The sequence below is a fragment of the Nonomuraea sp. NPDC049684 genome (assembly GCF_044465345.1).
Lineage (GTDB): Bacteria > Actinomycetota > Actinomycetes > Streptosporangiales > Streptosporangiaceae > Nonomuraea.
This window is the reverse complement of sequence record NZ_JBITLO010000001.1, coordinates 902,479-957,724: the sequence shown is the minus strand read 5'-3', so window position 1 is coordinate 957,724 and position 55,246 is coordinate 902,479. Positions and strand designations below refer to the sequence as shown.

The 55,246-nt window shown below is 73.1% G+C and carries 52 protein-coding genes (2 of these 52 running past the window's edge); 26 read left to right on the top strand and 26 right to left on the bottom strand.

Going from position 1 to position 55,246, the window contains the following annotated elements:
* Together ACIBST_RS04220 and ACIBST_RS04215 are read right to left on the bottom strand one after the other, a co-directional pair.
* Window positions 1–354 carry the 5' end (the start) of an SDR family oxidoreductase gene (locus ACIBST_RS04220; protein WP_397168962.1) on the bottom strand. The gene continues 396 nt to the left of window position 1, outside the view, so 354 of the gene's 750 nt are visible here — the first part of the coding sequence; it begins with the start codon at window positions 352–354; its stop codon lies beyond the left edge, outside the window.
* Window positions 355–458: 104 nt separating this feature from the next.
* A complete protein-coding gene (locus ACIBST_RS04215) occupies window positions 459–1,199 on the bottom strand; it encodes an SDR family NAD(P)-dependent oxidoreductase (protein ID WP_397168960.1) in 741 nt (246 codons plus the stop codon).
* A 117-nt stretch (window positions 1,200–1,316) separates the two neighbouring features.
* On the opposite strand from ACIBST_RS04215, the gene ACIBST_RS04210 reads away from it, so the two are divergent.
* The gene (locus ACIBST_RS04210; RefSeq protein ID WP_397168959.1) at window positions 1,317–1,916 is read left to right on the top strand and encodes a TetR/AcrR family transcriptional regulator; all 600 of its coding nucleotides are present in this window, start codon (window positions 1,317–1,319) and stop codon (window positions 1,914–1,916) included.
* A gap of 77 nt (window positions 1,917–1,993) precedes the next feature.
* Here the strand turns inward: ACIBST_RS04210 and ACIBST_RS04205 are convergent, their stop codons facing one another.
* Both ACIBST_RS04205 and ACIBST_RS04200 read right to left on the bottom strand, forming a co-directional pair.
* The gene (locus ACIBST_RS04205; protein WP_397168958.1) at window positions 1,994–2,200 is read right to left on the bottom strand and encodes a 4-oxalocrotonate tautomerase family protein; all 207 of its coding nucleotides are present in this window, start codon (window positions 2,198–2,200) and stop codon (window positions 1,994–1,996) included.
* A gap of 56 nt (window positions 2,201–2,256) precedes the next feature.
* A complete protein-coding gene (locus ACIBST_RS04200) occupies window positions 2,257–2,991 on the bottom strand; it encodes an SDR family oxidoreductase (RefSeq protein ID WP_397168957.1) in 735 nt (244 codons plus the stop codon).
* Window positions 2,992–3,101: 110 nt separating this feature from the next.
* Between ACIBST_RS04200 and ACIBST_RS04195 the strand changes: the two genes are divergently transcribed.
* Entirely contained in the window at window positions 3,102–3,806 is a 705-nt protein-coding gene (locus ACIBST_RS04195) for a TetR/AcrR family transcriptional regulator (protein ID WP_397168955.1), read from the top strand.
* A 151-nt stretch (window positions 3,807–3,957) separates the two neighbouring features.
* On the opposite strand, the gene ACIBST_RS04190 is transcribed toward ACIBST_RS04195, so the two are convergent.
* A complete protein-coding gene (locus ACIBST_RS04190) occupies window positions 3,958–5,517 on the bottom strand; it encodes a PHP domain-containing protein (RefSeq protein WP_397168953.1) in 1,560 nt (519 codons plus the stop codon).
* A gap of 313 nt (window positions 5,518–5,830) precedes the next feature.
* Between ACIBST_RS04190 and ACIBST_RS04185 the strand changes: the two genes are divergently transcribed.
* Entirely contained in the window at window positions 5,831–6,337 is a 507-nt protein-coding gene (locus ACIBST_RS04185) for a GNAT family N-acetyltransferase (protein WP_397168952.1), read from the top strand.
* Here ACIBST_RS04185 and ACIBST_RS04180 read toward each other — a convergent pair.
* The gene (locus ACIBST_RS04180; protein ID WP_397168951.1) at window positions 6,326–7,327 is read right to left on the bottom strand and encodes an AraC family transcriptional regulator; all 1,002 of its coding nucleotides are present in this window, start codon (window positions 7,325–7,327) and stop codon (window positions 6,326–6,328) included. The two genes, ACIBST_RS04185 and ACIBST_RS04180, sit on opposite strands and share 12 nt — an antisense overlap.
* Before the next feature lie 71 nt (window positions 7,328–7,398).
* Between ACIBST_RS04180 and ACIBST_RS04175 the strand changes: the two genes are divergently transcribed.
* Window positions 7,399–8,244 (top strand): SDR family oxidoreductase, encoded by an 846-nt coding sequence (locus tag ACIBST_RS04175; RefSeq protein WP_397168950.1) that lies wholly within the window; start codon window positions 7,399–7,401, stop codon window positions 8,242–8,244.
* The gene (locus ACIBST_RS04170) at window positions 8,241–8,597 is read left to right on the top strand and encodes a DUF4440 domain-containing protein (protein ID WP_397168948.1); all 357 of its coding nucleotides are present in this window, start codon (window positions 8,241–8,243) and stop codon (window positions 8,595–8,597) included. Before ACIBST_RS04175 ends, ACIBST_RS04170 begins: the two co-directional genes overlap by 4 nt.
* Before the next feature lie 63 nt (window positions 8,598–8,660).
* On the opposite strand, the gene ACIBST_RS04165 is transcribed toward ACIBST_RS04170, so the two are convergent.
* The 4 genes from ACIBST_RS04165 to ACIBST_RS04150 all read right to left on the bottom strand — a co-directional run bounded on the left by ACIBST_RS04165 (window position 8,661) and on the right by ACIBST_RS04150 (window position 11,540).
* Complete coding sequence (locus ACIBST_RS04165; protein ID WP_397168946.1) at window positions 8,661–9,311, bottom strand: response regulator; 651 nt, start codon at window positions 9,309–9,311, stop codon at window positions 8,661–8,663.
* Entirely contained in the window at window positions 9,308–10,573 is a 1,266-nt protein-coding gene (locus ACIBST_RS04160; protein WP_397168944.1) for a sensor histidine kinase, read from the bottom strand. The genes ACIBST_RS04165 and ACIBST_RS04160 overlap by 4 nt, the downstream gene beginning before the upstream one ends.
* A gap of 51 nt (window positions 10,574–10,624) precedes the next feature.
* Window positions 10,625–10,984 (bottom strand): hypothetical protein, encoded by a 360-nt coding sequence (locus ACIBST_RS04155; protein ID WP_397168943.1) that lies wholly within the window; start codon window positions 10,982–10,984, stop codon window positions 10,625–10,627.
* Between the two features lie 109 nt (window positions 10,985–11,093).
* Window positions 11,094–11,540: a GNAT family N-acetyltransferase gene (locus ACIBST_RS04150; protein WP_397168941.1), complete on the bottom strand. Its 447-nt coding sequence runs from the start codon at window positions 11,538–11,540 to the stop codon at window positions 11,094–11,096.
* Window positions 11,541–11,840: 300 nt separating this feature from the next.
* Between ACIBST_RS04150 and ACIBST_RS04145 the strand changes: the two genes are divergently transcribed.
* Window positions 11,841–12,512: an NAD(P)-dependent oxidoreductase gene (locus ACIBST_RS04145; protein WP_397168939.1), complete on the top strand. Its 672-nt coding sequence runs from the start codon at window positions 11,841–11,843 to the stop codon at window positions 12,510–12,512.
* A 31-nt stretch (window positions 12,513–12,543) separates the two neighbouring features.
* A complete protein-coding gene (locus tag ACIBST_RS04140; protein WP_397168938.1) occupies window positions 12,544–12,903 on the top strand; it encodes an antibiotic biosynthesis monooxygenase family protein in 360 nt (119 codons plus the stop codon).
* 119 nt (window positions 12,904–13,022) lie between these two features.
* On the opposite strand, the gene ACIBST_RS04135 is transcribed toward ACIBST_RS04140, so the two are convergent.
* Window positions 13,023–13,499 (bottom strand): DoxX family protein, encoded by a 477-nt coding sequence (locus ACIBST_RS04135; RefSeq protein ID WP_397168937.1) that lies wholly within the window; start codon window positions 13,497–13,499, stop codon window positions 13,023–13,025.
* 28 nt (window positions 13,500–13,527) lie between these two features.
* Window positions 13,528–13,986 (bottom strand): carboxymuconolactone decarboxylase family protein, encoded by a 459-nt coding sequence (locus ACIBST_RS04130; protein ID WP_397168935.1) that lies wholly within the window; start codon window positions 13,984–13,986, stop codon window positions 13,528–13,530.
* A 135-nt stretch (window positions 13,987–14,121) separates the two neighbouring features.
* On the opposite strand from ACIBST_RS04130, the gene ACIBST_RS04125 reads away from it, so the two are divergent.
* A complete protein-coding gene (locus tag ACIBST_RS04125; protein WP_397168933.1) occupies window positions 14,122–15,000 on the top strand; it encodes a sigma-70 family RNA polymerase sigma factor in 879 nt (292 codons plus the stop codon).
* A gap of 41 nt (window positions 15,001–15,041) precedes the next feature.
* Here the strand turns inward: ACIBST_RS04125 and ACIBST_RS04120 are convergent, their stop codons facing one another.
* Together ACIBST_RS04120 and ACIBST_RS04115 are read right to left on the bottom strand one after the other, a co-directional pair.
* A complete protein-coding gene (locus tag ACIBST_RS04120) occupies window positions 15,042–15,539 on the bottom strand; it encodes a carboxymuconolactone decarboxylase family protein (RefSeq protein ID WP_397168931.1) in 498 nt (165 codons plus the stop codon).
* Window positions 15,540–15,767: 228 nt separating this feature from the next.
* Window positions 15,768–16,913, bottom strand: a complete 1,146-nt coding sequence (locus ACIBST_RS04115; protein ID WP_397168930.1) for a serine hydrolase domain-containing protein — start codon at window positions 16,911–16,913, stop codon at window positions 15,768–15,770.
* Between the two features lie 144 nt (window positions 16,914–17,057).
* On the opposite strand from ACIBST_RS04115, the gene sigJ reads away from it, so the two are divergent.
* Together sigJ and ACIBST_RS04105 are read left to right on the top strand one after the other, a co-directional pair.
* Window positions 17,058–17,945: an RNA polymerase sigma factor SigJ gene (gene sigJ, locus ACIBST_RS04110; RefSeq protein ID WP_397168928.1), complete on the top strand. Its 888-nt coding sequence runs from the start codon at window positions 17,058–17,060 to the stop codon at window positions 17,943–17,945.
* Window positions 17,946–17,994: 49 nt separating this feature from the next.
* The gene (locus tag ACIBST_RS04105) at window positions 17,995–18,951 is read left to right on the top strand and encodes a hypothetical protein (protein WP_397168926.1); all 957 of its coding nucleotides are present in this window, start codon (window positions 17,995–17,997) and stop codon (window positions 18,949–18,951) included.
* A gap of 25 nt (window positions 18,952–18,976) precedes the next feature.
* Here ACIBST_RS04105 and ACIBST_RS04100 read toward each other — a convergent pair whose 3' ends face one another.
* Window positions 18,977–19,813: a helix-turn-helix domain-containing protein gene (locus tag ACIBST_RS04100; protein WP_397168925.1), complete on the bottom strand. Its 837-nt coding sequence runs from the start codon at window positions 19,811–19,813 to the stop codon at window positions 18,977–18,979.
* Between the two features lie 102 nt (window positions 19,814–19,915).
* Here ACIBST_RS04100 and ACIBST_RS04095 point away from each other — a divergent pair, with 102 nt between their 5' ends.
* From ACIBST_RS04095 to ACIBST_RS04075, 5 genes are all read left to right on the top strand, one after another.
* A complete protein-coding gene (locus ACIBST_RS04095; protein WP_397168923.1) occupies window positions 19,916–20,641 on the top strand; it encodes an SDR family oxidoreductase in 726 nt (241 codons plus the stop codon).
* A gap of 8 nt (window positions 20,642–20,649) precedes the next feature.
* Window positions 20,650–21,021: a hypothetical protein gene (locus ACIBST_RS04090; RefSeq protein WP_397168921.1), complete on the top strand. Its 372-nt coding sequence runs from the start codon at window positions 20,650–20,652 to the stop codon at window positions 21,019–21,021.
* A gap of 515 nt (window positions 21,022–21,536) precedes the next feature.
* Window positions 21,537–22,079: an RNA polymerase sigma factor gene (locus ACIBST_RS04085; RefSeq protein WP_397168920.1), complete on the top strand. Its 543-nt coding sequence runs from the start codon at window positions 21,537–21,539 to the stop codon at window positions 22,077–22,079.
* On the top strand, window positions 22,076–22,969 hold the full coding sequence (locus tag ACIBST_RS04080; RefSeq protein ID WP_397168918.1) for a hypothetical protein: 894 nt from the start codon (window positions 22,076–22,078) through the stop codon (window positions 22,967–22,969). Before ACIBST_RS04085 ends, ACIBST_RS04080 begins: the two co-directional genes overlap by 4 nt.
* A 97-nt stretch (window positions 22,970–23,066) precedes the next feature.
* Window positions 23,067–24,413 (top strand): acyltransferase family protein, encoded by a 1,347-nt coding sequence (locus ACIBST_RS04075; RefSeq protein ID WP_397168917.1) that lies wholly within the window; start codon window positions 23,067–23,069, stop codon window positions 24,411–24,413.
* Window positions 24,414–24,548: 135 nt separating this feature from the next.
* On the opposite strand, the gene ACIBST_RS04070 is transcribed toward ACIBST_RS04075, so the two are convergent.
* The 3 genes from ACIBST_RS04070 to ACIBST_RS04060 all read right to left on the bottom strand — a co-directional run bounded on the left by ACIBST_RS04070 (window position 24,549) and on the right by ACIBST_RS04060 (window position 26,410).
* Complete coding sequence (locus ACIBST_RS04070) at window positions 24,549–25,202, bottom strand: hypothetical protein (RefSeq protein WP_397168916.1); 654 nt, start codon at window positions 25,200–25,202, stop codon at window positions 24,549–24,551.
* A gap of 142 nt (window positions 25,203–25,344) precedes the next feature.
* On the bottom strand, window positions 25,345–25,617 hold the full coding sequence (locus ACIBST_RS04065; protein ID WP_397168914.1) for a DUF4342 domain-containing protein: 273 nt from the start codon (window positions 25,615–25,617) through the stop codon (window positions 25,345–25,347).
* A gap of 112 nt (window positions 25,618–25,729) precedes the next feature.
* Window positions 25,730–26,410: a CBS domain-containing protein gene (locus tag ACIBST_RS04060; protein WP_397168912.1), complete on the bottom strand. Its 681-nt coding sequence runs from the start codon at window positions 26,408–26,410 to the stop codon at window positions 25,730–25,732.
* Window positions 26,411–26,864: 454 nt separating this feature from the next.
* Here ACIBST_RS04060 and ACIBST_RS04055 point away from each other — a divergent pair, with 454 nt between their 5' ends.
* From ACIBST_RS04055 to pflA, 4 genes are all read left to right on the top strand, one after another.
* Window positions 26,865–27,392 carry a hypothetical protein gene (locus ACIBST_RS04055; RefSeq protein ID WP_397168910.1) on the top strand — a complete coding sequence of 176 codons (528 nt, stop codon included), beginning with the start codon at window positions 26,865–26,867 and terminating at the stop codon, window positions 27,390–27,392.
* Between the two features lie 172 nt (window positions 27,393–27,564).
* The gene (gene mgtA, locus ACIBST_RS04050) at window positions 27,565–30,003 is read left to right on the top strand and encodes a magnesium-translocating P-type ATPase (RefSeq protein ID WP_397168908.1); all 2,439 of its coding nucleotides are present in this window, start codon (window positions 27,565–27,567) and stop codon (window positions 30,001–30,003) included.
* Window positions 30,004–30,106: 103 nt separating this feature from the next.
* Window positions 30,107–32,353, top strand: coding sequence for a formate C-acetyltransferase (gene pflB / locus ACIBST_RS04045; RefSeq protein ID WP_397168906.1), 2,247 nt, complete (start codon window positions 30,107–30,109; stop codon window positions 32,351–32,353).
* On the top strand, window positions 32,350–33,120 hold the full coding sequence (gene pflA / locus ACIBST_RS04040; protein WP_397168904.1) for a pyruvate formate-lyase-activating protein: 771 nt from the start codon (window positions 32,350–32,352) through the stop codon (window positions 33,118–33,120). The genes pflB and pflA overlap by 4 nt, the downstream gene beginning before the upstream one ends.
* 105 nt (window positions 33,121–33,225) lie before the next feature.
* On the opposite strand, the gene ACIBST_RS04035 is transcribed toward pflA, so the two are convergent.
* Together ACIBST_RS04035 and ACIBST_RS04030 are read right to left on the bottom strand one after the other, a co-directional pair.
* Window positions 33,226–33,471: an SHOCT domain-containing protein gene (locus tag ACIBST_RS04035; protein WP_397168903.1), complete on the bottom strand. Its 246-nt coding sequence runs from the start codon at window positions 33,469–33,471 to the stop codon at window positions 33,226–33,228.
* A 113-nt stretch (window positions 33,472–33,584) separates the two neighbouring features.
* Window positions 33,585–33,764, bottom strand: a complete 180-nt coding sequence (locus ACIBST_RS04030) for a hypothetical protein (protein WP_397168902.1) — start codon at window positions 33,762–33,764, stop codon at window positions 33,585–33,587.
* A 197-nt stretch (window positions 33,765–33,961) separates the two neighbouring features.
* Here ACIBST_RS04030 and ACIBST_RS04025 point away from each other — a divergent pair, with 197 nt between their 5' ends.
* The 4 genes from ACIBST_RS04025 (at window position 33,962) to ACIBST_RS04010 (ending at window position 37,524) form a co-directional block, all read left to right on the top strand.
* Window positions 33,962–34,162 carry a hypothetical protein gene (locus tag ACIBST_RS04025; RefSeq protein WP_397168900.1) on the top strand — a complete coding sequence of 67 codons (201 nt, stop codon included), beginning with the start codon at window positions 33,962–33,964 and terminating at the stop codon, window positions 34,160–34,162.
* Window positions 34,159–34,932, top strand: coding sequence for a DUF6544 family protein (locus ACIBST_RS04020; RefSeq protein WP_397168898.1), 774 nt, complete (start codon window positions 34,159–34,161; stop codon window positions 34,930–34,932). The genes ACIBST_RS04025 and ACIBST_RS04020 overlap by 4 nt, the downstream gene beginning before the upstream one ends.
* 134 nt (window positions 34,933–35,066) lie before the next feature.
* Window positions 35,067–36,572, top strand: coding sequence for an OmpA family protein (locus ACIBST_RS04015; protein WP_397168896.1), 1,506 nt, complete (start codon window positions 35,067–35,069; stop codon window positions 36,570–36,572).
* Between the two features lie 133 nt (window positions 36,573–36,705).
* On the top strand, window positions 36,706–37,524 hold the full coding sequence (locus tag ACIBST_RS04010; RefSeq protein WP_397168894.1) for a universal stress protein: 819 nt from the start codon (window positions 36,706–36,708) through the stop codon (window positions 37,522–37,524).
* A gap of 127 nt (window positions 37,525–37,651) precedes the next feature.
* Here ACIBST_RS04010 and ACIBST_RS04005 read toward each other — a convergent pair whose 3' ends face one another.
* Window positions 37,652–38,242 carry a CBS domain-containing protein gene (locus ACIBST_RS04005; protein WP_397168892.1) on the bottom strand — a complete coding sequence of 197 codons (591 nt, stop codon included), beginning with the start codon at window positions 38,240–38,242 and terminating at the stop codon, window positions 37,652–37,654.
* 260 nt (window positions 38,243–38,502) lie between these two features.
* Here ACIBST_RS04005 and ACIBST_RS04000 point away from each other — a divergent pair, with 260 nt between their 5' ends.
* Window positions 38,503–38,715 (top strand): PLDc N-terminal domain-containing protein, encoded by a 213-nt coding sequence (locus ACIBST_RS04000; protein WP_397168890.1) that lies wholly within the window; start codon window positions 38,503–38,505, stop codon window positions 38,713–38,715.
* A 160-nt stretch (window positions 38,716–38,875) separates the two neighbouring features.
* On the opposite strand, the gene ACIBST_RS03995 is transcribed toward ACIBST_RS04000, so the two are convergent.
* Together ACIBST_RS03995 and ACIBST_RS03990 are read right to left on the bottom strand one after the other, a co-directional pair.
* The gene (locus ACIBST_RS03995; RefSeq protein ID WP_397168889.1) at window positions 38,876–40,072 is read right to left on the bottom strand and encodes a serine hydrolase domain-containing protein; all 1,197 of its coding nucleotides are present in this window, start codon (window positions 40,070–40,072) and stop codon (window positions 38,876–38,878) included.
* Between the two features lie 34 nt (window positions 40,073–40,106).
* Window positions 40,107–41,600, bottom strand: coding sequence for a serine hydrolase domain-containing protein (locus ACIBST_RS03990; RefSeq protein ID WP_397168888.1), 1,494 nt, complete (start codon window positions 41,598–41,600; stop codon window positions 40,107–40,109).
* 233 nt (window positions 41,601–41,833) lie between these two features.
* Between ACIBST_RS03990 and ACIBST_RS03985 the strand changes: the two genes are divergently transcribed.
* Together ACIBST_RS03985 and ACIBST_RS03980 are read left to right on the top strand one after the other, a co-directional pair.
* Window positions 41,834–43,036 (top strand): helix-turn-helix domain-containing protein, encoded by a 1,203-nt coding sequence (locus ACIBST_RS03985; RefSeq protein ID WP_397168886.1) that lies wholly within the window; start codon window positions 41,834–41,836, stop codon window positions 43,034–43,036.
* A 62-nt stretch (window positions 43,037–43,098) separates the two neighbouring features.
* A complete protein-coding gene (locus ACIBST_RS03980; protein ID WP_397168885.1) occupies window positions 43,099–43,971 on the top strand; it encodes a YwqG family protein in 873 nt (290 codons plus the stop codon).
* Between the two features lie 17 nt (window positions 43,972–43,988).
* Here ACIBST_RS03980 and ACIBST_RS03975 read toward each other — a convergent pair whose 3' ends face one another.
* The 3 genes in view from ACIBST_RS03975 to ACIBST_RS03965 are tightly spaced (at most 20 nt apart) and all read right to left on the bottom strand, a layout consistent with a single transcriptional unit that may run on beyond the window.
* Window positions 43,989–45,215: an MFS transporter gene (locus tag ACIBST_RS03975; protein ID WP_397168883.1), complete on the bottom strand. Its 1,227-nt coding sequence runs from the start codon at window positions 45,213–45,215 to the stop codon at window positions 43,989–43,991.
* 20 nt (window positions 45,216–45,235) lie between these two features.
* Window positions 45,236–46,537 (bottom strand): serine hydrolase domain-containing protein, encoded by a 1,302-nt coding sequence (locus ACIBST_RS03970; protein WP_397168881.1) that lies wholly within the window; start codon window positions 46,535–46,537, stop codon window positions 45,236–45,238.
* Between the two features lies 1 nt (window position 46,538).
* Window positions 46,539–55,246 carry the 3' portion of an amino acid adenylation domain-containing protein gene (locus ACIBST_RS03965; protein WP_397168879.1) on the bottom strand. Its footprint extends 3,586 nt past the window's final position, so only the last 8,708 of its 12,294 coding nucleotides appear in the window; its start codon lies beyond the right edge, outside the window; it ends in the stop codon at window positions 46,539–46,541.

Sequence of the window (55,246 nt, the reverse complement as noted above, 5' to 3'; positions counted from 1 at the left end):
CAGGAAGAACGGCCCCTTGAGATTGGTGGCGACGAGCTTGTCGAACGCCTCCTCGCTCCATTGCCCGATCGGGAGATGGGTGACGTCGGCGGCGTTGCTCATGACGATGTCGAGCTTCGGCCACTCCTGCCGCAACCGCGCCGCCAGCGCCGCCTGGCCGGGGACGTCGCCGGCGTCGCTGACGATGGGCAGCAGCGGGCCGTCCAGTTGCCGGGCGGCCTCGGCCAGCCGTTCCCGTGAGCGGCCGGTGATCGCGACAGCCGCTCCCTCGGCGAGGAACTGACGGGCCGTCTCCAGCCCGATGCCGCTCGTCCCGCCCGTGATCAGTGCGTGCTTTCCTGCAAGACGACCCATGGAGGTCATCCTCCTGACTGGCGCCGAGGCGCCTGGTTCGTGGTGACGTTGACCGGCAGTCCCGCCGTCGGAGGCCGGCTCGCGCGCTGCCGGTGCGTTCGAGGTCAGATGGCGGTGCGGCCGCCGTCGGCGGCCACGACGGCGCCGGTCACGTAGCTGGCCTGGTCGCCGGCGAGGAAGGCGATGACATGCGCGACCTCGGCTGGGGCGGCGGCGCGCTTGAGCGCGGTCGTCAGGCCCATGCCGCCGACGTCGGGGCCCATGGCCGCCACCACCTTGGAGGTGGTCATCGGGCCGGGCGCCACGGCGTTGACGCGGACGCCGGCGGCGGCGAACTCGGCGGCCCAGGTGCGGGTCAGGGATTCCAGCGCCGCCTTGGTGGCGCCGTAGACCGCCATCGGCGGCATGCCGAGCCCTGCGGCGGTGGAGGTGACGTTGACGATGCTGCCGCCCCCGCCGGCGGCCATCTTCGGCGCGAGCCGGGCGACCAGGACGAACGGCGCGCGCACGTTGACCGCGAAGGCCGCGTCGTAGGCGGCGAGGTCCTGCTCGGCGGTCGCGCTGAACGGGACGACACCGGCGTTGTTGACGAGGACGTCCACCGCCCCCGCCTCCTCGGCCAGCCGCCGCACGGCCTGTGGGTCGGCCAGGTCGGCGCCGATGAAGCGCACGGAGCCGGTCGCGCCGGTCCGCACGTCGTCCACGACCTGGGCGCCGCGGCCCGGGTCGGTGCCGGTGATGATCACGCTCGCCCCGCCGGCGGCGAGGACCTTCGCCGTGGCGTGCCCGAGCCCGCCGAGGGCGCCCGATCCGGTGATCAGCGCCGTCTTGCCGTGGAAGTCCATGGGGTTCTGCCTTTCAGGTGCTCGCGCCGACGACTTCTGTGCGGTCGTTCAATAAGTCGCGCGGCCTTCAACGTACAGACTTTTGTGTGGGCGGTCAAAAAGTCGTAACCTGGGCACATGGCACGGACAGGACGCCCTCGCGCGTTCGACAAGGACCAGGCGTTGCAGCGCGCGCTGCTGCTGTTCTGGTCGCGGGGCTACGGGGAGACCTCCGTCCAGGACCTCGTCGACGCGCTGGAGCTGGAGCGGGGCAGCCTGTACGGCGCCTTCGGCGACAAGCGGCAGTTCTACCTGGCGGCGGTCCGGCTGTACTGGGACACCTACGAGCGCGAGCTGATCGCGGCGCTGGCGTCCGGGCCGGTGCTGCCGGCGCTGCGCGAGGTGCTCGCCAACCCGGCCCGGGCGCAGGAGTACGCCTCCGACGCCGGCGTTCCGCAGGGGTGCATGATCGGCAACACCACCGCCGAGCTGGTTCCGCAGGACGCCGAGGCCCGCGAGATCGTCGCCCGTTCGCACGCCCGCTTCACCCGGATCGTCGCCGACGCCCTGCGCCGCGCGCAGGCCGACGGCGAGGTCGTCCGGGCCGCCACCCCCGAGGCCCAGGCGCAGCTCCTGCTGTTCACCGTCCAGGGACTGTCGCTGGTCTCCCGCGCGGGGCTCGACACCTCCGCCGCGCTCGCCGCCGTGGACGCCCTGATCGACGCCCTGCGCGCCTGATCTGCGGCCTCGGGCCCACCCGGCCCGAGGTGTGGTGCCCGCCGCGGCTCGTCGTGGGGGTGGTCGGCCCGCCTCGGTCAGCTCCGGCCGAGCATGTCCGCGGTCAGGATGTCGCCGCCCAGGCCCCAACCGCCGTCCGGAACCTCCTCCAGGAGGACCAGGGTGGTGGCGCGGGCTCGTTCTCCGTAGACGGTGGCGTAGGCGTCGGTGACTGCGTCGATGAGCTTCTTCTTGGACTCGGGGGTCAGGGTGTCGGCGGGGACCTTGAGGTTGGCGAACGGCATGTCGGTTTCCTTTCTGGGGCGATGGGGTCTCGAAGACGGATCGGGCGCGGCGGCTGTCAGATGATCCCGCCGTTGGCGCGCACGACCTGGCCGTTGATCCAGTGTCCGGCCGGGCTCGCCAGGAAGGCGACGACCTCGGCGATGTCCTCGGGGGTGCCGAGCCGTTCCAGCGGCGGTTGCTTGGCGAGCTGCTGGATCGTCGCCTCGTCCTTGCCGTCGAGGAACAGCTCGGTGGCGGTCGGGCCGGGCGCGACCGCGTTGACCGTGATGTTCCGCCCGCGCAGCTCCCGGGCGAGCACCAGGGTCATCGCCTCGACGGCTCCCTTGCCGGCGGCGTACGCCCCGTAGCCGGGGAACTGCAGGCCGACCACGGAGGTGGACAGGTTGACGATCGCGCCTCCGTCGCGCAGGCGGCGCGCGGCCTCCCTGGCCATCACGAACGCGCCGCGGATGTTGGTGCGGTGCAGGGCGTCCAGCTCGTCGAGGTCGAGGTCGGCGATGGGGGACAGCGACAGCCGTCCCGCCGAGTTGACGACCACGTCGATGCCGCCGAAGGACTTCTCCGCCGCCTCGAACATCTCCGCGACGGCGTCCTCGTCGGCCACGTCGGCCTGGACCGGGATCGCCCGGCCGCCGGACGCCGTGATCTCCTCGACCACCTGCGCCGCGGCGGAGGCCGCCCCCTGGAACCCCACCGCGACCGCGCAGCCCTGCGCCGCCAGCGCCACCGCGATCGCCTTGCCGATCCCGCGGGAGCCGCCGCTGACGACGGCCACACGCTGGTCACTCATGGAAGACTCCTTGCTTCTAGCGGTGATACGGATTTGCCGTATCGGTGTTACGTCATTGACGGTAGCACACCTTCGTATCGCCGCTAGCGGATGGCGGTATCATCGATCGCATGGCAGAGACGGACCCGCTTCGCGCGGCGATGATCGAGGCCGCGGAGCGGCAACTGGCGTCGTCCTCGGACCACGAGGTGGCCACGCGCGCGGTCTGCGAGGCGGTCGGCGTGAGCCAGCCCGTGCTCTACCGGTTGTTCGGTGACAAGCGCGGCCTGCTGGACGCCGTCGCCGACCACGGCTACGAGCAGTACGCCGCGCTCAAGGCGGCCCAGGAGCAGACCGGCGACCCGGTCGCCGACCTGCACGCCGGCTGGGACGGCCACATGGCGTTCGCCCGGGCGAAGCCGGCTCTCTACCAGCTGATGTTCACGCCGCGGCCGTGGTCGCACTCGACGGCGCGAGATCGCGTGATGGACCTGCTGGTGGCGGCGCTCACGCGGTGCGCGGCGGTGGGGGCGCTGAAGGCCGAGCCGCGAACCGCCGCCCGGCTGATCCTGTCGGCGAACGTCGGCGCCGCCCTCGACCACATCGCCGAACCGGCCCTGTTCGACGACCCCGCGCTGTCCCACCGCATGCGAGACGCCGTCTTCTCGCACGTCCTGACCAGGACGACCGCTCAGGACGACGCCGACCCGCTGCACGCCGCCGCGCTGCGCCTGCACGCACAGCTCGATCTCACCGGGACCGAGGCCCTGGAACCGGCCGAGACCGCCCTTCTACGGCGATGGCTTGAACGCATCACGCAACCCGCCGGAGGATGACGGCCTGGTCGCGCGAGCGTCACGGCACCTCGTCCGGCGACGCCGGGCCGGGCTCGGGGGCCGCGCCGGGGCCGCCGGCCAGGGCGCGGGGGAGCGCCCTGCCGGCGGGACAGGGCGTCAACGGCGTTCTATGACAGTTCCTCCGAAAGTCCTATGACAGTTCCACGAAAGTGGGATTGGTGTAGCACCAGAGGTCGTGCCAGGGGGCCTCGTTGGGGCCGGTGTCCGCGGCCGGCTCCATCCCGCCGGGAGCGCTGCGCCTGCCGTCGGTGCCGCGCAGCCGGAAGTAGAACGGCTCGCGCACGTCGCGGAACTTGTAGTGGAACTGGGCCACCCGGCCCTTGCCCTTCGGCGTGAACGACTCCACCACACTCACGTCCGGGGCGGTGAAGGCGTCGGGGTCGGCGGCCGGTCCGGTGATCGCGCCGCGGATCAGATCCAGGCGGGCGAGCCGGGGGATCTCGTCGTTGGCGTTGGGACGCCCGGCGAGATCGACGGAGATGGTGACGGTGACGTCGTCGCCGCGCCGCACCGACAGCCGTCCGCCGAAGGTGGCCGGGGCGTTGCCGGGGGCGTGCGCGTCGACGTGCAGCCCGTCGACGAGGCCGCCCATCGACACCCAGGACCGTCCGGCCTTGATCGCCTCCATGACCGCGCCATAGCTGCGTGAGGTCGCCCCCACGACCGTGCGGCTGAACTGGCCGGGCCAGAAGTCGGCGTGCCGCAGCGGGACGCCGCCGTCGACGGGATCGGGGTACTTGCCGTGCTGGTCGTACCAGTCGGCCGGGCGGGACGGCTCGACGGTCGTGTCACCGTTGTAGAAGTGGCCGTCGGAGTTGGCGGTGATCCACCAGCCCTTGCCCTCGGCGAGCATCGAGTCCCACATGCCGCCCAGGATTCCGGTCATGGAGTCGAAGCCGCCGTACGTCGGGTAGTGCTCCGGCCGCCAGCCCGCCCAGGAACTGGCGTCGGCGGTGTTGTTGAAGTCGCCGCGGGCCCTGGGCTCGTTCTGGGCGCCGGGCGCGCCCTCCATGCCGACCGCGATGTCCGGCGCCGTGTCACGGTAGCTGCGCAGGTCGCGGGGGGAGTACCGGCCGCGCCGCATCACGTGGTTGATCAGGAACAGCGCGGAACTCGCCGAGCCGGTACGCAGCGCGGTCTGGAGCCAGGTGAGCGCCTCCAGCGCCTTGGCCTCGTTCGCCGGGCTGCTCGCGCCGGTGCCGTTGATCCTGGAGTCGAAAAGCCGCTCGAACGCGCGCAACAGCTGGATCTCGTCGCGGGCGCCGTCGAAGAACACCGTGGCGTGCTCGCCACCGGGAACGTTCCATTCGAGGCCCTGCCACAGCAGCAGCTCGGGGTGCTTGGCCCGGGAGCCGACGATGTCGGCATAAGTCGACTCGACCGCGAACTTCTCGTGCGCGGCGTGCCCGTGGTCGGTGATGACCAGCCAGTCCAGGCCGTGCTTGAGAGCGCCCGCGGCCTGCTGCTCAATGGTGTACATGCCGTCGTAGCTGTACTGCGTGTGGACGTGATGGTCGCCGGCCAGCCAGTGGAGCGAGCGGGAGCCTCTGCCGGTCGCGGCGGCGGGACGCGCCGTCAGCCCGCCCAGCGCGGTGACGCCGAGACTGCTGAGGCCGAGCAGCCCGCTGTTCAGCAGAAAGCGGCGCCGGCCGAGGTCGGCGGGCGACAGGTCGGTCTCTGAGACGGACAAGTCCGCAAAGGCAGCCGTTCCTTCCGGTGCGCTGTGGGAGTGTGCATGGGTGCGGCACATGGGACATACCTCTCATCTGAAATACCTGGTGCGTCGTTCTCGGGGTGGCCCATGAGCTTGCGCACGAAATGGGGCACAGCAGATCAATCTGCGGCCCTCCGTCACGCTCGCAGAGGAGCGTGAGGAAAGAGCGAATGGTGGACGTCTTCTTGCCGAACGGCGGAAGGCTCCGGCCGGCCATCCGTGGCGAGGGTCACGTGGCTGGAGCGATATTCGCTTTACCCTCCGCGCACGGGTTCGGTACAGATGACCCATGTCGACTCGTGTGCGTCTTGACGACCTGTGCCTGGAGACCTGGGAGGCGGTGGCCGAGCTGAGGGTGGCCGACGACCAGGCCGATCTCGTCGCGCCGAACCTGTACTCGATCGCGGAGAGCCGCTTCCTGCCGGGCTTCGTGACCCGTGCGGTGATGCACGACGAGCTCGCCGTGGGGTTCGCGATGTACGGCCCCGATCCCGATGACGGCCAGATCTGGCTCTACCGCCTGATGATCGACAAGGATCACCAGGGGAAGGGGCTGGGGCGGGCGGCCCTCCAGCAGGTCATCGCCGACGTGCGGGACGCGTTCGACGCGCCGGTCCTGCGGTTGGGCGTGCGTGACGACAACGTCGCGGCCAGGGCGCTCTACGCCGCTGCCGGGTTCGTCCCCACCGGGCAGAGGTTCGGCAGGGAGGACGTCCTGGAACTCCGCCTGCGAACGGCGGACACCGAAGCGTCCAGAGGCACGCCTCACCAGCGGGGGCAGCTCTCAGACCGGTGATCGCGCGGACCGCGCCGGGGGATCGGCCGGGGCCCGCGTCACGTCCGCCGGTCCGGGGGCGGCGTGCCGAGCCGAGCGGCGGCGGTAGTCGCCGGGGGTGATCCCGTACTGCTGGCGGAAGGCCAGGTGGAAGCCGACCGTCGAGTGGTAGCCGACGCGCTCGCCGATACGGCTGTGGGGGAGCGTGGTCTCGCTCAGCAGGCGTGCGGCCTCCCGCATGCGGCGGGCGGTCAGGTGCCGGATCGGCGCCTCGCCGACCAGCTCGCGGAAGGTCGCCGCGAACGCCGAGCGCGACATCCCGGCCTGGGCCGCCAGCGACTCCACCGTCCAGGGCTCGGCGAACCGCGTCTGTACGGCGTGCAGCGCCGTCCCGATCGCCGGGTGACGCAACGCCCGCAGGGCCGGCGAGCCCTCGGCCCGCGCGCCCACCGCGGCCCGCAGCGCCAGCACGAAGACCAGCTCGAAGGCGCGCAGGGCGACCAGCGTCGCGCCCGGCCCGGCCAGGTCCCACTCGCCCGCCAGCCGTTCGAGGGTGCCGCCGAGCAGCCCGTGACCTTCCAGCGCGGCCCGGTCGAGCACCAGGACGGGCGGCAGCGCCCGGTAGATCGGCGAGACGGCGGCCCGGTCGTAGTGGAGCCCGCCGCAGAGCAGGACGGTCCGCTCGCCGTCCCCGCCGACCTCGACGGTGCTCACGCCGCCCTGCGGCCGCTCGGGCAGCACGGCCGCGAGCGGCACGGCGGGACGCCCCGGCCGGTCGCCCAGCCGGTGGGCGCTGCCGTGCGGGAAGACGGCCAGGTCCCCGGCGCGCAGCAGGACGGGCTCGGCGCCGGGCAGCTCGACGGCGCAGGTGCCCTCGTGCACGTAGTGCAGCAGCGCGCAGTCCTCGGCCTCGCCTGCGACGCCCCAGGGCGCGCCGGCCCGCCAGCGGCTGTGGAAGACGCCCTCCAGCCGCAGCGGGGCCAGCAGCGCGCTGAGCAGGTCACCATCCATCGGACGATCCTTAAATAACCAGATATTTCGCTTTATCGAGCGTATCGCCGATCTGGTGGAGGCTGTCCGGCATGACCTTTCTCGTGATCGGCGCGGCAGGCGCCCAGGGCGGCGCGGTCGCACGGCGGCTCGTCGCCGAGGGACACCCGGTACGCGGTCTGACCAGGAGCGGCCGAGTGCCGCGTGGAGTGGAGCCGGTCGCCGGCGACCTCGGCGACGCCGAGGCGGTGAAGGCGGCCTTCGCCGGGGTGACGCACGCCTCGGTGACGTTGCCCATGGTCTACGAGCCGGACACGGTGGCCGCCCACGTCCGGCATGTGCGCGACGCCGCGCTGGCGGCCGGGGTGCGGCGGCTGGTGTTCAACACCGCCAACCGGCTGCCCGAGGCCGCCACGCAGGTGGCGGCCTTCGAGACGCGCCGGTGGGCGGTGCGGACGCTGCGGTCGGCCGGCCTGCCGCTCGTGGTGCTGTGCCCGCCGGTCTACCTGGACAACCTGGCCGCGCCGTGGGTGACGGGCCCGCTGGCTGCCGAGGGCGTGCTGCGGTATCCGCTGCCCGCCGACCTGCCGGTGCCCTGGCTCTCGCACGACGACCTGGCCGCCGCCACGCACGCCTCGCTCGTGCGCGACGGTCTGGAGGGAGCCGTGCTGAGGCTCGGCGGGCCCGACGTGGTGACCGGCGACGAGCTGGCGGCCGCGTTCGGCGCCCGGTACGCCGCGCAGGATCCGGCCGAGTTCGAGCCGGGCCTGGCGAAGGCGCTGGGCGCTTCGACGGCCGCCGTCGTGGCGGCCACCTACCGCTGGGCCGCCGCCGACCGCGACCTGTTCGCGCCCGACCCCGCGGCGGCCGAGCTGCTGGGCCTCCGGCTGACGCCGCTGCGCGCCTGGATCGCCGCCCAGCCCTGGGCAGCCCGGTGAACGACGTCGAGGCGGAGATCGTCCGCCACCACGAGGTCATCGAACGCTGGCTGACCGGCGCCGCCGCGCCGGAGGAGTTCGCCCGCTTCGCCGACGCCCACGCCCCCGGCTTCACGCTCATCACCCCGGACGGCCGGACGCTCTCCCGCGAGCAGGTCCTCGCCGAGGTCGAGGCGCTCCACGGCGGGGCGCCGGGGCTGACCGTCGAGATCCGCCACGTACGGATCGTCGCCTCCGGCGGTGCCCTCGCGGTGGCCACCTACCAGGAGGTCCAGCCGGATCGGACCCGGCAGTCCACGGTGGTCCTCCAGGCCGCCACGTGGTTGCACCTGCACGAGACCTGGCTCCCGTGACGGCCGCCGTACCGGCCCGGCACCCGCCGGTCGGGTGCGCGGGAACGGGCCGGTCGGCGGGCACTACGGGCGCTCGGGCGCTCCCAGCAGGCCGCGGTTGTACGCCTCCGCCACCGCCGACGCGCGGTCGTTGACGTCGAGCTTCGCGTAGATGTTGAGCAGGTGCGTCTTGACCGTGGCCTCGGTGATGAACAACCGGGCGGCGGCCCTGCGGTTGCTGAGGCCGGCCGCGACCAGCCGTAGCACCTCCAGCTCCCGCCGGCTCAACGGCCCGGCCGAAGGGCCCGGGGTGCGGAGCCGGCTCACCAGGCGGGCGGCCACCGACGGCGAGAGCACGACCTCGCCGCGCGCGGCCGAGCGCACGGCACGGACGAGCTCCTCGCGCGGCGCGTCCTTGAGCAGGTAACCGGTGGCGCCCGCCTCGATCGCGGGCAGCACGTGGCTGTCGGTGTCGTACGTCGTCAGCACCAGCACCCGGGCCGGCACGCCGCGCCTGGCCAGCTCGCGAATCGCGGTGACGCCGTCCATGCCCGCCATCCGCAGGTCCATCAGGATGACGTCCGGTGCCAGGGCCTCGGCCAGCCGGACCGCCTCGGCACCGTCCGACGCCTCGCCCACCACGGTGAACTCCGGATCGCGGGCGAACATGCTGCCCAGCCCGTCGCGGACCACCGGGTGGTCGTCGGCGACCAGCAGCTTGATGGCGTCAGTCATGTGCCTGCCTCCGGCGTGTCCGCGGGCAGGCTGGCCGAGATCCCGGTCCCGCCGCCCGGCTCCGATTCGATGTGCAACGCGCCCGACAGCGCCTCGATCCGCTGCCGCATCGCCACCAGCCCGAAGCCGCCGCCGTGGCCGGCGCGCACGTCCGGGTCGAAGCCGGGACCGTCGTCGCGGACGTCGAGAACCACCTGCCGGTCCATGTAGGTGAGGGTGAGGCCGACGCGGGTCGCGGTGCGCGCGTGCTTGGCGACGTTGGCCAGCACCTCCTGGGCGACCCGTAACAGGGCGACCTCGGCCTCCGGGGGCAACGTCCGGGGCTCGCCGGTGACGGCCACCTGGACCGGGAGGTCGTGGCGGGCCGACCACCTGGCCGCCACGTCGGTGAGGGCGTCGGCCAGGCGGCCGGTCTCCAGGGGCTCAGGGCGCAGCTCGTTCACCGAGCGCCGCGCCTCGGTGAGGCTCTCCCGGGCCAGCGCGGTCGCCGCCGCGTGGTGCCGGCGCCATGCGGCCGGGTCGCCGGCCGCCTGCTCGGCCGCCTGCAACTGGGTGACGATGCCGGTCAGGCCCTGGGCCAGGATGTCGTGGATCTCCCGGGCCATCCGGGCTCGCTCGTCCAGGACGCCGGTCTCATGAGCCTGCTCGACCAGCCGTTCCTGCAGCGCCGCGTTCTCGGCCAGGGCCGCGGCCAGCCGGGTGTTGGCCTCCCTGCTCTCGCGCAGGGCCGTCTCCCGCGCCGCGTAGTACCGTGCGCCGACCTCGCTCAGCCAGGCCATCAGGCACATCGGCACGACGTTGACGACCAGGACGCCCAGGTACTCCAGCAGGCCCGTCCAGGTGCCGAACTCCAGGCCGGCCGACTGCGCCGTGCCCGCCACCACCGCGACGCCCGCGATGAAGTACAGCTCACGCGGCCAGCCGATGATCCGGAAGGCGTAGAAGTACAGCGCGGGCGTGTAGACGCCGAACCACGGATCGCGGACGACCATGACCAGCCCGAACAGGATCAGGCCCGCGACGAACACGCTCATCACGCCGACCCGGCCGCGCCACTCCGGGTGCAGGGTGAAGAGCGCCAGCTTCCACACCGCGGCCGCCGCGCAGAGCGCGAGGTCGAGGGCGAGCGAGCCCGGCCGGTCGTGCTTGACGACGATCGTCAGGGCGGCCATGACGGCCAGCAGCACGTACGGGACCACGGTGACCATGGGCCGGAGCCGTTGCTCCCAGCCCGCCGGCGCGGCCATCCGCCAACTGTCCATGCTCACCTGCTCCCAGGACAATCTAGCCGCCGGGCCGCTCCGCCGGCGTGCTCACCGCCGGTCCGCCGGTCGCCGGTTGAGCTGGACGACCACGGGCAGCAGGAGCAGGCCGCAGACGCCCTGCTCCAGCTTGAACCAGAGCGGGAACAGACCGGGCAAAGCGATGATCACCACGATCGCGACCAGCATGATCGAGGTGACGATCCGCAGCCGCAGCAGCATCTTCCGCTCGCCCCTGGCCGCCCGTGCTGCGAAGAACAACGTGACCAGCGAGGCGACGGCGACGAGCGTGCCGCGGATCCACACCGAGTCGGTGACCATCGTCCCGTCGTTCCTGAACACGACCATCGTCACCACCGTCAGCACGCTGACCGCGACGTACCCTCTGACCAGCCACACCACATTGCGCATCTCGACCGCCTCCGTCCGTGCCGCTCGCCGACGGGATCCAGCGTCGCAACGGAGGCGCCCCGCGCGGATCGCCCGATCCGCCGGGTGGGCGGTGGATCCGGGCGATCGTTCAGACGGTGGAGCAGATCAACCGATCGGTGGAGCACCCCCTCACTGAGCGCCCCCGGACGCTCCGCTCAGCCGCGGCCAGCAGGGCCCGGCCGACGCCCTGACCGCGATGACGGTCGAGGACCACGGTGTGGACCTCCGCGGTGCGGCGCGGGATCAGGATCTGATGGTCGGGAGCCGCCGGCCGCAGGACGACCTCCGCCATGCCCGCCGCCTCGCCATCGACCTCGGCCACGAGCAGCAGGTCATCCTGCCCGGCGCGCAGACGGCTCTCGAAGTGGCCGCGCACCACGTCGCCGTCCGGTCGGCGATGGACGGAAGGGCCCAGCCCGACGTGATGTTCCGCGTTCGCCATGCGTAGCTCGACGAGCGCGGGAACGTCGTCCAACTTCGCACTTCGGACCGAAATATCCAGGCCGATGCCCGTGCGCGGCCGTCCGCTGGTCATGAACCTGACTCCGGGGGATCGAAAGAGGTGACAGCCGCCGCTTGTCACGTTCGCGCCGTGCGGCGAGTCATGGAGGCGACGGGACGGGCTCGGCCGCCGACCTCGCGGAGCGTCTCTGGCGAGAGTCGTCACCTTCGCCGTGCCCGCGCCGTCGTCCAGGTGAAGACGAAAGGCAAGCAAGGGGTGTCCGTACATGTCGGCGATCTGGGCGTCTTCGGGGCCTTCGCGTCGGCCGCCGCCCATGAGCCGGGATCGCCTGCCCGGGCAACCCCCTTTCAACGAACCCGAAGGGATTCGTCCATGAAACTCACTGTCTTCGGCGCCAGCGGTGGCGTCGGCCGGCAGGTGCTCGACCAGGCTCTGGCCCAGGGGTACGACGTCACGGCCGTCGTACGCGACCCGGCCAGGCTGGACGGGAAGCCGGTCCGCGTCGTGCGCGCCGCCGACATGGCCGCGGCCGACGTCGCGACCCTGCTGCCCGCCGTCGAAGGAGCCGACGCCGTGCTGTCGGCGCTCGGCCCGCCGAACAACGCCGCGGCGGGGGTGGCCTCCAGGGGCACCAAGGCGATCATCGCGGCGATGCGCGCCGCCGGGACCCGCCGGCTGATCGTGGTGAGCGCCGCCCCGGTGGGCACCACGCCCTCGCCCGGACGCCCCAACCCGCCCCGGCACGACCCCGGCGACGGTCCGTTCCTGCGTTACGTGGTGTATCCGATCGTCAAGGCCGCGCTCCGCCCGCAGTACCTGGATCTGGCCGTCATGGAGGACGACGTACGCGACAGCGGCCTGGACTGGACGGTGCTCAGGCCGGTGCAGCTGACCGACAAGCCGGTGACCGGCGCCTACCGGACGGCGGTCGGACAGAACGTGCGGGGCGGCCGGTACGTCTCACGCGCGGACGTGGCCCACGCCATGCTCGCGGTGCTCGACCGGCCGGAAACGGTCGAACAGGTCCTCGGCATGGCCGACTGATCCTCTCGGCACCGACCACAAGGGAGAAATCATGAATGAAGTTCCGATCACCCGCACCGAGACGCCGGTCGACGAGCCCATCACCATGATCAACGCCTTCACCGTACCGGTGGAGGAGGCGGAGACGTTCCTGCCGCTGTGGATGGAGAACGCCGAGATCATGGCCAGGCAGCCGGGATTCGTCCGCGCCCGGCTGCACCGGTCGTTGATCGACGACGCCGAGCTGCGGTTCGTCAACGTGGCCCACTGGGAGAGCGGGAGGCGGCTGGAGGAGGCGCTGAGCAGGCCCGAATGGCAGGAGAGCGCCCAGCGGCTGCTCAATGATCCCGGCCTGCACATCACCGCGCGGCCCGGCGTCTACGAGGTCGTCGTCGACCTCCAGCCCTCATGACGCACGCGCCGTACCGGTGACCGGCTGAGGTCGGCGCCGTGGCCCGGGCCTCCGCCGAAGGACAGGCGGAGGTCCGGGCCACACCGTTGTGCCCGGCAGGGCCGTGATCACGTACTGGATCACGGCCCTGCCGGTTGTTCCTGCCGGACGGCCGAAGCCCGGCCGGCCGACGTGCTCGGCGCCGCGCGGACGCCACGGTCGCCGAAGGGACGGAGAAGGTCCCGCCAGTCCGCCGGCCAGTTCGCCAGCGCCACGCCGATCATGATGACCAGATGCAGCGGCGCCGACACCTCCTCGTACAAGGGGGCGACATCGATGAGGTGGGTCGTCACCGCGCCGACCAGCACGAACACCAGCCCCGCGGCGCCGATGAACCTGACCCGCCGCCGGGGGACGAGCATCGCCAGCCCGAAGACGAGCTCCAGGCCGCCGACCACGAACCGCATCCACGGCGGCCAGCCCCAGTCGACGAACTTCTCCGCGTAGGCCGGACCGAAGAAGGTCGGCCCGGGCCAGAACTTGGTGGCGAAACCGATGAAGAAGGACACGGCCAGATACCAGTAGAGGATCGTGGCCGGCCAGGTGCGCGTGGTCATGAGCACTCCGTCGTGTTCGTCATGCGGCTCAGCCCCACTTCTGGCCGGCGAGCTGCCGGGTGGTGACGTTGAGCCGGTTCGACAGGTTCGTCACCGCGGCCATCAGGATGATCGCGGCCAGCCCCGCCTCGTCGTAGTGCCGGGCCGCCTCGTCCCACACGTCGTCGGGGACCGGGTCGCTGCGGTCGGCGAGCCGGGTGGCGGCCTCGGTGAGGGCCAGCGCGGCGCGCTCGGCGTCGGTGAAGTACGGCGTCTCCCGCCAGGCGACGACCGACCCCGTCCGCTCGTCGCTCTCGCCGAGCTTCCTGGCGGCACGCACGCCCGACTCCACGCACGGTCCGCAGCCGTTGATCTGGCTGGCGCGCAGGTGCACCAGCCCCAGGGTGCTCTCCGGCACGCCGCCCGTGCGGGCGGCCCTGAAGAGCTCCTGGATGGGCGCCATCGCCGTCGGCAGGACGACGGCGGGGTTCTTCATCCGTGTCTGCATGTGTCTCTCCGCTTCATCGACTGGACTTCCGCCCTGATGACTCGCGGCGAGGGGAGGTTGTGACAGCGCGCCGCCTGTCACGTTTCCGCGGTTGTCTGCGTCATCCGGTACAGACAGCACGAGAGGGACGGCGTCATGGAGGAGAAGGACCTGCTGGCCGGTTGGTTCCAGCAGCATCGCGACCACCTGTGGGCGGTGGCCCACCGGCTGCTCGGCTCGGCGAGCGAGGCCGACGACGCGCTGCAGGAGGCCTGGCTACGGCTCAGCCGCGCCGGCGCGGAGGACGTGCGGAACGTGCCGGGCTGGCTCACCACGATCGTCGCACGGGTGGCGCTGAGCATGCTGCGCGATCGCAGGACGCGCCGCGAGGAGCCGCTGCCCGCCTCCGGACCGGCCCCGACGGCCGGCCTTCGCGAGGCGGACGACCCCGAGCACGAGGCGGTCGTCGCCGATTCGGTCGGCCTGGCCCTGCTGGTGGTGCTCGACACGCTCACGCCCGCGGAACGGATCGCGTTCGTCCTGCACGACATGTTCGCCGTGCCGTTCGGCGAGATCGCGACGATCGTGAACCGGACGCCCGCCGCGGCCCGGCAACTGGCCAGCCGCGCCCGCCGGCGCGTGCAGCATCCGGCGACCCCGGAAGCCGCAACCGACTCCGCCAGGCAGCGGGAGATCGTCGCGGCCTTCCAGGCCGCGTCACGCGCCGGGGACTTCGCGGCCCTGCTCGCGCTGCTCGACCCCGACGTGGAGATCAGCGCGGACCGCACCGCCGTGCTCTCCGGCGCGTCGAGGCTGGTACGAGGGGCGGACGGCGTGGCCGAGACCTTCGCCGGCCGGGCCCGGGCCGCCGAGCTCGCGCTCATCGACGGCGCACCGGGTCTGGTGTGGGCGCCTGGTGGACGGCCACGGGTCGTCTTCGCCTTCACCATCGCCGACGGCAGGATCACCCACGTTGACCTGCTCGCCGACCCCGAGTACCTGGAGGACGCCGACCTGGTGATGCTCGGACGGTAGGCGACCGGCCGGGCCGCAGACCCCGCGGTTCGCTGGGCCGGCTACCGGCTCCACTGCTCCGTCGGCGACACGCCGGGCAGCGGCTTGCCGATGAGGGCCAGGGGGATGAAGAAGCAGACCTGGCCGATCGCCATGACGAGCGTGGCGAGCGCCTTCTCGTCGTAGTGCTCGCGCGCCCGCTCGTACAGCTCGTCGGAGACGCGCTCGCCGCCCGCATTCGCGGTGAGCACGGCCTCCACCAGGGCGAGCGCGACGCGCTCGGCGTCGGTGAAGCAGGGGGCGTCCTGCCAGGACGCCACGGCGGTGATGCGCTCCTCGGCCTCCCCGCCCTTGCGGAGGTTGCCGGTGTGCAGGACCGTCAGGTACGTGTTGCCGACGATCTGCCCGGCGCGCAACTGGAGCAGGCTGATGGTGGCCTCCGGTACGGAGCCGTTCCCGGTCGCTCTGAACAGGGCGCCGCCGATGTCCTTCAGCTCGGGGACGAGCACAGCGGGGTTGGACAGGCGCGACCGGCGGTGCTGCTGCTCGGTGCTGGTCATGGTGATGGGGTTCCTTTCTGATGCAACGGTGTTCCGCCGCTATGACGGATCCCGCGGGCCGGAAGTGACGGGGAGGCGACGGAGATCAGCGAGGCGCGCCGCCGACGGGCAGGCCCACGGTCACGATGGTGCCGTCATCACCATCAGCGGTCGCCCGGCGGCGATCACCAGGAGGGCGAGGCCGGTTCTCTCAGGACGGGGCGCGGTGTGCGTGCTCATGCGAGGTCCTCAGACGGTGGCGGCGCGGTGGACGGCGGCGGCCAGCCGGTCGTGTTCGGGGTAGGACCAGCCGAAGCCGAAGCGGCGCCGCGCGTAGCCGAAGGCGATGCCGCTGGCCGGGTCGGCGAAGGACTCCGAGCCCGCCGAGCCGTCGTGGCCGAAGGCGTTCGCGCCGAGGAACCCGTACCGCAGGCCCTTGGCCTGGAACCCGAGCGCGTAGTTGCCCTGGTCGCCGCGGACCAGGTCGCCGCCGGTGGAGTGCAGCATGGAGAACTCGCCGACCGTGTCCGGCCTGAGCAGCGGGGGACGTCCGCCGACGCCCCAGACGGCCGCCGCGTACAGACCGGCCAGGCCGCGCGCGCTGCCCACGCCGCCGGCCGACGCCGGGCCGCTGGCGCGGACGGCCCGGGTGTTGGCGAAGGCCACCTGGTCCAGCGGCGGCGTGCTGTTGAGCCCGTAGCCGATGCCGAGAATGCTCTGCGGGCCGGGCACGTTCTCCCAGAACGCCGCCTCCTGCTCGGGGGTGGCCGTCCACCGCTGGATCGGCCGGAACCGGCGCTCCTGGTCCTCGGGCAGCCCGAGGTAGAGGTCCAGCCCGTACGGGGTCCGGATGCGCTCGTCGTACACCTGCTGCAGCGACCGGCCGGTCACCCGCCGGATCACCTCGTTCACCATGGCGAACGAGACGAACCCGCCGTAGCCGTAGGCCGAGCCCGGCTTCCAGTACGGCCGCTGCCCGGCCAGGCGGCGCGCGATCACCGCGTCGTCGGCCAGCTCGGCCGCCGACAGCCCGCCGTCGACGCCGATCACGCCCGAGCGGTGGGTCAGCACGTCCCGCAGCGTGATCCGGTCCTTGCCGGCGGCGGCGAACTCCGGCCAGTGCCGGGCCACCGGCTCGTCGAGGGCGAGCGCCCCCTCCTGGACCAGCAGGGCCGCCACCAGCGTCGCGGCGCCCTTGGTGGAGGAGTAGACGCCGGTCAGCGTGTCCCCGCTCACCTCGTCCCCGGCCCACAGGTCGACCACCCGCCGGCCGTGCGCGTAGGCCGTCAGTTGCGCGCCCGCCTGGCCGCCCTGCTCGGCGGCCACCTCGGCGAACGCCTCGCGCACCGGCTCGAAGCCGTCCGCGACCGTTCCGTGGACATCCGTCCTGCTCATCGTCGGCAACCTTTCCTGAAGGGGTGTCGGTCGCCGGCCTGACGGACGGCCGGGGGGAAAGGTGACCGGATGCGTTCGCGGTCACCTTTCGCCGGGTTGACGCGTCAGCGTTCTGACCTGGCTTGAGCTGAGAGGACTGCGACCGTGACGCCCCATGACTTCCTGGCCGACGAGTTCCAGGGGCACCGCCCCCACCTGAAGGCGGTCGCCTACCGCATGCTCGGCTCGCTGACCGAGGCCGAGGACGCCGTCCAGGAGGCATGGCTGCGGCTGGCGCGTTCGGACGCGGGCGACATCGACAACCTCGGCGGCTGGCTGACCACCGTGGTCGGCCGGGTGTGCCTGGACATGCTGCGGGCCCGTAAGTCCCGGCGGGAGGAGTCGCTGGAGGAGCGTCTGCCCGACCCGGTGGTCAGCCTTGGCGATGCCGCCGACCCGGAGCAGGAAGTGCTGCTGGCGGATTCGGTGGGCCTGGCGCTGCTGGTCGTGCTGGAGTCCCTGACCCCGGCCGAACGGCTGGCGTTCGTGCTCCACGACATGTTCGGCCTGCCGTTCGAGCAGATCGCGCCCATCGTGGACCGCACCCCCGTGGCGGCCAAGAAGCTCGCCAGCCGGGCCCGCCTGCGGGTCCGCGGCGCGACCCCGAACCCCGACCCCGACCTGGCCGATCAGCGCCGCGTCGTGGACGCGTTCCTGGCCGCCGCGCGCGGCGGCGACCTGGCCGCGCTGGTGTCCGTTCTCGACCCCGGCGTGCTGCTGCGCGCCGACGGCGGGATGCTCGCCGGCGGTCTGAAGGTCCTGGGCGGTGTCGCGGCCGTGGCGGGACAGCTCGCCACCTTCCAGCGCATGGCCACGAGCGCCACCACCCGCCCGGCACTCGTCAACGGCCTCGCCGGCCTGGTCAACACCATCGACGACGAGCTGATCTCCGTCATGAGCTTCACCATCTCCGACGGCAGGATCGCCACGATCGACATCCTGTCCGACCCCGACCGGCTGGCCCGGCTCGACCTCTCCCGCCTGGAGCCGTGAGGACGACGGGCTTGACCATGACACCGTGTCAGGCGGCAAGGTGCCGACCATGTCCGTCACCTATGTCGGCTCCGGGCCGTACTGCTACGCCAACTCCCTCGCGATGGTCCTGGGCGGCGAGGCGCCGCCGCCGGCCGTGATCGAGGTCCTGACAGGCTCCCCGTACGGGATGCAGCTCATCGGCGGCCGGTTGCCGCTGTTCGACGCGTTCGGCTGGGACCCCGAGATCGGGATCGACGCCGCCATCGGCCTGCTCGGCTGGGAGTGCGAACGCGCGGACGGCGGGACGGCGGCGGCGGCGCTCGACCGGCTGCGCCGGGCCTGCCAGGACGGGCCGGTGGTGGCCGGGCCGCTTGAGCTCGGTCTGCTGGCGTACCAGCCAGGGTCGGGCGAGGCGGTCGGCGCCGACCATTACGTGGTGGTGCTGGAAGTGGGCCGCGACACCGTGCTCGTGCACGACCCCCAGGGCTACCCGTACGCCACCCTGCCGGTCGGCGCCTTCGCCGCAGCCTGGCGCGGAGAGCTGATCCCCTACCTGGAGCGGCCGTTCCGGATGCGGCGCCGGTTCACCCGGCGCGAGCAGGTCGGCCCGCGGGAGGCGCTGCGGCGCTCGCTGCCCGCCGGGCTGGCCTGGCTGGCCGGGCGTACGGACGTGGAGGTCCCGCCCGGCACGCTGGGGCTGGCCGAGGCCGCCGAGCGCACGGCCGAACTGGTGGAGGAAGGGCTGGATCCCGAGATCAGGGCGCTGTGGCAGGCGTTCGCGGTGCGGGTGGGCGCCCGCCGCCTCAACGACCTGGCGGCCTGCCTGTCGTCCCTCCGCCTCGACGCGGGCGCGGCCATCGCCACGGAGCAGGCCCGCATCGTCGGCGGCCTGCAAGGTCCGCTCGTGTCGGGCGACGACACGGAGCTCGCCTCCGGCCTGCGCCGGCTGGCCCCCACGTACGAACGGCTGCGCGTCGCGCTGACCGCCGCCATGAGCGGCCCGTCATGGACGCCGGCGGCGTGAACCCGCGCCACGCATGCCGCAGCGCTCAGACCTGTTGCAGCCCGGTCACGCGCAGGAGGTCGAGCGCCGCCGCCTCGGAGGAGCCCGGCTCGGCGGAGTACACCAGCACCGTCTGGTTGTCGTCAGGAAGGAGCAGGGTGTCGCAGTCGAGCGTGACGGTGCCGAGCGCCGGATGGCTGATGCTCTTGGTCGCGGCGCGCCAGGCGGCGGAGCGACCCTCCTGCCACAGTTCGTCGAAGCGTGGGCTCCCGCTACGGAGCTCAGCGATCAACCGGACGAGGTCCGGGTCGCGAGGATAGCGGGCCTGCGCGGCGCGCAGGGTGCCGACCGAGGCGCGGGCCGCGGCGTCGTCCTCGCCCGCGTTCAGGGCGACCTGGCAGCGGCTGCTGCCGAGGAAGCGCTGCCAGATGAGGTTGCGCCGATGGCGGGGCCAGGCGGACATGTCGCCCTGCAGCGCCGCCGCCAGCGGGTTCCAGGCCAGCACGTCGCCCTTGGCCGACAGCACCAGCACGGGCAGGTCCGACATGCGGTCCAGCAGGCGCAGAACGCTCCGCCGTACGACCATCTGGATGCTCCCGTTTCGGGGCGGCTCGTGACCGGCCAGCCGGAACACGAGGTCGCGGTCGTCGTCGTCGAGCCTCAGCGCCTGGGCCAGCGCGGCGATGACCTGACTCGACGGACGGGGACCGCGGCCCTGCTCCAGGCGTACGACGTAGTCGACACTCAGGCCCGCCAGCAGGGCCACCTCCTCCCGGCGCAGCCCCCTGACCTGACGGCGGGGCCCCGCCGGCAGCCCGACGTCCTGCGGACGCAGGCGCGATCGAGCCGTACGGAGCACTTCGGCGAGTTCGGCGCGGTTCATGCCTCGATCCTGCCGCATCGTCCGGCTCGAACGGGTGGTACGGCCGGTCCCAGGCCACACCCGTCCTGGCAGGCCGCGGGGGCCGTCCCCATGATGGAGGCCATGACCGCAGACCTGAGAACGATGGCCCTGGTCACCGGGGCGAACAAGGGGCTGGGACTGGAGACCGTACGCCAGTTGTCGAGCCTTGGCTGGCGCGTGTTCCTGACCGCCCGGGACCCGGAACGGGGCAGGCGGGCCGCGGACTCGCTGGCGGCCCAGGGGCTCGACGTCGCGTTCGTCGAGCTGGACGTCACCTCCGACGACTCCGCCGCGACCGCCGTGAAGAGGGTGTCCGAGCAGACGGACCACCTGGACGTCCTGGTCAACAACGCGGGTGTCGGCGGCCCGCTCATGGATCCGGCCGACATGCACGCCGGCACGCTGCGGCCGGTGTACGAGGCCAACGTGTTCGGCCCGGTACGGGTGACACATGCGTTCCTGCCCCTGCTCCGCCGGTCGGAGCACGCCCGCGTCGTCATGGTCTCCAGCGCTCTGGCCTCCCTGGCCAACGCCGCCGACCCCGCCCGCCCTGAACACGGCTTCCTGGCCCTGGACTATGCCTCGTCCAAGACCGCGCTCAATATGATCGTCTCCCAGTACGCCCGGGCGCTGCCCACGTTCAGGATCAACGCCGCGGACCCGGGCAACCCGGCCACCGACATGAACCATCACACGGGCCTCCACACGGTGGCCGAAGCAGCCGAGGTCGTCGTCCGCCTGGCCACCCTGGAGCCGGACGGGCCGACCGGCGGCTTCTTCGGCGGCAACGGCCCGATTCCCTGGTAGGAGAAGACATGACCGCAATCATCTCCATCGGCCTGCACCCGAGCGCGATCGACTACACCACGCTGCCCGGCCTCGACGAGCAGGCGCTCACGGCCCGGATCGCGCAGGGCGACGCGGCCCTGCGCGAGGCGGGGCTCGACGTGACGCCCTGTCTCGTCGAAGCCGACCCGGAAGCGGCGGAGAGGACTCTTCGCGACTGTCTGGAGGCCGGGCCCTCCTTCGGCGTGGCCATGATCGGAGCCGGCGTGCGGACGATTCCCGAGCACACCCTGCTCTTCGAACGGCTGATCAACGTGCTGGCCGCCGCGGCGCCGGGGATCCGGTTCTGTTTCAACACCTCGCCGGAGACGACGATCGACGCGATCCGCCGCCAGTTGTAGCCCGCGGGCCCGGTCACCGTGCCGCCTGAAGGGTTCCGGGCTTCGCGTCAGGTCAGGTCGAGGCCGGCGAGCTGGGCCCGGCTGGTCACGTTGAGCTTGGGGAAGGCTCCGTACAGGTGGTGGCTGACGGTCTTCGGGGCTGAGGAAGAGCTGCGCGCCGATCTCCTTGTTCGTCCGGCCCGCCGCGGGCACGCTCGGCCCACGGGCGGGCCTCAAGGCGCTGGAAGGTCTGCAGGGCCTTTCTTGTTCCGCTCCCTGCGCGGTCGCTCGCCTGGAGCACCGCGAGCTTGCTGACCTCGCCGGCCGCCCGGCATTCGTCGGCGGCGGCGCGGGCGATCTCCCGCGCGGTCTGGAAGTCGCCGGTCTGGAGCGCGAAGTAGGCGGCGTTGATGCGGCGCGAGAGCCGGTGAGCTCCTGTTCGAGGTTCTCGATTCCCGCCCCGCGACCCGCAGGGAAATGCCGCCAAAGTTCCGGACATGGATTTATGTGACAGATGATCCAGACAAGGAGACCGGATGGGAGCCGATCCCCGTAGCCGGTTCGTGGAGATCTACGAATCCGCCTACGAACCCATACTCGGGTACGTCCTGCGCCGCTGCGGGCACCCCGAGGACGCGGCCGACGTGGTGGCCGAGACGTTCACCACAGCGTGGCGGCGCATCGAGGAGCTGCCCGAGGGGGACGAGGCGCGGCTGTGGCTGTACGGCGTGGCGCGGCGGGTGCTCGCCAACCACCGGCGCGGCGAAGAACGCCATGAGCAGCGCACGGCGGCCCTTCGGGAGCGGCTCGCCGCCTCCCCGGCGCTGGCCCGCTCGCCGGAGGACGAGATGTCGCAGATGGGACAGGTCTTCCGCGGCCTGTCCGACGATGACCGGGAGCTGCTCTCCTTGGTCGCCTGGGAGGCGCTGGACCATGGGCAGATCGCCCGCGTGCTCGGCGTCTCCCGCAACGCGGTACGGATCAGGCTCTACCGCGCCCGCCGGCGTTTCGCCCGGGACCTGGCGAAGGCCGGCTTCGACCACCCTCGCGCCGTCGCCCTGGAAGGGAGCTCGCTGTGAACCTCGCCGATCTCGCCCACGTCCGTGACCAGGACCTCGCCGGAGAGGCGTCCGCGCCGGAGGCTCGGGACCTCATGCACGCGATCATGTCCGAGGAGCGCGAGCCCGTCATCGTGGCCCGGCCCCGCCGCAGGGTGCGCCGAGGGCTGGCGCTGGGCCTCGCGACCGTGGCCGCGGCGGCGGCCGTCGCCGTCGGCGCCGGCATGGTCGGCGGCCCGGTGACCAGCTACGCCAACGCCGCCGTCTCCATCGAGAAGACCGGCGGGTACTTCAGCGTGAACATCACCGATCCCACGGCCGACCGCCGCCGCTTCGAGGAGGCGTTCCGGGCGGTCGGGCTGAACGTCACGGTCAAGGTGGTCCCGGTGGCGCCCTCCGAGGTGGGGACGTTGATCGGGCCCGTCGTCCCGGACGGCTTCAAGTGGCACGGCAGCATCGGCACCCAGGGCATCACGCCGTGCTCGTCGGCGTTCTGCGCCAAGGTCTGGATGCCGGCCGACTTCCCCGGCCGGGTGGTGTTCGGCGTCGGGCGTCCCGCCAGGCCGGGCGAGCCGTACGTCGAGAACGGCCCTGTCGACCCGGAGGGCGAGGAGGCCCTGTCCGGCTACACCAGCCACGGAAAGACGGTCGCGGAGGTACGGGCCGAGCTGGGCCGGCGCGGGCTGAAGGCCGGCTACCGGCTGCTCTGGAAGCAACGGAACGAGGACGACGGCAGCCTCTCGTGGTTCGACGAGGCCGTGCCGGGAAGCCGGATCAAGGACGACTGGATCGTGGCGTCCACCCGCTTCCACAGCTCCGACTCCGTCGACCTGTACGTGACCCCCGGCGCGGACGCGGGCCCCGCCCCCACCCCGCACCCCCAACCCCAGTGGTACGACCTGCCCGACTGAGCCCGGAGCCCCGGTCTTCCCTGTGCAGCCCGGGGCAGGCCGCGTCCCGGCTGCCACGGGCGGCCGGGATCGTGCTGACGGCCAGGTGGGGGCAGGCGTGCTGATTCAGGCGATCGAGCCGATCAAGGAGGAGCGGGTGCCGGTGGTGTCGAGGGTGCGGCGGTGGATGATCAAGGCGCAGAGCCTCTTCTCTGCTCCTCCCGCCGCCCGGCGGCTGGCCTGGCTGGACGCGTTACGCGGGCTCGCCGCGATGGTGGTGGTCTTCGAGCACGCGCTCGCCCCGCTGTGGCCGGAGGCGCGGCCGCCGGTCAAGGCCGTCTTCGACCCCGGCTGGTACGGCGTGACGGTGTTCTTCCTGGTCAGCGGCTACATCGTACCCGCGTCGCTGGAGCGCAGGGGGAGCGTGCGGGCCTTCTGGATCTCGCGGTTCTTCCGGTTGTGGCCGCTGTTCGGCGTGTGCGTGGCCGGCATGCTGCTGCTCGTGGCGGCCGGCTGGGACGACCTGCACGTCTGGTGGGGCAGCCGGCCGGTGGCGCTGGCCCTGGCGCACGCCGGCATGCTGCAGAACCTGCTGTACGTCCCGAACCTGGTCAATGTGCTGTGGACGCTGTCGTACGAGATGGCCTTCTACCTCCTGCTGACGGCGATGTTCACCCTCGGCGTGCACCGGCGCAGCACGGCGGCCGCGCTCGGGTTCGCGGCGACCGCCGTGCTCGGCGCCGGGCTGCTGCCGGTGACGCTGCTGTCGGCGGGCGGCGCGGGCCGGATGCTCGCGGTCGTGGTCGTGGTGACCGTCGTGGTGGCCGCGGGGCTGGCCGCCATGCTGCGCGGCGGCAGGCGGGTACGGCAGGCGGGGGCCGTGGCCGTCGCGGGCACGGTCCTGCTGCTGCTGGCGGTCAACCAGAGCTATCCCGGGCCGTGGCAGGGGCTGTCCATCCTGGCGACCATGTTCGCCGGCACCACGCTGTACCGCGTCGAGACCGGCCAGTTCGGTCACCGGCACCTCGCGTGGGTGGCGCTGGTGCCGGTGGCAGGGCTGTGGTCGGCGCGAGCGGAGCCGGGGCTGCAGGTGGCGATCGTGGCGGCCTGGCTGACCTTCGCCGCCGCGATGGCACTGCGCCGCCGCGCGATGCCGCCGTGGCTGACCTGGCTGGGGCTGGTGTCGTACTCGATCTACCTGCTGCACCCGCTGCTGCTGGAGAGCGTCGAGTTCTTCGTGCCGGACCCGTCGGCCGTACCGGTGGCGGTGCGCCTGACGCTGCTGGTGGCGGTGTACGCGGTGCTGCTCGGGCTGTGCGCGCTCACCTGGCGGTGGGTGGAACTGCCGGCGCAGCGATTGGGCAGGCGCCTGATCAGCCAGGCCGAATCCCGCCGGGCGGAATCCGGCCCGCGACCACTCGTGCAGGACGGGCCCGGCCGGATGAGGAGCCATGAGCCGATGTAGGGCCTCGCGGGGCAGCCGCGCCCGGGAAGAGGCACTGCCGTATCCCTTGTACCCGCATCAGCAAGGTGTGGGCTCCGCCTCTCCCGGGGTGAAGACCAGCTCGATGCGTGTCCGCCGATTGAGGGCGTTCGGAGATCAGGGGCGCAGAAGGGGACGCCCTTCAAGCGCGGCCTTCCAGAGCTTTTCCGCGGCGTCTTCGGTGTCGCCGTCCAGGAACTCGGGCAACAGGATGTCGGCCGCGTCATCGGCGTCGGAGCGTTCGAGGTAGTCACCCTTCGGCATACGCAGCCGACGGGCCTTGAGGGTGCCGACGAAGGTGACGTCGCCTCTGTCCCAGGTTTCGAGCCACGCGCCCGCAGACGCGGCACCGTGTACGACGACCATTCCCGCGTCGGAGAGCTCGGTCATCAGCAGGCCCCCGACGGTGAGCGAGCCGCCGATGAACAGATGGCTGTCCAGCAGGCACATCAGGTGCTGTGCGGTGACCGAGCCGGTGATGTAGAGCGGCGTGTAGACGTCCGCGTTCAGAAAGCGCATCGGCCCGTTGACCGTCAGGTCGCCGTCGATGACGTAAACGGTGTCCTCCGCCAGGCCAGGGTCGTTCCCCGTCGACAAAGGCCCGTCCACGGTGAGGTCACCCCGGTGAACGAAGAAGCACTCCGGTTCGTCCCCGAAGAGTTCTTCCAGATCCTCCACGCGGTTGTCGCTGGCTTGGCAGAGGTCGTAGCGCTCTGCCGCCTCCGACAGCGGTACTGATTCCCACCGTGCGCTCCACTGTTCGAAGGACACCTGACTCCTCGCGTTCTGTCCGATCCCGGTCGCTGTTGGATCTTGCCATTCTGTCGCGGGCGGCGTCGGCAGCGGAACGCGGTCGTCGCCTGATCGGTCCCCGCCACCGGCGCGGACGGCCGATGGCGGGGAGGACGCGCGATCAGACCTGCGGCGGTACGTGCTGCTCGTCCTGCGCGTGTCGTTCGACCTGGATGGACCACTCCGCGGCGGCGGCCGCCATCGCGGCCACGGCCGTGACGACGGGCGCGGCGATCAACGCCACCACGCCGACCGTGACCGGCACCTCCATCACCGTGTGCCCGTGCGAGTCCCTGACGACGACCCGCTGGACGTTGCCCTCATGGATCAGGGACTTGACCTTGTCCGCGAGCTCGTCGCCGTGGACCTTGACCTCTTCCCGGGTGACTGTCATCTCGCTGCTCCTCATCTTCGGCTTCCCCCAGTCTTCCGGCGGCGGGGACGTGCGAGCAGAGGCCAAAGTCCCGTTCCGGGCGGGGGACGGCTTCCGCTCAGGACCGGCATCGCTAGCGGGCCTGCCATGTGGAGTCGTCGGTCTTCCAGGTGAGCCTGTCGACGACGTCGACCACGCCGTTGACCCGGCTCGTCATGCGGACGGCGATGCCCGTCTCGGTACGGCGGTCCATCCAGCCGGACAGCGTCACGATCCCCTGGCGCACCTCCACCCGCACGCCTGAGGTCTCCACCCACAGCTTCTGGTCGAGGATCTCGTCGCGCACCTCGGCCGCGATCTCCTCGTCCGGGCGCAGGAACAGCTTGACCAGGTCGCGGCGGCTGACGATGCCCTGGAGGCGGCCGTCGCGGTCGACCACGGCGAGCCGCTTGACGTCGTGGGCGTCCATGAGGCGCGCGGCCGAGACCGCCGACGCCTCGGGGGAGACGCTGATCGCGGGACTGGTCATCAGCTCGGCGGCGGTGTCGCCGGCGGCCTTCTGGCGGCCCTTCGGACGGCGCAGCCGGGCGCGCAGCGGCGGCTGGTAGCCCTCGCGGTAGAACAGCTCGCGGAACTCCTCCTTGCGCAGCAGGTCGGCCTCGGACACCACGCCGACGACGCGCTGCTCGTCGTCCACGACGGGGACGGCGCTGATGCCGCCGGCGATGAGCGCCTCGGCGATCTCCTTGAACGGGGTGGCGGGGGTGACGGACACGACCTTGCCGGTCATCACGTCCGCGACGGTCATCTTCATGGGACGGCTCCTTCCGTGAGCTTCGTTCCTGCCCTCATCACAGCTCCGGCCGCGCCGGGCAAACAGGGGCGGAAGTCCCGGACGGGCGCCGTCGTAGGTCAGCGCGGGCGTCGCCGCAGCGGGGAGGGCGAGGCCTGGCCGGGAGCGCCCCTGACGCGGGCGTCCACGGTGGTGGCGCCGTCAGGGGTGACGATGACGAGAGGCCCGAAGGTCACGGCGCGAACGTGATGAGCCTGCCGGAGCGGAGAGACGTCAGACTTCCGTTCCCGGAGCTGATGGAATGGCTGGAGCAGCCCATGGTCGGTTTCCGGCCGTTCGGACAGATGACCGCCGAGCGTGAGCCGGGACCAAGGTCCTCCGCGCGACGGTCGTACGACACTGCCGGCGAATCGCCGGCCACGGTGTGATGGAGGCGCGGAAGAGAACGACGAATCACCACCGAAAGGGGGCCGTCATGGCCACCACGATCGACCGGCCCGTCACGTACACGGGCATCACCGCCGCCGGACGCCGTCCGGTCGAGTACGTCTGGGCCGTCGCCCGGATCGCGATCGGCTGGATCTTCCTGTGGGCGTTCCTGGACAAGACGTTCGGGTGGGGCTTCGCGACCCCGGCGGGCAAGGCGTGGATCGCGGGCGGCAGCCCGACGACCGGCTTCCTGAAGGGCACCGGTGAGAACGCGCTGGGCGGCCTGTTCTCGAACCTGGCCGGACAGGCGTGGGTGGACTGGCTGTTCATGGCCGGTCTGGCGGGGATCGGCCTGGCGCTGGTGCTGGGCGTCGGCACCCGGATCGCCGCGGTCGCCGGCACGCTCATGCTGACCCTGATGTGGGCCGCCGAACTCCCGCTGGCCAACAACCCCTTCATGGACGAGCACATCATCTACGCCATCGTCCTGATCGGCCTGGCGATGGCCGGCGCGGGCGCCACCCTCGGCCTGGGCAACCTGCCGATCGTCCGGCGCAACGCCTGGCTGAAGTAATGCGCACGAGCACACGCCCACCCCCTAGGCACCCGGGGGGTGGGCGTTTCGCCGTGCCTGCGGCGGACGAGCCGCGGCGAGGACGAAGGTCCGTCGACTCGGTGCCGAAAGTCTCCTGCACCGAGGCGACGGCACTGCTGTGCTGGGGTGGTCCTGGAAGGAGGACGTCCTCATGTCGATCTCCCCGTCGCCACCACGCAGCATGCCGGGTCTGACCAGCCTGGAGGCGCGTCGGCGGCTCCGGCTGCAGGGACCGAACCGGGTCGCCGGGCCGCGCGGGCATCGCGGGGCGCGACTGCTGCTGGCCCAGTTCACCAGCCCCATCGTGCTCATCCTGATCGCCGCCACGATCCTGTCGATGGCGCTCGGCGACCTGACGGACGGGTTGATCATCCTGGTGATCATCGTCCTGAGCGGCGCGCTCGTGTTCTGGCAGGAACACTCGGCGGGCAGCGCCGTCGACGCCCTGCTCGCCCGCGTCCGCGTGGAGACCGAGGTGATCAGGGACGGCCGCGAGGTGTCCGTGCCCGCCGAGGAGATCGTCCCGGGTGACGTGCTGGTGCTGCGGGCGGGCGACATCGTCCCGGCCGACTGCGCCGTCGAACGATCCCAGAGCCTGCTGGTGGACGAGTCCGCGCTGACGGGCGAGTCCTTCCCCGTCGAGAAGGCCGACACGGCGGAGCTGTACGCCGCCACCCACGTCGCCAGCGGCACCGCCACCGCCACCGTGCTGCGCACCGGCCGCGCCACCAAGTTCGCCGAGGTGACCGCCGAGCTGGCCGGCCGCGAGGTCACCACCGGTTTCGAACGCGGCATGACCCGCTTCGGCCTGCTTCTCGTACGGGCGATGGTGGTGCTGGTCACCGCCATCTTCGTCGTGAACGTGGTGCTGGACCGTCCCGTCGTGGACGCGCTGCTGTTCTCCCTCGCGCTGGCCGTCGGCCTGACCCCGCAGCTGCTGCCCGCGATCGTGGCCGTCAGCCTGTCGGCCGGGGCCCGGCGCATGGCCGCCGAGCGGGTCATCGTCAAGCGGCTCGACGCGATCGAGGACTTCGGCGCGATGACCGTCCTGTGCACCGACAAGACGGGCACGCTCACCGCCGGCGCGGTGCGGCTGGACCGGGCGACCGGCGTCGGCGGCGAGCCGAGCGCGGAGGTGTTACGGCTGGCCCGCCTCAACGCCGGACTCCAGCACGGCTTCGCCAACCCGCTGGACGAGGCCGTCCTTGCGGGGGCGCCGCCGATCGACGCGGCGGCACGGCTCGACGAGGTGCCCTACGACTTCCAGCGCAAGCGCCTGTCCGTGCTCGTGGCCGAGGCCGGCGTCCCGACCCTGATCACGAAGGGCGCCCTGGAGGCGGTGCTCGCCGCCTGCGCCACCGCCCGTACAGCAGGCGGGACGGTGCCGCTGGAGACGGTGCGCGAGGCCGTCATGGAGCGCTTCGCCGAGCTGAGCCGGGACGGCTTCCGCGTGCTCGGCCTGGCCACGTCGGAGCTGCCCGGACGCTCGCGCGCGACCGTCGCCGACGAGAGCGGGATGACGCTGGCGGGCCTGCTCGCCTTCCACGACCCGGCCAAGGAGGGCACCGCCGAAGCGGTGGGCGACCTCGGTGACCTGGGCATCTCCGTACGACTGATCACCGGCGACAACCGCCTGGCCGCCGAGCGCATCGCCCGCGAGGTGGGCCTCGGGGGCGAGGTGCTGACCGGTCCGGAGCTCGACCGGCTCGACGAGGCCGCGCTGGCCGCCCGGGTGGCGAGCGTCGAGGTCTTCGCCGAGGTGGAGCCGCTGCACAAGGAGCGCATCGTCCGGGCGCTGCGCGCCTGCGGCGCCACCGTCGGCTTCCTCGGCGACGGGATCAACGACGCCCCCGCCCTGCACGCCGCCGACGTCGGCATCTCCGTCGACACGGCCGTGGACGTGGCCAAGCAGTCGGCCGCCATCGTGCTGCTGGACAAGGACCTGAAGGTCATCGCCGACGGCGTGCGCCTGGGCAGGCGCACGTTCGCCAACACCCTCAAGTACGTGCGGGTCACCATCTCCGCCAACTTCGGCAACATGCTCAGCATGGCCGCCGCCTCGGCGTTCCTGCCGTTCCTGCCGCTGCTGCCGCGTCAGATCCTGCTGCTCAACTTCCTGTCCGACATCCCGGGCACCACGATCGCCACCGACCAGGTCGATCCCGAGCAGCTGCGGCGGCCCCGGTCGTGGAACCTGGCCGGGATCCGCACCTTCATGATCGTGTTCGGGCTGCTCAGCTCGGTGTTCGACATCGCCACGTTCCTGGTGCTCAGGCTGGGCCTGGACGCCGGCGCCGACGTCTTCCGCACCGGCTGGTTCATCGAGTCCACCGCCACCGAGCTGGCGGTCATGCTCGTGCTGCGGACCGCGCGGCCGTTCTACCGCAGCCGGCCGTCCCGGCCGCTGCTGCTGACGAGTGTGGCGGTGGCCGTGTTGACGGTGGCGCTGCCGTACACGCCGGTCGGCGGGGTGCTGGGGCTGGCGCCGCTGACGTGGCCGGTGCTCGGCGCGCTCGCCGCCCTGACCGTCCTGTACGTCGCCGCCAACGAAGGCGCCAAGCGCCTGCTCCGAGGGCTGCTCACCGCGTGAGCCGTCCGGGACCTTGGTCCCGGACGCCGATGGCCTTGGACCGCGGCGGCGGCCCGCCCCTCGCGGAGAGAGTGAGGAGGGACATCGACGCGAAGGGGAACTCATGACGCTGACCGGGGTACAGACGGGCGCGTGGCGGGGGTTCGCGGGGGAGGGCTGGCGTGCGGCGCCGGACGTGCGTGCCTTCATCCAGGCCAACTACACGCCGTACGAGGGCGACGCGAGCTTCCTCGCCGGGCCGACGGAACGGACGCGGGCCGTGTGGGCGGCGGTGTCGAAGCTGTTCCCCGAGGAGCGCGAGCACGGGATCCTCGACGTGGACGCCTCGACTCCCTCGTCGATCACCGCTCACCCGCCCGGCTACATCGACCGGGACCTCGAGCTGATCGTCGGCCTGCAGACCGACGCGCCGCTGAAGCGGGCCATCATGCCCGCGGGCGGGCTGCGCATGGTCGAGAACGGCCTGGCCGCCTACGGCCGCAAGCTCGACCCGGCCGTCAAGGAGATCTTCACCAAGTACCGCAAGACCCACAACGACGGCGTGTTCGACGCCTACACCCCGGAGATCAGGCGCGCCCGCAAGGCCGGCGTCATCACCGGCCTGCCCGACTCCTACGGCCGCGGCCGCATCATCGGCGACTACCGCCGCGTCGCCCTGTACGGCGTGGACCGGCTGATCGAGGCCAAGCACGCCGAGCTGCGCTCCCTGGACGACCGCGACGCCACCGGCGCCGTGATCCGCGACCGGGAGGAACTGGCCGAGCAGATCAGAGCCCTGGACGAGCTGAAGACGATGGCCGCCTCCTACGGCCACGACATCTCCCGGCCCGCCGCCACCGCGCACGAGGCCGTCCAGTGGCTGTACTTCGCCTACCTGGCCGCGATCAAGGAGCAGAACGGCGCCGCCATGTCGCTCGGCCGCACCTCCACCTTCCTCGACGTCTACGTCGAGCGCGACCTCGCCGAAGGCCGCATCACCGAGGAACGGGCTCAGGAGCTCGTCGACGACTTCGTCATCAAGCTGCGCATCGTCCGCTTCCTGCGCACGCCGGAGTACGACCAGCTCTTCTCCGGCGACCCCACCTGGGTGACCGAGTCGATCGGCGGCATCGGCGACGACGGCCGCCCGCTGGTCACCCGTACCAGCTTCCGCTACCTGCAGACGCTGCGGAATCTCGGCCCCGCTCCCGAGCCGAACCTGACCGTCCTCTGGTCGCCGCGGCTGCCGCTGCCGTTCAAGCGCTTCTGCGCGGCCCTGTCGATCGAGACCAGCTCGATCCAGTACGAGAACGACGAGCTGATGCGCCCGCGGACCGGCGACGACACCGCCATCGCCTGCTGCGTCTCCGCCGCGCCGGTCGGCAGGCAGATGCAGTTCTTCGGCGCCCGCGTCAACCTGGCCAAGACCTTGCTGTACGCGATCAACGGCGGCCGCGACGAGCTCACCGGCGAGCAGGTCGGCCCCGCCTTCCCGCCGCTGACCGGCGAGTACCTGGATCACGGGCAGGTCATGGCCGCCTACGACCGGATGCTGGACTGGCTGGCCCGCACCTACGTCAACGCGCTCAACATCATCCACTACATGCACGACAAGTACGCCTACGAGCGCATCGAGATGGCCCTGCACGACCACCCGGTCAGGCGCACCATGGCCTGCGGCATCGCCGGCCTCTCGGTCGCCGCCGACAGCCTGTCGGCGATCAGGCACGCGCGGGTCAGGGTCGTCCGCGACACGACCGGGCTGGCCGTCGACTACGAGGTCGAAGGCGACTTCCCCGCCTACGGCAACAACGACGACCGCGCCGACGCCATCGCCGTCGGCCTGGTGCGCTCGTTCATGGCCAAGATCCGCAGGCATCGCACCTACCGGGACGCCGAGCACACGCAGTCCGTCCTCACGATCACCTCCAACGTCGTGTACGGCAAGCACACCGGCAACACCCCCGACGGCCGCCGCGCCGGAGAACCGTTCGCCCCGGGCGCCAACCCGATGAACGGCCGCGACCGCCACGGCCTGGTCGCCTCCGCGCTGTCGGTCGCCAAGCTGCCCTACGACCAGGCGCTCGACGGCATCTCCCTGACCAGCACCACCACCCCCGACGGCCTCGGCCGCACCCCCGCCGAACGCGCGGACAACCTGGTCGGCGTGCTCGACGGCTACGTCGACGCCGGCGGCTTCCACATGAACGTCAACGTCCTGACCCGGGCGGTCCTGCTGGACGCGATGGAACACCCCGAGCGCCACCCGCACCTGACCATCCGCGTCTCGGGCTACGCGGTCAACTTCGTCCGGCTCACCGCCGAGCAGCAGCGCGACGTCGTCAACCGCACCTTCCACGACGCGCTGTGAACACCGCCACCTGCCCCGCCGGACGCCTGCCCCGAGCGCCCGGCACGGGCGTCATCAGCTCCTGGGACCTGTCGGTCGGCGTGGACGGCCCCGGCCCCCGCTTCGTCGTCTTCACCTGCGGCTGCCCGCTGCGCTGCCAGTACTGCCACAACCCGGAGACCTGGCGGATGCGCGACGGCCGCCGGACGACCACCGACGAGATCATGGACGAGATCGGCAAGTACCGGCGCTTCCTCGCCGTCTCCGGCGGCGGGGTGACCGTCAGCGGCGGGGAGCCGCTGCTGCAGCCCCGCTTCACCGCCGAGCTGCTGGCCCGATGCCACGACGGCGGCCTGCACACCGCCCTCGACACCTCCGGCCTGCTCGGCGTCCGCGCCACCGACGCCATGCTCGCCGACACCGACCTGGTCCTGCTCGACATCAAGTCCTTCGACCCGGCCACCTGTCGCCGGGTCACGGGCGGGCCGGTCGAGCCCACGCTGCGCTTCGCCCGCCGGCTCGCCGAGCTCGGCCGGCCCACCTGGATCCGGTTCGTGCTGGTCCCCGGGCTGACCGACGCGCCCGCGAACGTGGACGGACTGGCCCGCTTCGTCGCCGGGCTCGGCAACGTCGAACGGGTCGACGTGCTGCCCTTCCACCGCATGGCCACCGCCAAGTACGAGCGGCTCGGCCTGCCCTACCCTCTCGCCGACGTCGCACCACCGGACCAGGCGCTCCTGGACCGCGTCCACGCCCAGTTCCGCGCCCACGGCGTCACCAGCCTCTGACCGGACAGGCCGCATCGGGGCCGGCCGGAGAAGTACGGCCGCCTCCGCCGGCGCCCGGAAGACGAGGGCGTCCGGGACGGAGCCGTGCGCCGGCGTTCGCGGCGGTCAGCGGGATGTCAGGTACGTCAGCCGGTCCAGGTACTCCTCGGTCGAGATCTCGCCGCGCGCGTAGCGCTCGGCGAGCAGGTCGCGGGCCCGGTCGACGCGGACGGGAACCAGGCGCGCGGGGGACGCGGCGCGGATGACGAGCCAGCAGGCCGACGCGAGAAGGGCGGCCCACAGGAGCAGCATGACGCCTCCCCCCATCCAGCCGACGCCGCTTCCCATGTGAGACATGATGCCCATGTTCATGCGAATCTCCTTTCCTCCAGCCGCCCGGCCGTACGAGGTCAGGGGCGAAGCGGGTTTTTCGGGCCGCCCCCTCCGGCGGCGGCCCCTGGGCAGGCGAGGGCCTCTGATCCGGCTCAGCCGGTGGTGACGGGCCTCGTCGTGGTGCGCTGGAGGTTCTCCAGGATGCGGGCGAGCGCGAGGCCGGCGGCCGTCAAGGTGCGTACCTGCTCCTCCAGCTCGTCGACCCGCTTCCGCAGCGCAAGGAGCTCGACCTCGAGCGCCGGTGACTCCATGAGCATCCGTCCGCCGATCATGGTGGCTCACCTCTCCTTCGTCCTTCCGGTACACGCTCATGGTGCGCGTCCGGCCGCGTCCGGCACAGCGGCGAACGTCCGGGATCCCGGGGACCAATGGCACAGGTCGCGGATGGACCTTCTCCTCTGTGACCGGCCGTCCGGGCGGAGTGTGCTGGTGGTACAGGGAGATTCGAGACCGTGATGGGGTGAAAGAGATGATCGTCGTCGGATTCGACGGTTCGGCATCCTCGTACGCCGCGGTGCGCGGGCCAGGGGCGGCCGAGCACGCGCTCACCGCCGCCGGCCATCACCAGACGCCGACCGGACGAGGTGCCGGACTGCTGGACGCGGCGGCGCGGCGAGCCCGCGACCGGCGGCCGGTGGCCGTCGTGCGGGCGGGAGGCGGGTCGTCATGAGCGTCGTCCTCGCTCCGCCGCACCTGACCGAACAGGCCCGCCGCGACTGGGAGCTGTTGCAGGCCGGGACGCGCAACCCGCGCCCGTTCGACCCCGCCGAGGCGGATCTGCTGCCCGAACCGGCCCGGCGCTGGGTCCTGCACGCCATCGAGCCCGGCACGCCGCTGCTGCGTGCGGTGGTGCTGCGCATGCGCGGCGACATCAGGCTCGGCCGCTGGCGGCGCTTCGCGGCGTTGCAGGTGCTGGCGCCGATGGAAGGGTTCGTCTGGACGGCCGGAGCCTGGATGGGGGCGCTGCCGGTGAGCGGCTTCGACCGCTACCGGGCGGGCGTGGGGGAGATGCGATGGCGGCTGCTGAACGTCGTCCCGGTGATGTCGGGCACCGGCCCGGACCTCGCCAGGAGCGCGGCGGGCCGGCTGGCCTGCGAGTTCGTCATGGCGCCCGCCGCGGCGCTCGACCCGCGCCTGAGGTGGAAGCCCCTCGACGACGATCGGGTGATCGCCGTCGTGCCGGTCGGCGGTGAGGACTTCGACGTGACGCTGACCGTCGCCCCCACCGGCGCCCTCACCGCCGTCACCGTCGAGCGCTGGGGCAACCCGGACAAAGGCCCGTTCCGCAGTCACCTGTTCGGGGTGGAGTGCGAGGACGAGGCCACCTTCGACGGGTTCACCGTACCGGCCCGGCTGCGCGGCGGATGGTGGCCGGGGAGCGAGCGATGGGCCGACGGCGAGTTCATCCGCTTCCAGGTCGAGGACGCGCTGTTCCGTTAGCGGCCGGACAGGACGCCGTTCGGCCCGCCGGCCCGGCCCGCTGAGGTCGCACACTAGCCGAAGTCGTACAACTCGCTCTCGTCCCTCCTGGACCTGTAGTAGCCTCCCCGTTCCGATCATTTCGGGGAGGGACGTTGCGTTCTGTCGCTGTGCTCGCTGTCGCGCTGCTGACCGTCTCGTGCGGATCGTCCCAGGTGGGACCCGCGAAGCAGGCGACCGCTCCGCCGAAGCCACAGCCGCCGGCCGTGTACGCCGTGGAAGGGCTGGCCGGGTGGGACGTCCCCGAGCCGTTCCGGGTCGAGGTCAAGGCCGTCGAGCGCCGTCCCAGGCTGACGATCCTGCGCATGGTGATCACCAACCCCACCCGGAAGCCCCAGACCGGTCACTTCGCCAGTGACCGGCTGCGGGCGGACTTCGCCGACTTCCGGCTGCTCGACGCGGTCAACGGCAGGCACTACACGCCGCTCCGTGAGAACGACCGTGACGGCCAGGTGTTCGGCACGCGGCACGGCAGCTTCACCGACGACTTCGAGCCGGGCGTGCCGCACCCGGTGGAGATCTATTTCCCGCCCTTGCCGCCCGAGACGAAGACCGTCACGGTCGCGCCGACGACGCAGATGGGCCCCCTGACCGGGATCCCCGTCACGCAGGGCGCCGCGGACCCGGTCTCGAAGCCGGGCGACCCGTGGCAGGTCGTGGCGCCCCAAGGCCAGATCTGGGAAGGCGCCTGGGACGTCGAAGAGCTGGTCGAGACCCCCGAACGGACCACCAAGCAGGACGGCAGCACCGAGACGATCGGCCTGCGCACCGACGTCCTGTTCGCCTTCGACAAGGCCACGCTCAACCCGAAGGCCACCGCCGTCCTCGACGAGGTCGTCGAGGAGACCCGCCGCCGCGCCGACCCGGCCAAGCCGCCCGTGATCGTCACCGGCCACACCGACAGCAAGGGCGACGACTCCTACAATCAGCAGCTTTCCGTACGGCGAGCGGAATCGGTCACCCGGTACCTCCAGGCCAAGCTCGGCACCGACTACCAGTACAAGACGGACGGCAAGGGCGAAACCCAGCCCGTCGCCCCGAACGAGCAGCCGGGCGGCGCGGACAACCCCGAGGGCCGCGCGCTCAACCGCCGCGTCGACATCTCGTACACGATCAAGCAGGAGAAGCCGGGCGCCACGACCACCGAGCCGGCCGTCGGCGACGTGCGCGGTTCCGTGCTGCCGCCCGCGCCGTTCCGCGCGAGTCCCGGTGAGGCGGTGACGAGCTTCGAGCACGGCGGGAAGTACAAGGTCGACGTGCTGCCCGCCTTCCGTGACGGCGCCTACCTGGTGATCAGCTTCGACGTGACCGCCCTGGTGGACAACGTCCCGATCCCGGGACCGTTCGAGGGGTGGGTGAACGACTTCGTCCAGCCGTCCAGCTACGGGGCCATCACCGTCGTGGACCCGGCGACCCAGGCGCGCTACTTCCCGATCCGCTGGGCGGAGAACCAGATCCACCACCTCGCCGAGGGGCAGAAGGGCCGGGCCTACGTCTACTTCCCGGCGCCGCCCGACGACAGGACGTCGATCACTCTGCAGGTCCAGGGCGGGCAGACCGTCCCCGAAGTGCCGATCGCGCGCCGGAACCAGCAGGAGTGACGGCGGGTCCGGCACGCAACGCCGGCCGCCCGTGATCCCGGAGAGGCCCAAAGGCCCTCTCTGCTGAGGCCCTTCGACCGTGGAGCCGGGAACCGGTCCCGGCGTGTCCTTGGTGGAGACACAGGGAGGGCACATGATTCTCGTCGGAGTGGACGGTTCGCAGGCCGGGCTGGAGGCCGTCGCCTGGGCCGCGCGAGAGGCGGCCTTGCGCGACCTGCCGCTGCTGGTGGCGCATGCCATGCCGCGGTGGGCGTACGAGACGGGGGCCGGCCCCTACGCCGAGGTCGGCGCGTGGATGCGCCAGGGCGGCAAAAGCGTGCTGGAGTCGGCCGAGGCACGGGCGCGGCGGGAAGAGCCGAAGATCGCCGTGGACACCACGTTCCTGCCCGACGATCCGCGCACCGCGCTCATCGCCGCCGCGGACAGCGCCGAGCTGCTGGTCGTCGGCAACCACGGGGTCGGCGGCTTCCGGGGGATGCTCCTCGGATCGGTCGCCTACGGCGTCGCGGGGCACGCGCCCTGCGACGTCGTGGTGGTCCGCGAGCAGCCCCTGCCGCCCCAGGAGGAGGTCGTGGCCGGTGTGGACGGCTCGCCCGCTTCCCACGGGGTGCTGGAGTTCGCCTTCAAGGAGGCGCGGCTGCGAGGGGCGCGCCTGCGCGTCGTGCACGCCAGGACCGCCGCGCATCCCGGCCGGTTCGACCCCGCGGAGCTTCCGGACACGCCGAGCCCGGTGGGCCCCTTCGCCGGGCGGTATCCGGACGTCGCGCTCGTCGAGGAGCAGGTGCACGGCCACCCCGTCGAGGTGCTGCGCCAGGCGGCGATCCGCGCCGGCCTGCTGGTGGTCGGCTCGCACGGACACCGCGCGTTCGCCGGGACGGTCCTCGGCTCGGTCACCCATGAACTGCTCCATCGGGCGCCGGGCCCGCTGGCCGTGGTCAGGAGCGTCCGGTGAACGCCGGCGCGGCCTCGCACGGCAGGTGATCCGCATCCGGCCGGCGGTCGTCACCGGTTTCGGACGGGTTGTCGCCGTCGTGGAGCCGCGCTCAGGCGCGCCCGGCGGCGTGGACGGCGGACGCCGCCTAGCTGCGCCTGCCCACAAACCCGGACAGTGTGACGATGCCGTCGTGGACCTCGACGACGACCCCGCCGTCGCGGCCTTCCCCTCCGGCTTGCGGCTGGATGCCCTCGGCGACGCGGCGTCTGGTCTCGTCGTCGTCCCGCAGGTACATCCGCAGCAGGTCCCGCCTGCTGAGGAGGCCCTTCAACCGGCCCTCGGCGTCGGTCACGACCAGCCGCTTGACGCCGCTCTCGTCCATCATCCGCGCGGCCCTGACCGTGGAGGCGGTCGCGGGGACGGTCACGGCGGGAGCGGTCATCAGGTCGGCGGCGGTGTGCCCGCCGGCCTTCCCGTCGCCTTGCCTGGTGACGCGTCGGCGCAGCCGGGCGCGCAGCGGCGGGTGGTAGCTCTCGCCGCAGTACTGCTCGCGGAACTCCTCCTTGCGCATGAGGTCCCCTTCGGAGACCACGCCGATGACGCGATCGTCGGCGTCCACCACCGGGACGGCGCTGATCCCGTTCCGCACCAGGACGTCGGCCACGTCCTTGAACGGGGTGTCGGCTCCCACCGCCGTAACCTGGGTGGTCATCACGTCTCTCACGACGGTTCGCATGGTGTCCCTCCTGTCGGCTCTCCCCTCCATGCCATCGGCTCGCATGGTGGCGGCGTAGGGGCGGAAGGCCTTGGCCAGGCTGACTTTGGGAATCGGCCTGCTTCGGCGAGGAGCACCGCACTTCGCCGCCGGCGATCGTGACGGGCGTCGGCGGACCTGTCAGGGTCCGAAGTCCCGCGGACTCGCGACCTTCTGCTCGGGCGCTCCCGCGCGGACGCCGTCATCCTGGTGCCGAAGGACTGAGAGAGAGGAGCCGGTCGATGCGATGGAACGAGCTGTCGAACAGGCAGCGGAGCTGGCTGCTGGTGCTGGCGTCCGCGGAGTTCGCGGCCACGACGGCCGCGGCGGTGGATCTCTGGTTCCGGCCCAGGGCGGACGTCAGGGGGCGCAAGGGACTGTGGTGGCCGGCGATCTTCGTGCAGCCGGTCGGCCCCCTCGCCTACCTCCTGTGGGGACGGCGCCGCCGGTCGTGATCCCCACCTGGAAGGCGCTGGACAGACCCGTCCGGTGAACCCGGTCCTCGGCCGGCTGCTCCGTACGCCGAGCCGCGGAGCCCTGTCCGGCGAGACCTCCAGGGACGGCTCCGGCGCCGCCCGCACCGCGCTCACCGGCGGCGACTCGCCGTGCGGCCGGTCAACCCTGGTCGGCGGAGCCGGCCGGCGTGTCGCAGAACTCCTGCCTGACGAGGGCGTCCACGAGCGGCAGGAAGTTTTTCACCGGGCCTCTGGTGGCCGAGTCCACCCAGGTCACCGAGGCGGTCAGGGTCTTGCTGCCGTCGGGCGAGCTGTACATCAGCGCCCCGTAGCCGTGCGGCGGGCTGCCGTTGTGCTGGTAGACGGTGCCGCAGCCGGGGCCCAGGTCCTGCGCCCAGACGCCGAGGCCGTAGTCCTGCTCGGGGAGCGGCGTGGGGATCGTCGTACGCATCTCGGCCAGCAGCTCGGCGGGCAGGAGCCGGCCGCCGTTCAGCGCGGAGAAGAACGTGGTCAGGTCCTGCGTGGTGGAGATCAGGTCACCGGCGCCGGTCAGCAGGGACAGGTTCTGGCGGGAGAGGTCGATCACGCGGTCCTTGTACCGGTAGTAGCCGTGGGCGTGGGGCCCGGGGAGTGCCGTCGTGCGGTTGCCCGCCGCGAGGGTGCCGCGCAGTCCGAGCGGGCCGGTGATGCGCCGCTTCAGCTCGGTGGCGTAGGAGTGGCCGGTGATCTTCTCGATCATCAGCTGCGCCACCGTGTAGTTGGTGTTGGAGTAGCTCCACTGCGTCCCGGGTTCGAAGCGCGGCTGCTTGGACAGGGCCAGGCGTACCAGTTCCTCGGGCTCGTAGCTCCTGAACCGGTTGGGCACCCAATCGTCCCCGTTGGCGGGGATCCCGGGCTCGTCGATCGTCCCGTCGGGCTTGTACTCGCCGGTGTAGTTGAAGATCCCGCTGGTGTGGCGGAGCAGCATCCGTACGGTGATCCGCTCGTCCAGCCCGTAGCCGGGCAGGTAGGCGGCGACGGGTCTGTCCAGGTCGATCCTGCCCTCGGCCGCCAGTTGCAGCACCATGGTCGCGGTGAAGGTCTTGACGACGCTGCCCGTCCAGAAGCTCCCGTCGGCCGGGGGCGCGGCGGCCGATCCCAGTTTGCGCACCCCGGCGCCGGCGGCCCATTCGCCCTGCTGATCGCGTACGCGTAGCTGGATCCCGGTGAAACCGGCGGCGACGAAGGCGTTCATCGCCTTGCGCAGCTCCGGGCGATCCTTTCCGGCGGGGGTGGCCATGGCGGGGGCGGCGGTTCCCGCCAGCACCGCCGTCGCGAGCGCCGCGAGGGTTACGCGTCGGATGGTCGTCGTGTTCATGAAGTCCTCGTTTCCGGGGTCTTGGTCGCTGTTGTCAGTTCGTGGTCCGGCCGTCGCCGAACACCGCGTCCACGAGCCGCTGTGCCGCCTGCTGGAAGGCCGCCGCCTTGGACAGGCCGGCGTCGTCCACGTAGGTCACCGAGGCGGTCATCGTCCTGGCGCCGTCGGGCGTGCTGTACATCAGGGCCGCGGAGCCGGCCATGCCGCCGTTGTGGTGGTAGACGGTGCCGCCGCGCTCGCCGAGGTCCTGCTCGAAGATCCCCAGGCCGTAGCCGATCTTCGGGTCCGGCTTGCGCATCTCGGCCAGCAGCTCGGCGGGCAGCAGCCGGCCGCCGTTCAGCGCGGCGAAGAACGTGTGCAGGTCCTGGGTGGTCGAGATCATGTCGCCGCCGGCGGAGATCCACGAGGGGTTCTGGCGGGTGACGTCCACCGTGTGCTCCTGGCCGCCGTCCTCGTACCGGTAGTAGCTGTGGGCGTGCGGCCCGGTGATCTCCGTCGAGGTGCCCGGCGCCTCGGTGCCCGTCAGCCCCAGCGGGCCGGCGATCAGCCGCTGCAGTTCCTGGGCGAACGAGCGGCCCGTGACCCGCTCGATCACCAGCCTGGCCAGCACGTAATTGGTGTTGGCGTAGCTCCAGTCCGCGCCCGGCTCGAAGCGCGCCGGCTTGGACAGCGCCAGCCGGACCAGCTCCTCCGGCTGGTGGGTGTGGAACCGGCCCTCCACCCATTCCTTGCCCGACCAGGCGATGCCCGGCGCGAACGTCCCGTCCTCGTAGTACTCGCCGGTGTGGTTGAAGATCCCGCTGGTGTGCTGCAGCAGCATCCGTACGGTGATCCGCTCGTCCAGCCCGAACTCGGGCAGGTAGCCGTTCACCGGGCCGTCCAGCCCGATCCTGCCCTCGGCCACGAGCTGGAGCACCACGGTCGCGACGAACGTCTTGGTGGAGCTGCCGATCCGGAATCGTCCGTCCGCCGGCGGCTTGTCCGGCGAGCCCAGCTCGCGCACCCCGGCGGTGCCGACCCACTCGCCGCGCTCGTCGTTCACCCGCAGCTGCATCCCGGTGGCCACCCCGGCCTCGACGAACGCCTGCATGGCCCTGTCCAGTTCGGGGCGATCCCGCCCGGCCGCGGTGCTCGCCGCGAGGGCCGCGCTGATCTTGCGGGCCATCTCGGTCATGGTGGGGCTGGGCCTTCCCTCGGTGGCCGCCTCGACGGCGACCAGGACGGTCCGGCGGAAGTTGTCGGCCTCGGCCGGGGCCACCTCCTTGAGCAGGCCCATGGAGGCGTTCAGGGCGGGCAGCACCTGGTCGGCGAGCTCGGCCACGGTCCTGCCGTACTTCACGCCCTTGGGCGCCTTGGCCAGCACGTGCCCGACCGGGCCGGTCGCGGAGGTCAGGGCGACGGAGCCCGCGGCGGCGGCCTTGTGCGCCGAGCCGGCGGCACCGGCGGCCGACATCAGCGAGACGGCGCCCCAGGCGGCGGTGCGCAGGGTGAGCCGGTCCTGGTCGGTGAGGGCGAGGGCAGGGGACATGGCGGTGCTCCTTTGGGCTTCTTCTGGCTTGTCGGCGACGAGGTCCGTCGGCGACGACAGGAACGTTACGACTGTTGCCACGACTTTGGCAAGTATTTGCCAAATCGATTGCCAAGACGGCGGCGAGCAGGCAGCGCCGCTGGCAAGAACTTGTCCACATGGAGGCAAATGAGCTAACCTCGGGCGTGACCGCGCACGTCGGACGACGTCAACCGCTACCCGGGAGTTCGGACATGCTCGAACAACCAGTGTTCGGCCGCCGGCTCAGGCAACTGAGGACCGAACGCGGCCTGACGCTCGCAGCCCTCGCGGGCGAGGGCATGTCCACCGGATACCTGTCCCGGCTGGAATCAGGGGCGCGCCAGCCCACCGAACGGGCCGTCACGCACCTGGCCGCACAGCTCGGCATCAGCCCCGCCGAACTCACCCGGTCCACCGCCACCTCCCTGGCGGAGAGCCTGACCCTGGCCACCGGCCTGAGCCAGGACGAAGGCGGCCAGGCCCTCAGCGACGCCCTGAAGACCTCCGGCGGGGAGGACCCCCTGCTGCGCTGGCAGGCCCTCTGGCAGGTCGCCGAATGGCGCCAGTGGCGTCAGGAGTACGCCGAGCAGCGGGCCTGCCTCGACGAGCTGGTCACGCTCAGCGCGCAGATCGGGCTGCCCGAGCTGCAGTCCAGAGTGCTGGCCGCGCTGTCGCGCTGCATGCGCAGCACCGGAGAGATCGCCGGCGCCGTCGATGCCGCGACCCGCGCCCACGAGCTGGCCGTCCGCGAGTCGCTGCCCGCCCGCGTGCGGGTCTCCACGCTGCTGGCCCTGGTGTCGGCGCTGGGCGAGGCGGGTCGGCTTCCCGACGCCGCCCGGCACGCCGACGAACTGCTCGCGCTGGCGGACCAGGTCTCGGGAGCGCTGTGGGCCCAGGCCGTGTGGACGGTGGCCAACGTCCGGCTCCGCCAGGGCGACCTCGACACCGGCGCTGAGCTGATGAACCAGGCCGTCGAGGGCTTCGACGGCCGTGACGACCTGACGCTCTGGATGCGTCTGCGCCTCGGCGCGGCCCGGCTCGACCTGAGGGCCGATCCGCCCAGGACGGAGTCCGCCCGGCGGCGGGTCGCGGAAGTGCAGGCCGCGTTGCCGTTCGCGGGCGCCCCCACCATCGAGCAGCAACTGCTGGCCGTGCGCGCCCGGATCGCCGTCCTCACCGGCGACCTCGACGAGGCCCGCACGGTCCTCGACCGGCTGACCGGCTTCGACGACCTGCTCACCTACCAGGAGCGGATGCGGCTCGACGTCCTGCGCCACCGCGTCCTGCTCCTGGAGGGCGAGCAGGACACGGCGCTCGCCGGGCTGCGCAAGCTCGCCGAGCAGGCCCAGCAGAGCGGCAACATGGACCTGGCCGCCGACATCTGGCGGCTCGTCGCCGAATCCCTGACCAAGTAGGGCGCGGGGCCGGCGTCCGGTGGACGGCGCGGGTGTCGGTGACGCGCTCCATCATGACTGTCATGACTGATGACCGGTACTCCCGGCTCGCTGCCGAGCACCTGCCCGCCGACCTCGCCGAGCGGTGGATCGCACTGCTGCGTCCATGCGTCCGCCTGCGCCGGGCCGCGCACGGCGAGCGGGCCGTCGCAGCCCTCGGCGGGGAGCCGGACCTGCCGGCCGGGACGGTCTGGCCCGAGTGGCCGGGGCACGGCCCGCTGTCCTTCATCGCGTCGGTGCGGTGCGCGGAGCTCCCGCGCGCCGGGCTGACCGCCGCCTTCCCGCAGGACGGGACCCTGCTGTTCTTCTTCTTCGACGGCCAGGGCGACGAGGGCGACGACGGCGACGAGGGCTCGTTCGTCTCGCCCCACGACCCCGGGACGTGGGCCGGTGCCCAGGTGCTGTACGTCCCGGAGGGCACGCCGGTCCGCCGGGCCGGAACGCCCGCGGGGCTGGAACCGTACCCGCGCGTGGAGCTGGCCGCGGGCGTGGAGGAGAGCGCCCCTGACGTGTGGCTGCCCCAGGTCAGGCAAGCCCTGCAGGGCGACGGCGGGCACTGGCCCGGCCCTCGTGACACGCCCGCCCGGCTCCGGCCGTTCCTGCGCGCCTTCCAGCGGCTGCGCACCCGCATCGGCCACCAGCTCGGCGGCCACGCCGTGCCGGTGCAGGGCCCGGTGGAGTACGAGATCGCGAACGCGGCACTCGGAGGCGGTCACTCGTGGGGCGCCCCGGCCCTGGACCGGGAAGCCGGGGGCTGGGTGCTGCTCGCCCAGTTCGACAGTGACGGCGACGCGAAGATGAGCTGGGGGGACACCGGCGCCCTCTACTGGCTGATCCGCCCTGAACACCTCGCCGCCCGCCGCTTCGACCAGGCCAGGGTCACCGTGCAGTGCTAGCGCCGCCGCCGCTGCGGTCAGGGGCGGGTGGTGGGGAAGCGGCGGAGCGTCGGGCTGAGCGTGGTCGCGGTCGCCACGAGGGCGAGCGCGGCGGCGCAGGCCAGGATGCCGCCGGTCCCCGCCGTGACCAGCGCGCCGCCGAGCAGCGGCCCGAGTGCCGCCGCGCCGCCGCCGCACAGCCCGGTGACGCCCGTCAGCCGGCCGCGCAGCGCGTCCGGGGTGACGGTGATCTGGTACGTCAGGATCGTGGTGTTGGCCAGCGGGACGAAGAACGCGGCGCAGCCGAGCAGCAGCCCGAGCGGCAGACCGCTCGGCACGACGGCCATCAGCGCCGTCAGCGCGGCGGTGACCCAGGAGAAGCCCACGATCACGACCGGCGCGGGCAGCGCCGCGTGCAGCCGGTCGGCCAGCGCGGCGCCGAGCAGCCCGCCCGCCCCCATGCACGCCATGCTCAGCCCGATCACCCCCGCGCCCACCTGGTCCTCGTGGGACGTCGCCAGCACGATGATGATCAGCGCGGTGAAGACCAGGTTGGACACGAGCATCCACAGCAGCGTCGTCCTGATGACGCGCCGGCCCAGCACCCACCGCAACCCGGCCACGAGATCGCCGCCCGGCCCCCGCTCCTCCCCGGCCGGCTCCGGCCGCGCGGGCAGCCGCAGGAAGAGCAGCGCGACGGAGGAGCAGGCGAGCATGACGGCGTCCACCACGAACGGGATCGCCCGCTGCACGGCGAACAGGAAGCCGGCCAGCGCCGGCCCCACCAGGGTCGCGATGAACGGCCGCGCGGTGTTGGCCGCCACCGCCCGCGAGAGCTGCGAGGCCGGCACCACCTGCGGCAGCGCGGCCTGCTCCGCGGGCTCGAACGCGGCCCCGAGCAGGCCGTCGAGGAGTGCCACCAGCAGGATGTGCGGGAAGGAGTAGGCGTCCAGCCAGACGGCGGCGGCGACGGAGGCCATGGCCAGCGCCCGCCCGGTCTGGCAGACCAGCAGGGTGCGCCTGCGGTCCCAGCGGTCGGCGATCACCCCGGCGGGCAGGTTGGCGATCATGTGACCGGCCGCCACCACCGACGAGGCCAGCCCGGCCTCCAGGGCGGAGCCGGACATGGCCAGGATCAGCAGCGGGATCGCGATGAAGTTGATCTCGTTGCCCAGTTCGGAGAGGAACTGCCCGCTCCACAGCGTGGCGTAGCTCCTGTTGCGCGACAGCGGCGCGGGCGCGGCCGCCACGGCGGAATCTTTCATGGTCGACGCGTTCCTCCCGCTCAGGACCCGGGCGGCAGGCGGCGGGCCAGCCGTCCGGTCACTTGGATCAGGTCGATCCGGCCGCCGCCGCCGATGAAGCGGCCGGCGTGGGCGGTGCGGCCCCGGGGCGGCGGCTCGCCGACGGCGAACACCAGGCCGGGGAAGCAGGTGATCGCTCCCGTGGACCGCAGGCTCAGGCCGCCCGCGCCGTCCTCGCTCACCTCGAACCTGGCCGCTCCGTTGGCGTAGGCGCCCGCGCAGCCGGGCGGACCCGGCACCGGCGGGCCCGGGTCGGCCAGCGGGCGGTGGTCGCCCACCTCGACGCCCGCCGCCGCCAGCCGGTCGACCAGGTCGCGCCACACGGCCAGGCCGGTGTTGGCGTTCGTGGTCAGCGCGACGACCGTGCCGCTCACGGGGTCGGCGCGCAGATGGCAGGAGGTGCCCTCGCCGGTGCCGTCGTGGCCGAACCACTCGGCGCCGTCGCGGCGGTGGAGCGCCCAGCCGAGGCCCCAGCCGTCCGCCATGCCGTACGGGCCGATCGCGGCCCCGGCGAGCCGGTCGGCGCGCAGCCGCAGCAGCGTGTCGCCGCCGAGCAGCGCGGGCAGGGACGGGTCCCCCAGATGCAGGCGGGCGAAGGCGACCAGGTCGGCGGCGCTCAGCGCCAGCGCGCCGTCCGGCGCCTCGACGGGCGAGCCCTCCTCCTCCACCGCCACCACCACGTCCCTGGACGGGTGCACGCTGTGGCCGGACGCCGCCCGCCGGGCCGTCGGCGGGCCCGCCACGAACGCGGGCGTGATCTCCAGCGGGGCCAGCAGCAGGTCCTCCACCGCCTCCCACCACGTCATCCCGGTGACGGACTCGATCAGGTGGCCGGTGAGGACGTACCCGGCGTTGGAGTAGGAGAAGGCGGCTCCGATGCCCGGCCAGGCGGGTGCGCAGTGCTCCTCGGCCCAGGCCCGCCTGCTGGGCGCGCGGTCGGCGTCCTCGGCGTTGGCGGCCAGGCCGGCGGTGTGGCTGAGCAGCCGGGCCAGCGTGAGCTCGGCGGCGGCCGGGCCCAGCTCGGGCAGCGGCCCGGCGAGCGGCGTGCCGAAACCGACGTCGCCGTCGTCGGCCAGCATGGCGGCCAGCGTCGCGGTGAACGGCTTCGTCAGCGAGCCCAGCGGGAACGCGGTGCCGGACGTCACCGGTGGGCCGCCCGGCGTCTCGACGCCGTACTCGGCGGTCGTCGTCCGGCCGCCGCGGTGGACGGCGAGCTGGGCGCCCGGGACGCGGTGCCCGCGCGCCAGCTCGGCGAGCAGGCCCGGCAGGTCGAGGCGGTCCATGTCACCCCTCCCGGCCGGGGCTCGCGGCGCGGCGCGGGCCCGGGTGGCGGGCCAGCGTGCGCAGGGCGGTCAGGAAGTCCGCCAGGAGACGGTCCACGGTGGCCCGGTCGTGCAGGTTCCGCGAGTGGTACCAGTCGAAGGACAACCGGCCGTCCCGGATCGCGCCCACGACCTCCAGCAGGTGGTCGGCCCGTTCCAGCGGGCTCTGCTCGCGGCCGATCGGGTCGTGGAGGGCGTACAGGAGACCGCCGCCATGTTCGCCGCCGTGGTCGCCGCCCGCGTCGGCCTGCCCGTGGTAGTTGAAGGACACCTGCGGGACGGGCCGCGACGCCAGCGCCGACCCGGCGGATCCCGGCGGGCCGAGGTGGCGCAGCAGGCCGTAGCCGAGCCCGTTGCCGGGGATCGCGCGAAGCTGCTCGCGCACCGACCGGACGATCTTCACCCAGTCGTCGCCGCCGGGCAGCGTGAGGGCCGCCGGGTACTCCGCGGTGAACCAGCCGACCGTCCTGCTCAGGTCGAGGTCGTCGAACAGCGGCTCGCGCCCGTGGCCCTCCATGTCGATCACGACCCGGTCCTCGCCGCTCCACCGGCTGAGCGTCCAGGCCAGGGCCGCGACCAGCAGCTCGTGGAGCCGTACGCGGAAGGCGGCCGGGGCGGCGCGGACCAGCGCGCGGGTCTCCTCAGGCGACAGCGCGCCGGACACGGCAGCGACCGAGCCGACCAGGTTGTCGCCGTCGCGGTCCACGGGCAGCGGCGGCGGGTCCGGCAGCCCGGTCCAGTACGCGGCCTCCAGGCCCGCCTCGTCCCCGGCGGCGTACCCGGCCAGCCTGGCCGCCCACGTGCCGAACGGCGTGGAGGCGGGGCCGAGGTCGATCGGCTCGCCGCCGGCGGCCTGCCGGTAGGCGGTCTCCAGGTCCTCGGTCAGGATCCGCCAGGAGACCGCGTCCACGACCAGGTGGTGGGCGGTGAGGTGCAGCCACGGCCGGTGGCCGGGGCCGGCGTCGAACAGCAGGGCCCGGCACAGGGGGCCGCGGGCCAGGTCGAAGCCCGCGTCCGCGGCGGCGGCCAGCTCGTCCATGGCGGCCAGCCGCTCGGCGTCCCCGGCCAGGTGCGTCAGGTCGTGCCGGGTGAGCGGCACCGGCGCGGTTCCGGCGGGGGCGACGTGCTGCCGCCAGTCGTCGCCGTCCCGCTCGAAGCGGGCGCGCAGCGCGTCGTGCCGGTCGGCCAGCGCGGCCAGCGCGGCTCGCAGCGCCTCCTCCTCCACCGGGCCGGTCAGCTCGGCCAGCATGGACTGGTTGTAGTGGTGCGGGGCGACCCGGCGGCCGGTGAGGAACGCCCGCTGCACCGGCGTCAGCGGAACGGGCCCAGTGGTGGAGGGCGCGGCGTCGGTGATCGGGGAGGGGGCGGCGTCGCGGGCGACCGGGGCGAGTTCGGCGATCGTCTGGTGGAGGAAGAGGTCCTTGGCCGTGACGGCGATCCCGGCGCGCCTGGCCCTGGCCACCATCTGCATGCTGAGGATGGAGTCGCCGCCCAGGTCGAAGAAGTTGTCCTCGACCCCGACCGCCGCGGGCTCGACGCCCAGGACCTCCGCCCACACCTGGACCAGCGCCGACTCCACGCCGTCGCGCGGCGCGAGCCGGTCGTCCGCGCCCGCGGCCGAGGCGGACGGCCGCGGCAGGGCCCGCCGGTCCACCTTGCCGCTGCTGGTCAGCGGCAGCTCGTCCAGCGTCACGAAGAAGTGCGGCACCATGTAGCCGGGCAGCCGGCCGCGGGCGAAGTCGCGCAGCGCGGCGGGCTCGGGCACGGCCCCGGCCACCGGCACGACGTACGCGGCGATCCGCGGCACGCCCGGCCCGCCGTCGCTCCCGCCGCCGACCACCACGGCGGTCGCCTGGGCCACCTGCGGGTGTTCGCCGAGCACCGCCTCGATCTCGCCGGGCTCGATCCGGAACCCGCGCACCTTGACCTGGTCGTCGGTCCTGCCGAGGTACTCCAGCATCCCGTCGGGACGCCACCGCGCCAGGTCCCCGGTGCGGTACATGCGCCCGCCCGCCTCCTCGAACGGCCCGGCGACGAACCGTTCCGCGGTGAGCGCGGGCCGGCCGAGGTAGCCGCGGCCGAGCTGGTCACCGGCCAGGTACAGCTCCCCGGCCACCCCCACGGGCACCGGCCGGAGCCAGTCGTCCAGCACGTACGCGCGGGTGTTGCGCATCGGCCGGCCCACGACGGGCCGCTCGCTGTCGGACAGGCGGCAGTACAGGGTGTCCACCGTGCACTCGGTCGGACCGTAGTAGTTGTAGCCGGCGGTGTCCGGGGCCTCGCGCAGGTCGCGCCAGAGCGCCTCGCCCACCGCCTCGCCGCCCAGCATGACCACCGCCGGCCGGTGCCGGTCCCCGGTGAGCAGGCCGAGCGGGACGAGCTGCTCGGCGTAGGACGGCGTCAGGTCCAGCACGTCGATCCGGTGCCGGTCGATGTAGGACAGCAGCGCCTCCGGGTCGCGCCGCGTGAGGTCGTCGATCACGTGCAGCTCGTGGCCGTCGGCCAGCCACAGCACGCCCTCCAGCGAGGTGTCGAAGCTGAACGCCGCGGTGAGCCCCGCCCTGAGCCGCCCGCCGCCCGCCTCGGGGCGGATGAGACCGGCCCGGTGGTCGAGGAACAGGTTGGCCAGCCCGCGATGTTCGAGCACCACGCCCTTGGGGCGGCCGGTCGAGCCGGAGGTGTAGATCACGTACGCCGGGTGCTCGGGGCGCGGCGCGGGCCAGTCCGGCGGGCCGTCCGGCAGGCCGTCGAGCAGCGCGGGATCGTCCAGCATGATCAGCTCGCCGGGCACGGGCGGGCCGAAGGCCGCCTCCCGGTCGGTCAGGACGATCACCGGCGCGGCGTCGTCCAGCATGAACGACAGCCGTTCGTCCGGCAGGTCGGGGTCCAGCGGGAGGAAGGCGGCCCCGGCCTTGAGCACCGCCAGCAGGGCCACGACGGTCCGGTCGCCGCGCGAGCAGGCCAGGCCCACCAGGGTCTCGGGCCGGGCGCCGCGGGCGCGGAGCAGGCGGGCCAGGCGGTCGGCCCGGCCGTCCAGCTCGGCGAAGGTGTGCGTGCGGGCGCCGAAGACCAGCGCGGGACGGCCGGCGTCGGCGCGGGCCCGCTCGGCGAACAGGTCGGCGAACAGCGCGGCCGGTGCGGCGTCGCGCGTGTCGTTCCAGCCGGTCAGGACCTGCGCCCGCGCGGCGTCCGTCATGATCGGCAGGTCGGCCAGGAGGGCGCCGGGGTCGGCCGCGACGGCGTCGAGCAGGGTCGCCAGGTGCCCGGCCAGCCGGTCGGCGGTGGCGTGGTCGAACAGCGCGGTGCTGTAGCCGATGGCCGCCGTCAGCCGGCCGCCGTGCTCGTGGAAGTCGAACGTCAGGTCGTGGCTGACCTGGTCGGAGACGGCCGGCAGCGGCGCGGCGCGCAGCCCCGGCAGGTCGGGGTCGGCCGACGGCGTGTTGTCCAGCACCACCATGACGTCCACCAGCGGGTTCCTGCTCGGGTCCCGCTCGGGCCGCAGCAGCTCGACCAGCCGCTCGAACGGCACGTCCTCGTGCTCGAACGCCTCCAGCACGGTCGATCGCACCTCGGCCAGGAACGCGGCGAACGTCGAGGAGCCGCTGACCGTGGACCTGAGCACGACGGTGTTGACGAAGAACCCGACCAGCCCCTCCAGCTCGGCCCGGCCGCGGCCGGATGTCGCCGTGCCGACGGCGACGTCCCGCTGGCCGCAGATCCGGGAGAGCAGGACCTGCGTCACCGCGGTCAGCACCATGAACAGCGTGGCGTCGTGGGCGCGGGCCAGCGCCTTGAGCCGGTCCAGCGTCCCGGGCGCGACGTCGAGCAGGCGCATCGCGCCGTCGGGCACCCGCACCGGCGGGCGGGGCCGGTCGACCGGCAGCGCGAGCGGCGTGAGGCCGGCCAGCCGGCGTTCCCAGTAGCCGGGGTCGGACGGGTGCCGGCGCTGCCAGGAGGCGAAGTCGGCGTACCGCACCGGCAGCGGCGGCAGCTCGGCCCGCTCGCCCCGCAGCGCGGCGGCGTAGCAGGCGCCCAGCTCGGCGCCGAGCACGCCCATCGACCAGCCGTCGGTGGCGATGTGGTGCATGACCAGCGCCAGCGCGTGCTCGGTGGCGCCCAGCCGCACCAGCCTGGCCCGCAGCACGGGCCCGCGCCGCAGGTCGAACGGCCGGGACGCCTCCCGCCGCACGGCCTCGCGCATCGCCCGCTCGGGATCGCCGTCGCCGGACACGTCGGTCACCGGCAGGGGCGGCGGCGCGGGAGGCAGGATCGTCTGCGTGCCGCGGCCGTCCACGTCGCCGTAGACCGTGCGCAGCGCCTCGTGCCGCTCCACCAGCCGGTCGAGCGCGGCACGCAGCGCGGCCACGTCCAGCTCGCCGGACAGGCGCAGCCCGTACACGGTGTTGTACTCCGAGCCGCCGGGCTCGAACTCGCTGAGGAACCACAGCCGCTGCTGGGCGAAGGACAGCGGCAGGCCCGCGTCACCCGCGACCCGTTCGAGAGCGTCGGAGACCGAGGAGGGGGCGGCGGTGAGCGTGCCGGCGAAGGCGGCGATGGTGGGGGTGTCGAAGAGCTGGCGCGGCGAGGGGGCCGCGCCGAGCGCCGCGCGCACCCGCGAGATCACCCGGATGCTGAGGATGGAGTCGCCGCCGAGGTCGAAGAAGTCGTCCTCGACGCCCACGTCGGCCACGTCCAGGCCGAGCACCTCGGCCCAGATCCCGGCCAGCAGCGCCTCGGTGGCGTTCCGCGGGGCGACCCGGGGCACGGCCGCGTCGAGCGGCCCGTCGGGCACGGGCAGCGCCCGCCGGTCCAGGGTGCCGCCCGCGGTCAGCGGCAGGGCGTCCAGCCGGGCGAACGCCGACGGCACCGCCTGCGCGGGCACCCGCGCGGCCAGGAACGCGCGCAGCTCGGCCGGGCCGGGGGCGTCCGCGCCCGCGGGCACGACGTAGCCGACCAGCCGCGTCCGCCCCGCCTCGTCCCGGTGCCCGGCCGCCGCGGCGGCGGCCACCCCGGGATGGGCGGCCAGCGCGGCCTCCACCTCGCCCAGCTCCACCCGGAACCCGCGCACCTTGATCTGGTCGTCGGCGCGCCCGACGATCTCCAGCTCGCCGTCGGCCCGCCAGCGGCCCAGGTCGCCGGTGCGGTACACGCGCTTCCCGGACGCGTCGCGCACGAACCGGCTCGCGGTCAGCTCGGGCCGCCCCCAGTAACCGCGCGCGACCCCGTCCCCGGCGACGCAGATCTCGCCGGTGACGCCCACGGGCACCGGCCGCAGCCCGGCGTCGAGCACGTGCACGCGGGTGTTGGCGAACGGCCGCCCGATCGGCGCGTACGGCCCCTGCCCCATGGGCGCCGCGCCGAGCTGGAACACCGTCGAGTCCACGGTGGTCTCCGTCGCGCCGTAGGCGTTGACCACGATCGTCCCGGGCGCCAGGCGGGCCGGCACCCGCTCGGCCTCGGCCACCGGCCAGCCCTCCGAGCCGACCATCAGCACCCGCAGCGCCTCCGGCCGCCGGCCCGTGCGCTCCAGCTCCTCGCTCACCGCCGCCGCCAGCGACGGCACGGTCACCATGAGCTGCGCCCGGCTGCTCACCAGCAGGTCGGCCATCGCCCGCGGGTCGCCGACGCGGTCGGCCGGGCAGATCACCATCTCGCCGCCGAACATCGCCGACAGCAGGAAGTCGCCGAAGAACAGGTCGACCGACTGGCTGGAGACCGCCAGGCAGCGCGGCCGGGTCCCGGCCAGGCCGTAGCGGGCGTCCCAGGCGTGGGTCATGTGGTGGACGTTGCGGTGCTCGACCATCACGCCCTTGGGCCGTCCGGTGGAGCCGGAGGTGTAGATCACGTACGCCAGGTCGTCCGGCCCGACGTCCACCCGGGGCGGCCCGGCGGGGGCGGCGGCCAGGGCGGCGTCGTCCAGCAGGAGGGCAGGCGTCCCGCCCAGCCGGTCGAGCAGCGCCGGACGGGTGACCACGAGCGGCGCGGCGCAGTCGGCCAGCATGGTCGCCAGCAGGGCCGCCGGGTAGTCCGGGTCGAGCGGCACGAACGCCGCCCCCGACTTCAGCACGCCGAGCAGCGCGGCCACGGCGTCCACGCCGCGTTCGAGGCAGACGCCGACCAGCGTGCCCGGCCGCGCCCCTCGCTCGATCAGCAGGTGCGCCAGCCGGTCGGCCCGCCCGTCCAGCTCGGCGAAGGTCAGGCTGTCGGCGCCGCAGCTCACGGCGGTGTCGCCGGGGGTGCGCGCGGCCTGCTCGGCGAACAGCTCGTGCACCGGGCGGGGGGCGGGGAAGCGCGCCGCGGTGTCGTTCCAGGCGGCGAGCTGCCGGCGCTCGGCGGCGGTGAGCACCGGCAGGTCCGACGTCCGCCGGGCGGTGCCGTCGGCGAGCGCGTCGAGCAGCACCTCCAGGCGGCCCAGCAGCCGGGCCGCGGTGGCCTCGTCGAGCAGCGCCGGGTCGTAGTCGGCGGCGAGGGTCAGCTCCTCGCCCGCGTGCGCGGTGATCATGAGCGGGTAGTTGCTGCGCTCGTCGCCGAGGTGTTCCAGCACCCGTACGCCGTGCCCGCCGCGCCGGCCCTCGGGGTAGTTCTCGAACACCAGGACGCTGTCGAACATGGGCACGCCGCCCGGCAGGTCCGCGCACCGGTGGATCTGGGCGGGGGACAGGTAGTCGTACTGGCGGCACTCGGCCTGGCGATCCTGGAGCCGGCGCAGCCAGTCGAACACCTCGGCCTCGCCGTCCACCTCGACCCGGACGGGCAGCATGTTGATGAACAGCCCCACGATCGACTCGGCGTCCCGCAGCCCGGCGGGGCGGCCGGAGACGGTGGCGCCGAAGCACACGTCGCGCTCCCCGGCGTGGCGCGACAGCAGGATCGCCCAGGCGCCCTGGAGCAGCGTGTTCACCGTCAGCCGGGCGTTCCTGGCCCGCTCGTACAGGCGGGCGGAGCGGTCGGCGGGCAGGCTCACCCGTACGGCGGCGGTCGAGCGCGACCGGTGCGCCCGCGCCGGAGGCCGGTCGTAGGGGATCGGCGTCGGCGCGGTGAACCCGGCCAGCTCCCGCCGCCAGTGCCGCTCGGCCGCCGCCAGGTCCTGCCGCCCGAGCCATTCCACGTAGTCCCGGTACGGCCTGCGCACCGGCGCCGGCCGGCCCGCGTACCGCTCGAACACCTGGGTCAGCACCTGGGCCGCGCTCCAGCCGTCGAGCATGAGGTGGTGCGCGGTCCAGAAGACCCGCACCCGGGTGTCGGTCAGGCGGGCCACGACCAGCCGGGCCAGCGGCGCGACGGCCAGGTCGAGGCGGCGTCCGGCGCGGGCCGCCCACAGCCGCTCGGTCTCGGCCAGCCGCCCGGCCTCCGGCAGCGCGCGCCAGTCGTGCTGCTCGACCGGGAGCCGCACGCCGCGCCGCACGACCTGCACCGGCTCGGGCACGTCCTGCCAGACGATCGCCGTGCGCAGCGCCGGGACGTCGTCGGTGACCTCCTGCCAGGCCCGCGCCAGCCGCTCGGGGTCGTCCACGCCGTCGAGCAGGAGGCTGAAGTGGGAGGTGTAGGTGTCGGTGGCGGGGTCGGCCAGCGAGTGGAACAGCAGGCCGCCCTGCAGCGGCGTGAGCGGGTAGACGTCCTCGACCGAGCGGCCGTCGCCGGCGACGCGGTCCACGGCGGCCTGGTCGAGCCGGGCGAGCGGGAAGTCGGAGGGGGTGCAGCCGCCCGCGCCGGGCTCCGCGCAGTGCTCGACGATCTCCGCCAATGCCGCCGCCGTCCGCTCGGCCAGGGCCGCCACGGTCGGCTCCCGATGCCGCCGGCACGAGTACGACCAGCGCATCTCCAGCCGGTCGCCGCGCACCACGGCGTTGACCTCCAGCAGGTGGGCGCGCTCCTGGCGCGGGTCGCGCTCGGTGCCCTCGGGCGTGGGCAGCATGCCGCGCGAGTCCATCCGGCCCAGGTAGTTGAAGGCCACCTCGGGCTGCCGGTCGGCGCGCAGCTCGGCCCCGGCGGGGGACAGGTGGCGCAGCGCGCCGTACCCGAGGCCGCGCAGCGGGACCGCCCTGACCTGTTCCTTGACGGACCGGAGCAGGTCGCCCCAGCCGCCGTCCGGGAGCTCCAGCACCAGGGGGGAGACGGTGGTGAACCAGCCGGCCGTGCGCGACAGGTCCACGCCGGGGAACAGCTCCTCGCGTCCGTGGCCCTCCAGCTCGACCAGCACGCGGGCGCCGCCCGTCCAGTCGGCCAGCACGCGGCCGAGCGCGCCGAGCAGCACCTCGTCGATCCGCGTCCGGTAGACCTCGGGCACCTCGCGCAGCAGGCGGCGGGTGAGGGCGGCGTCCAGCGTGGTCGTCACCGTCCGCAGGTCGCCGGCGAGGTTGCCGCCCGTGGCGTCGTCCACGGGCAGCGCGGGCGCCCCGGCGGCCAGCTCGCGCACCCGCCGCCAGTGGTCCAGCTCGTGGTCGAAGCCGCCGGCCGCCGCGTGGTCGCGCAGGCGCAGCGCCCACTCGCGGAAGGACGTCGTCCGCGGGCCCAGCCGGATCGGCTCGCCGGCGGCGGCCTGGCGGCAGGCGACCTCCAGGTCCGACAGCAGGACGCGCCACGACACGCCGTCCACGACCAGGTGGTGGGCGGCCAGGAACAGCCGCCGGGGGCCGTCGCCGGTGAACAGCAGGGCCTTGATCAGCGGTC

Coding starts and splice junctions, on each gene's coding strand:
- ACIBST_RS04215 (WP_397168960.1), bottom strand. CDS start 1,199: ATGGACTTCCACGGCAAGACGGCGCTGATCACCGGATCGGGCGCCCTC.
- ACIBST_RS04210 (WP_397168959.1), top strand. CDS start 1,317: ATGGCACGGACAGGACGCCCTCGCGCGTTCGACAAGGACCAGGCGTTG.
- ACIBST_RS04205 (WP_397168958.1), bottom strand. CDS start 2,200: ATGCCGTTCGCCAACCTCAAGGTCCCCGCCGACACCCTGACCCCCGAG.
- ACIBST_RS04200 (WP_397168957.1), bottom strand. CDS start 2,991: ATGAGTGACCAGCGTGTGGCCGTCGTCAGCGGCGGCTCCCGCGGGATC.
- ACIBST_RS04195 (WP_397168955.1), top strand. CDS start 3,102: ATGGCAGAGACGGACCCGCTTCGCGCGGCGATGATCGAGGCCGCGGAG.
- ACIBST_RS04185 (WP_397168952.1), top strand. CDS start 5,831: ATGTCGACTCGTGTGCGTCTTGACGACCTGTGCCTGGAGACCTGGGAG.
- ACIBST_RS04180 (WP_397168951.1), bottom strand. CDS start 7,327: ATGGATGGTGACCTGCTCAGCGCGCTGCTGGCCCCGCTGCGGCTGGAG.
- ACIBST_RS04175 (WP_397168950.1), top strand. CDS start 7,399: ATGACCTTTCTCGTGATCGGCGCGGCAGGCGCCCAGGGCGGCGCGGTC.
- ACIBST_RS04165 (WP_397168946.1), bottom strand. CDS start 9,311: ATGACTGACGCCATCAAGCTGCTGGTCGCCGACGACCACCCGGTGGTC.
- ACIBST_RS04160 (WP_397168944.1), bottom strand. CDS start 10,573: ATGGACAGTTGGCGGATGGCCGCGCCGGCGGGCTGGGAGCAACGGCTC.
- ACIBST_RS04155 (WP_397168943.1), bottom strand. CDS start 10,984: ATGCGCAATGTGGTGTGGCTGGTCAGAGGGTACGTCGCGGTCAGCGTG.
- ACIBST_RS04150 (WP_397168941.1), bottom strand. CDS start 11,540: ATGACCAGCGGACGGCCGCGCACGGGCATCGGCCTGGATATTTCGGTC.
- ACIBST_RS04145 (WP_397168939.1), top strand. CDS start 11,841: ATGAAACTCACTGTCTTCGGCGCCAGCGGTGGCGTCGGCCGGCAGGTG.
- ACIBST_RS04140 (WP_397168938.1), top strand. CDS start 12,544: ATGAATGAAGTTCCGATCACCCGCACCGAGACGCCGGTCGACGAGCCC.
- ACIBST_RS04135 (WP_397168937.1), bottom strand. CDS start 13,499: ATGACCACGCGCACCTGGCCGGCCACGATCCTCTACTGGTATCTGGCC.
- ACIBST_RS04130 (WP_397168935.1), bottom strand. CDS start 13,986: ATGCAGACACGGATGAAGAACCCCGCCGTCGTCCTGCCGACGGCGATG.
- ACIBST_RS04125 (WP_397168933.1), top strand. CDS start 14,122: ATGGAGGAGAAGGACCTGCTGGCCGGTTGGTTCCAGCAGCATCGCGAC.
- ACIBST_RS04120 (WP_397168931.1), bottom strand. CDS start 15,539: ATGACCAGCACCGAGCAGCAGCACCGCCGGTCGCGCCTGTCCAACCCC.
- ACIBST_RS04115 (WP_397168930.1), bottom strand. CDS start 16,913: ATGAGCAGGACGGATGTCCACGGAACGGTCGCGGACGGCTTCGAGCCG.
- ACIBST_RS04105 (WP_397168926.1), top strand. CDS start 17,995: ATGTCCGTCACCTATGTCGGCTCCGGGCCGTACTGCTACGCCAACTCC.
- ACIBST_RS04100 (WP_397168925.1), bottom strand. CDS start 19,813: ATGAACCGCGCCGAACTCGCCGAAGTGCTCCGTACGGCTCGATCGCGC.
- ACIBST_RS04095 (WP_397168923.1), top strand. CDS start 19,916: ATGACCGCAGACCTGAGAACGATGGCCCTGGTCACCGGGGCGAACAAG.
- ACIBST_RS04090 (WP_397168921.1), top strand. CDS start 20,650: ATGACCGCAATCATCTCCATCGGCCTGCACCCGAGCGCGATCGACTAC.
- ACIBST_RS04085 (WP_397168920.1), top strand. CDS start 21,537: ATGGGAGCCGATCCCCGTAGCCGGTTCGTGGAGATCTACGAATCCGCC.
- ACIBST_RS04065 (WP_397168914.1), bottom strand. CDS start 25,617: ATGACAGTCACCCGGGAAGAGGTCAAGGTCCACGGCGACGAGCTCGCG.
- ACIBST_RS04060 (WP_397168912.1), bottom strand. CDS start 26,410: ATGAAGATGACCGTCGCGGACGTGATGACCGGCAAGGTCGTGTCCGTC.
- ACIBST_RS04055 (WP_397168910.1), top strand. CDS start 26,865: ATGGCCACCACGATCGACCGGCCCGTCACGTACACGGGCATCACCGCC.
- mgtA (WP_397168908.1), top strand. CDS start 27,565: ATGTCGATCTCCCCGTCGCCACCACGCAGCATGCCGGGTCTGACCAGC.
- pflB (WP_397168906.1), top strand. CDS start 30,107: ATGACGCTGACCGGGGTACAGACGGGCGCGTGGCGGGGGTTCGCGGGG.
- ACIBST_RS04035 (WP_397168903.1), bottom strand. CDS start 33,471: ATGAACATGGGCATCATGTCTCACATGGGAAGCGGCGTCGGCTGGATG.
- ACIBST_RS04030 (WP_397168902.1), bottom strand. CDS start 33,764: ATGATCGGCGGACGGATGCTCATGGAGTCACCGGCGCTCGAGGTCGAG.
- ACIBST_RS04025 (WP_397168900.1), top strand. CDS start 33,962: ATGATCGTCGTCGGATTCGACGGTTCGGCATCCTCGTACGCCGCGGTG.
- ACIBST_RS04020 (WP_397168898.1), top strand. CDS start 34,159: ATGAGCGTCGTCCTCGCTCCGCCGCACCTGACCGAACAGGCCCGCCGC.
- ACIBST_RS04010 (WP_397168894.1), top strand. CDS start 36,706: ATGATTCTCGTCGGAGTGGACGGTTCGCAGGCCGGGCTGGAGGCCGTC.
- ACIBST_RS04005 (WP_397168892.1), bottom strand. CDS start 38,242: ATGCGAACCGTCGTGAGAGACGTGATGACCACCCAGGTTACGGCGGTG.
- ACIBST_RS04000 (WP_397168890.1), top strand. CDS start 38,503: ATGCGATGGAACGAGCTGTCGAACAGGCAGCGGAGCTGGCTGCTGGTG.
- ACIBST_RS03995 (WP_397168889.1), bottom strand. CDS start 40,072: ATGAACACGACGACCATCCGACGCGTAACCCTCGCGGCGCTCGCGACG.
- ACIBST_RS03990 (WP_397168888.1), bottom strand. CDS start 41,600: ATGTCCCCTGCCCTCGCCCTCACCGACCAGGACCGGCTCACCCTGCGC.
- ACIBST_RS03985 (WP_397168886.1), top strand. CDS start 41,834: ATGCTCGAACAACCAGTGTTCGGCCGCCGGCTCAGGCAACTGAGGACC.
- ACIBST_RS03980 (WP_397168885.1), top strand. CDS start 43,099: ATGACTGATGACCGGTACTCCCGGCTCGCTGCCGAGCACCTGCCCGCC.
- ACIBST_RS03975 (WP_397168883.1), bottom strand. CDS start 45,215: ATGAAAGATTCCGCCGTGGCGGCCGCGCCCGCGCCGCTGTCGCGCAAC.
- ACIBST_RS03970 (WP_397168881.1), bottom strand. CDS start 46,537: ATGGACCGCCTCGACCTGCCGGGCCTGCTCGCCGAGCTGGCGCGCGGG.